This window comes from Streptomyces sp. NPDC020362 (assembly GCF_040642095.1).
GTDB lineage: Bacteria > Actinomycetota > Actinomycetes > Streptomycetales > Streptomycetaceae > Streptomyces.
Genome location: NZ_JBFAET010000033.1, coordinates 1 through 57,671, shown reverse-complemented (window position 1 = coordinate 57,671; position 57,671 = coordinate 1). Strand labels below are relative to the sequence as shown.

The window sequence follows — 57,671 nt, the reverse complement described above, 5'->3', positions numbered from 1 at the left end:
GCGTCCGGGTCGTCCCAGCACCGGATGTCGGCCCCGGCCCCGGCCTCCCGCAGGGCTCGCGCCAGCACCGCCAGGTCGCTGTCCTTGCTCGGCCCGGCTCCGGGGTCGTAGGTGGCGAGAGCGATACGGGACACGGCGGTCTCCCTGTCGTACGACGGTTCGAGCACCGCGAGGCTAACAAGCGTCCGGGGAACCGGGACAGCGCAGTTGACCTTCCCCTTCGGGTAAGCCCCAGCATCGGTGGCGGATGCGGGGAACGCGAGGTTTCGATGACACCGAGGTTTTCATGGAACTGCTGACGATCGGAGCCTTCGCCAGGGCGAGCAGGCTGTCGCCCAAGGCACTGCGGCTCTACGACGAGCTGGAGCTGCTGCGGCCCGCCCGGGTCGATCCGGACACCGGCTACCGGTACTACGCCGTGGAGCAGCTGGGGCAGGCCCGGCTCGTGGCCTGGCTGCGGCGGCTGGGCATGCCCCTGGCCAGGATCCGCGGGGTGTGCGCCCTCGACGCGGCGGGTGCCGCACGGGAGATCCGGGCCTACTGGGGCCGTGTCGAGGCCGAGACCGCCGTACGGCGGGATCTCGCCGCGTTCCTCGTCGACCAGCTGACCGGAGAGTCGAGAAGGGACCACACCACCATGCTGGAACTGCGTTATTCCGCCCACTCCGACCGGGGCCACGTCCGCCCCGCCAACCAGGACACCGTGTACGCGGGCCGCAGGCTGCTCGCCGTCGCGGACGGCTGCGGACCGGCGGGGGCGCTCGCGAGCAGCGCCGCCGTGGAGGCGCTGAGGTTCCTGGACGAGGGCGAGGACCTGGCGGCGGGCAGTGTGCTGAACCTCCTGGAGGAGGCCGTGCGGGGCGCGAGCGAGGCGGTCCGGGATCTGGCGGGCAACGAGGGGCAGACCGCGGGCACCACGCTGACCGCGCTGCTGTGGACGGGGTCGCAGCTGGCGCTCGTCCACATCGGGGACTCGCGGGCCTATCTGCTGCGGGACGGCGAGCTGTTCCGGATCACCCACGACCACAGTGTCGTGCAGTCCCTGATCGACGAGGGGCGGCTGACACCGGAAGAGGCCGAGAGTCATCCCCAGCGGGCTCTGCTGCTGAAGGCTCTCGGCACCGACACGGCGCCGGTACCGGATCTGCGGCTGCACGAGGCCCGGGCCGGTGACCGGTACCTGCTGTGCTCCGACGGGTTGACCGGTGTGGTCCCCGACGCACGGATCAAAGAGCTGCTCGGTGGGGAGGATGCCGTTCACGCACTGGTCGACGAGGCCAATGCGGCGGGCGGGCCCGACAACGTGAGCTGTGTCGTGGCGGACGTCGTCCTTCCCACCCGTTCACCTGTGTCTGCCGGATAGAAGAGGTGGTTCCATGGCGGTTCACGGCACCGACGCGTACACCCGTCCGGACGGGCTTCCGCCCCTCGTGCGGCAGGCGCTGACCGCCGCCCGCGCCGCCGGCTTCGCCTACTCCTGCCGCCCCGAACAGGGCCGCCTGCTGCACGCGTTGGCAGGCGGCGCCCCGGCCCGGATCGGCGAGACCGGGACCGGGCTCGGGGTCGGCCTGGCGTGGCTGGCCTCGGGGGCGGGGCCGGGGGTGCGGCTGTACAGCGTGGAGCGGGATCCGGACAGGGCGCGGGCGGCTGCCGACGTCTTCGCCGACCGTCCCGGCGTCACCGTCCTCACCGGCGACTGGCGGCGGATCGAGGAGTACGGGCCCTTCGATCTGCTCGTGCTCGACGGCGGTGGGCAGGGAAAGGCGCCCGGGGACCGGCCCGCCGACGTCGAGCGGCTGCTCGTGCCGGGCGGGACGGTCGTCGTGGACGACTTCACCCCGGCGACCGGCTGGCCGCCGCTGCACGAGGGCGTGCCCGACGCAGCCCGGCTGCACTGGCTGGAGCATCCTGCCCTCCGCGCGGCCGAATTGCGCCTCGCGCCCGACCTGAGCGCGGTCGTGGGGACGAGGCTCCTGGTGTAGGAAGGTGCTGTCGTCCCCGGGGATCCGGGAGTCTCCCGGGTTTCGGGTCTCCCGGGTTTCCCGACAGCTTTCTCCGACAGCTAAGGAGTGCGCCGCGTGACTTCCCTCTTCCCCGCCCTGGCGGACGGCCCGGGCGAGCGGGTCGCCCTGCGGTTCGGCGAACGGTCGTCGACCTACGGCTCGCTAGCCGGCGCCGCCGGCGCGCTGGCCACGCGGCTGCGGGGGGCCGGCCGGGTCGCCGTGTGGGCGACACCGGAGCTGGAGACCGCCGTCGCGGTGACAGGTGCGCTGCTCGCCGGGGTGGCCGCGGTGCCGCTGAACCCGAAGTCGGGCGAGAAGGAGCTGGCGCACATCCTCTCCGACAGTGCACCCTCCCTGGTACTGGCCGCTCCCGGCACTGAACTGCCCGCATTCCTGGGTGACTTGGAGCGGCTCGACGTCGACGCGGCCGGCACCGGCGGCGCCCCGGCCGAGGAGTTCTCCGACGGTGATCCGGCGCTGGTCGTCTACACCTCCGGCACCACCGGCCCGCCCAAGGGCGCCGTCATCCCGCGCCGGGCCCTCGCCGCGACCCTGGACGCGCTGGCCGACGCCTGGCAGTGGACGGCGGACGACGTGCTGGTGCACGGGCTGCCGCTGTTCCATGTGCACGGGCTGGTACTGGGCATCCTCGGCCCGCTGCGGCGCGGCGGGTCGGTGCGGCACCTGGGGCGGTTCAGCACCGAGGGTGTGACCCGGGAGCTGACCGAGGGCGCGACCATGCTGTTCGGGGTGCCGACCATGTACCACCGCATCGCCGAGGCCCTCCCGGACGACCCGGAGCTGGCCAAGGCGCTGGGCCGGGCGCGGCTGCTGGTCTCCGGCTCGGCCGCGCTGCCGGTGCACGACCACGAGCGGATCGCCGCGGCGACCGGCCGGCGGGTGATCGAACGCTACGGCATGACGGAGACGCTGATGAACACGAGTGTGCGGGCCGACGGGGAGGCCCGCGCGGGGACCGTCGGTGTGCCACTGCCGGGGGTGGAGCTGCGGCTCGTGGAGGACGACGGCTCGGAACTGGCGGACTGCGACGGGGAGAGCGTCGGCGAGATCCAGGTGCGCGGCCCGAACCTGTTCACCGAGTACCTGAACCGGCCCGACGCGACCGCCGCCGCGTTCACCGCCGACGGCTGGTTCCGCACCGGTGACATGGCGGTGCGGGAGCCCGACGGGTACGTCCGCATCGTCGGGCGCAAGGCCACCGACCTGATCAAGAGCGGGGGCTACAAGATCGGGGCGGGCGAGATCGAGAACGCGCTGCTGGAGCACCCGGGGGTGCGGGAGGCCGCGGTCACCGGGGAGCCGGACACGGACCTCGGCGAGCGGATCGTGGCCTGGATCGTCCCGGCGGACCCGCAGGCGCCGCCCGCGGCCGAGGAGCTGGCCGCTCATGTGGCCGGACGGCTGGCCCCGCACAAGCGCCCGCGCGTGGTCCGCTACCTGGACGTCCTTCCCCGCAACGACATGGGGAAGATCATGAAGCGGGCCCTGGTGGCCGATGCCTGAGCGACTGTCGGCACGGGAGTTCCTGACCCTGGTCACGGACGGCGGGACCTTCCGTGAACTCCCCACTGAAATAAGGCGTTCGCCGGTGGACGGGCCGCTGGGCTGGCACGGGTACGACGCCTCGCGGGCACGGGCCGCCTCCCGCACCGGCGAGGAGGAGTCCGTCGTCTGCGGCACCGCGAGCATCGCGGGCACCCGGGCCGTGCTGATCGCGTTCGAGTTCGGCTTCCTCGGCGGCTCCCTGGGCGAGCGCACCGGCGACCGCCTGGTGGCGGCCTACACGCACGCCCGGAGCCACCGGCTGCCCGTCGTGCCGCTGGTCGCCACCGGCGGCAGCCGGATGCAGGAGGGCATGCTGGCGCTGACCCAGCTGCAACGGGTGGCCCGCCAGTCGGCGCTCACCCGGGAGGCGGGCCTGCCGCAGATCGCGGTCCTGCGGGACCCGACGACCGGCGGCGGCTGGGCCACCCTCGGCGCCGGAGCCGATGTGATCCTCGCGCTGCCGGGCGCACAGGTGGGCTTCGCGGGCTCCCGGGTCCGGCCCCCGGACGCGGACCCGTCCGCCTACACGGCCGAGGCACAGGTGGCGGCGGGGTCGGCGGACGCGGTGGTACGGCCCGAGGAACTGCGTCGGACGCTGGGGCAGTGGCTGCGGCTGCTCACGACCCCGGCGCAGGAGGCCCCCGCACCGCACGCCCTTGGCGCGCTCGGCCTCCCCGGCACCGGCTGGGAGGCCGTCCGCCGCGCCCGCTCCCCCGAACGCCCCCGCGCCCAGGCCTACTTGGACGCGTTCTTCGCGCACCGGGCCGCGCTCCGCGGCGACCGCTGCGGCGGCACCGACCCCGACGGCATGCTGTGCGGGTTCGGTGAGCGGGACGGCCGTACCGTGGCGTACGCGGCGCAGACCGGGACGGCGACCCGGCCCGCCGGGTACCGCACCGCGGGCCGGCTGATCAGGCTCGCGGACCGGCTCGGGATCCCGGTGCTGACCCTGGTGGACACGCCGGGTGCCGCCAACGACGCCGAGGCGGAGCGGCAGGGGGCCGGGGCCGCGATCGCGGACGTGTTCGGGGCGGTGGCCGCCGCCCGGGTCCCGGTCACCACGCTCGTCATCGGCGAGGGCGGCTCCGGCGGGGCGCTCGCACTGGCCGCGCCCGGCAACACCTGGGCCACGCCGGACAGTTACTTCTCGGTGATCGCGCCGGAACTCGCGGCGGCGATCCTCAAGCGCCCGCCCGGGGAGGTGGAGGCGACCGCGGGACAGCTGCGCATCCGGCCGCAGGACCTGGTGGAGCTGGGGGTGGTCCGGGGCATCGTCGGAGCCGCTGACCACCCCCGGCCCTGAGCTACCCGACGGCCACGGCCCGGACGATCTCCTGGGTCACCGAGCCGCCCCTGTCGTCGTGGGCCGAGGCCCGCAGGGAGACGTGGGCGGCGGCCCGGGGCACGGTCAGCGTCCCGTGCCAGGAGGCGCCCCGGCCGGCGGTCAGGGGCACGGTCCGCCAGGTCGTGCCGTCGTCGTACGACACCTCCAGGCGGCCGCCGCCGAGGGTGCCGGTGCCCGCGGCCTTCGCCACGTACTCGGCGCTGAGCGCCACCGGTGTCCGCTGTCCGCCGCGCACCCGGCCGGCGAGGTCGGCGTGGACGTCGAGGGCGAGGTTGATCAGCGGCAGGCAGGTCCAGTGGTCCTCCGGTGTGGCGGCCGACCGGAAGGTCCACTCGCTGTGGCCCTCGGTGGCGAGCGGCCAGTGGCCGGCGTCCAGGGCGGTGTCGGTGACCACCTTGTAGGTGTGCTCGTCGGCGGGTGCGTCCCAGACGTAGGCGCCGGAGCCGGTGCGCCGGTCGACCTGTGTGCCGTCGAGGTAGACGGCGGTGGTCTGGCTCATCCCGCTGCCCTCGCTCCACACGTCGCCGAAGCCGGTGTGGTCGGGCCCGGAGTCGCCCCAGCCGGGCGTGTTCAACTGGATCCGGTTCCCGGCGCGTTGCTGCCCCCAGCCCAGCCCGGTGCCCAGCCACGGGTGCCACACCGGACGGAACCAGTTCAGCCGCGGCCGCGATCCGCCCTCGTAGCGCACCAGCCCGCTGCGCTCCTCCAGCGCGCCGTCGCGGGCGGTGACGGACTCGTGCCACAGCTGGCCGGGGCCGGTGGAGACGTAGTCGGTGCGCTCGGCGGGCAGGTCGACGCGTTCCATGAAGCCGAGGCCGATCGGGAAGGTGCCGGTGATCGAGTACCGGAACTCGCCGCCGCTGACGGGCTCCGGCGCATGGAACCTGACGTGCACCGCGGCAAGTTGCCGGCCCGAGGGGGCGTAGGTCAGGTCCCGGTCCGGGATCGCCCCCCGGTGTCCCTGCGACAGGTCGTACACATACGGCGAGTCGCGGGTTCCGGTCATGTCGACGCGTCGCGCCGACCGCAGCCGTGCCGCGTCCGCCCTGCTCACCGTGGCGATCTGCAGCGGCCGGTCGGCGTTGTCGTCCGTGCCCCACCAGGCCATCAGCCGGCCGGGCGCGTCGTCCGTCACGAACAGCGCCTTGGCGCCCGCGTCCTGGGCGGCCCGGGCCAGCGCCGCCGGGTCGGCGCCGGCGGCGAGGTGTGCGAGCACCGCCTTGCCCGCCACCCCGGTGAAGGGGCCGTCCCCGACGTCGACCAGCGGCAGCCTCGTACGGCCCTCGATCAAGGTGCCGCCCGCCTGGACGGTCGCCTCGCCGACCCCCTCGACCTCCAGCAGCGGCTTGGCGAGCCGCCACACGGTGCGGTACTCGAAACCGCCCCGGGTGACCTTCCCGGTGGGCGCGGCGAAGACGCTGTCGTAGGTCAATGGCACCTGGACCGCGCCGAACAGGTCGGCGCCGTTCGCCGTACGGTCGTACTCCATGAGCAGCTGACGGGTCTCGGTACGCCGGTCGACGTCCGCCTTGATCTCCCGCAGCGTCCGTCCGTCGAGCGTGACGTCGCGGTCGCGGTCGAGGGTGATCTCGGGGGCGGCCAGCAAGCCGAGGCCGAGCGAGTCGGCGCCGTGGCTGCCGCGCACGTCGAGGAAGGATGTCAGGCTGTACGTACCCGGCTTCAGGCGCAGCTTCAGGGTGCCGGAGTCGCCGACGTGCGCGGGCTGGGCGTCCTCGCCCTCGGCGAGCCGCTGCACGGCGAGATCGGCGGTGGCGGGCGCTCCGTCGCGGTCCAGGACGCGCACGGTGAGCGTGTACCGCTCCTCCTCCTTGACCAGCCCGAACACGGTGTGCGCGAGCGGGGTGCCGTCCGGCCCGGCGGCCACGATCTGCCCGCTGGTCTGCCCGACCGGCGCCTTCGACCCGTCACCGGTGACGGTGGTGGACGCGGTGCCGTGCGCCGGGACGGTGAGGGCGGAGTCGGCGAGGGTGGCGACGCCGTCCGCAGCGCCCTGGACCGAGAGTTTCAGCTGCACGTCGTGGGCGGAGGAGTTGCGGTAGGCGAGGGTGCGGGTGACCGGCTGGTTCGCGTCGTAGGGCCAGCTGTAGAAGCCGAGGTCGGCGCTGCCGGTGGCGGTGAGGTCCGCCTTCACGGCGTCGGAGACGCTCACCCGTCCGGCACCCAGCACGTACGCGGACGCGTCGAGCCGTCCGGAGCTGGACATCAGCGCGTCCTTGAGCTGCGGGCCGGTCCAGTCGGGATGCTCCTGGGCGAGCAGGGCGGCCGCTCCGGCGACGTGCGGGGTCGCCATGGACGTGCCGCTCATGGAGGTGTAGTAGCCGCTGCCGGGGACGAGTTGGGAGCGGGCGGCGAGGATGTCGACGCCGGGTGCCGACAGGTCCGGCTTGAGGGCGTTGTCGCCGTAGCGGGGTCCGGCACTGGTGAAGTAGGCCGCCTGGTCGCCCGCGTCCACCGCGCCGACGGTGAGGGCCGCATCGGCGGCGCCGGGCGAGCCGATGGAGGACGGGGCGCCGGTGTTGCCCGCGGCGACGACGAAGAGGGCACCGGTCTCCTCGGTGAGGGTGTTCACCGCCTGCGCCATGGGGTCGGTGCCGTCGCTGGCCTCGGTCGAGCCGAGGCTCATGGAGATCACCCGGGCGTGCACGTCCCGCGCCGCCCACTCCATGCCCGCGATGATCCGGGACTCGCTGCCCGTGCCCTGGTCGCCGAGGACCTTGCCGACCGCGAGCGTGGCACCGGGCGCGACCCCCTTCTCCTTGCCGTCGGAGGCGGCGCCGCTGCCGCCGACGGTGGAGGTGACGTGCGTGCCGTGACCGTTGCGGTCGGCGACCTCCTGCCCGTCGACGAAGCTCTTGGTGGCGGCGACCCGGTCCTTGAGGTCGGGGTGGCCGAGGTCCACGCCGGTGTCGAGGACGGCCACCGTGACGCCCTTGCCGGTGAGGCCGGCGTCCCAGGCGGTCTGTGTGCCGATCTGCGCGTTGCTCTCGGCCATGTCGGTCCTGACGCGGCCGTCGAGCCAGACCTTGCCGACGCCTTCGCCGCGGGTGAACGACCGCCAGAAGGTACGTCCCTTGCCGGCCTCGACGGCGGCGGCGCCGAGGCTCGGCAGCGTCCGGGTCCGTTCGGTGCCGGCCGGGGTGGCGGCGCGGGCGCCCTTCGCGGAGGTCACGATCAGCGGCAGCGTGTCCGACCCGGCGTCCGTGAACCCCTGCCGGATCAGCCCGCTCACGTCGAACAGCCGCCGGTCCAGGGTGCCGGCCCGCAGATACGGCAGCGCCTCGTCCGGTACGACGGTGATGTCACCGCCGCTCGTCTGCGTCCGCACCGCGCCGGCGGCGCCCCGGGGCCGCTGCACGGCGACCGTCCTCCTGCCCTGCCCGAGGTCGGTGACGGTCACCCGGTCGCCGGTGACGAGGGTGACGGTGGTGGCGGCGCCGGCTGCTCGCTGCGGGGTGCGCCGGGCCGCGGTGGCGGCCTGCTGCCCGAGAGCCGGGGCCGTCGGCGACAGGGCGATCACAAGTCCCGTCGCGAGCAGCGCCGCCCCGCGGCCGACTGGTCCTCTGGTCATCCACGCCTCTTCTCGTGTCGAGTGCGTCGAGTGCTGGGACGAGTGTCATGTGCCGTGCGGCACACAGGGGTTGGGCGTCGGTGGCGGGAAGGCGTCCTGGCGGATTCCCGCCACCTCCGGCCCGCGGCAGCGGCCGAACCGGAGACATCCCGACTCCCCGTCAGGAACAATGGAGGTGCACTGTGGATCAAGAACACGGGGGAACGGCGCCATGAACAGGCTGATGGAGTTCACCACCGAGGACGGCGCCGTCGTCGTCGTGGAGGCCACGGAGAGCACGAGCGGGACCCGGCTCGTCTCCAGAGGCGAGGGCGGCCCTGCGGCCCAGGCCGCCCGCACCTTCGAGGGCACCCTGGACGGCGTCCGCTCGGCGGCCCAGTCCGCGCTGCGGGTCTTTCGCGACGGCAGCCTGCGTCCGGACTCCGTGGAGCTGGAGTTCGGCGTGAAACTGACCGCCGAGGCCGGGGCGGTCATCGCCAAGGGGGCCGCGGAGGGGCAACTGGTCGTCAAGCTGAGCTGGTCGTCGAAGGACGCGGCACCGGCCGTCACGGACGGCGCAGGTCCGGAGCCCACCACCCGGTGATGAGAAGCGCTGCCTGGCACGCCCGGATCGAGTACGGGGGCGCGGTCGCCGGAGCGGGCTTCCTGGTGGCCCCCCGCACCGTGCTGACCTGTGCGCATGTCGTGCAGGACAGCGAGCCGGGGATGCTGACCGTCTCGTTCCCGAACCGCCCGGACCTCGGCGTGCTGCCCGCGGTCGTGACCGTGGACGGGGGCTGGGCGGGCGGCGCCACCGATCCCGGCGATCTGGCGGTGCTGGAGCTGGCCTGCGAGGTGCCGATGGCTCCCGCCCGGTTCGCTCCGCCCGGCGACGAACCGGGCCCCGCCCTGCCGGTGCTGGTGGCCTACGGCTTCCCGCAGGGGTACGACGAGGGCCAACTCGCCCGGTACCGGGCCGTGTCCGCGACCCGGATCGCCGGCCAGTGGGTGCAGCTGGAGGCCGTCACGGCGCACGGGCAGCCGTTGACGCACGGCTTCAGCGGGGCCGCGGCCACCCTCCCGGACGGCAGGGTGGCCGGCATGGTCGCGCAGGTGGCCGGCGAACACGGCGTACGGGTCGCCCGGATGCTGCCCACCGAGGTCCTGGCCCGCCACTGGCCCGGACTCGGCGAGCTGGTCCCGGCCTGCGACGGCGGCGAGGACCCGACGCGCAAGCTGTACGACCTGCTGCGGCGGGCCGAGGCCGCCGGGCCGGCCTGCTCCCCCGACCAGCTGTTCGTCGACGCCGTCGGCGACTTCGGCCCCGAGCTGCCCCCGGGTGGCTTCGGCTCGTTACGGGCGGCCGTCGGCTATGTGCAGTTCGAGGTCGAGCAGCCGGCCGAGGCCCTGGCGCGGTTCGCCGACCGGCTGGCAGAGCTGCTGGACGGGCCCGCCGAACCCGTCGCACCGGCCGCGCCCGCCCCGGCCTGGGCCCCGATCCTCGTCGAGATCGACCGCAGCGGGGCCGGCCCCGACCAGGTCACGGTCGCGGTGTCGGCGTACCGCGACGGACGGCCCCGGCCGATCGGCACCGTCCGGCTGCCCCGCGCCGACGTGAGGGAACACGTCCAGCGGGGCATCGACCGCGCCTTCAGGCAACTAGCCCCGGGCGCGGACGAGTTGCTGACCTTCGTGCTGCCGCGCGACCTGCTGAACCTGCCCGTGGCGCACTGGGCGTGCAGCGCGGACGACTCCACCCCGCTCGGCTGTGCCCACCCCGTGGTCGTCGCCGACCGCTCCCGGCACCACAGCGCCCGGCTGCGCCACCAGCTCGGCAAGCAGTGGCACCACCTGACCGAAGGCCCGGGCACCGCCTTGCACCGCATCGACTGCGGCACCCGGGAACGCCCGCTCGGCCTGCGCAAGCGCCTGCGCGAGCAGGACGCGGGCCTGGCGGCCTACGGTGCCCCGCCCGACGCCGTTCCGGAGCACTTCGAGGTCGGCCTGAACACGCCCGTGCCGGTCCTGCTGTGGCCGCGCGCGGGCTGCACCGACGCCGCCGACCACTCGGCACCCTGCCCCGGCACCGCTTTCCTCGACGCGCTCACCCCGTGCGTGGAGGGCGTTGCGCCGACCGAACTCCCGCGGTACATACAGGCGTTGCGCGAGGAGGCGGAGGCGGACGAGGAGCCCGAGCAACACTGGGCGCGGGACGTCCAGCTGCTCTGGGACGATCCGCGCTGCTTCCCCGCGCCCGCCACCAGCCTGCACTCTCCAGTCGCCTGAATTCGTCACCCGAGCCGTCACCCGGCCCACCCGACCCCGTCACCCGGCCCGCATCACCCGCCCCCCGCCCTCGCTGTCCGACCCCGCCGCCCGACCCCGTCGCCCGAGCAGCCCCAACGGAGATGGAACCCATGCCCCTGTGGCCCGTGTACACCGGCACGAAGGAGCCGCACGACGGCATCACCGAGCTGCCCGCCCCACCGCCCTGGCGGGCCTTCGACGGCGGCCCCGCACTGGACACCCCCGCCGACGGCGCCGACACCGCGGCCACCTCCCCGGACCGCACACACCGCGCCGCGACGTACCGGGCCACTCCGCAGACCGTCCAGCTGGTCAACGCGGCCCTCTATCTGCGCCGCCCGCTCCTCGTCACCGGCCCGCCCGGCACCGGCAAGTCCTCCCTGGCCTACGCGGTGGCCCGCGAACTGAAGCTCGGTCCGGTCCTGCGCTGGAACATCACCAGCCGCAGCACCCTGCACGACGGCCTCTACCAGTACGACCCCCTCTCCCGCCTGTACGCGGCCCGCCAGGCGGCGGCCCATGCCCCCGGCACCGGCACCCCGGCCTCCGGCATCGAGGACCATCTGCGCCTCGGCCCCCTCGGCACCGCCCTCCTCCCCTACGCCCGCCCCCGCGCCCTGCTCGTCGACGAGATCGACAAGAGCGACCTCGACCTGCCCAACGACCTGCTGAACGTCCTGGAGGAGGGCCAGTACGAGATCCCGGAGCTGGTCCGGTCGTCCGGCGACGAGAACCCACGGGCCACGGTCATGATCGACGGCACCCACACCCGCGTCCCCGTCGAACGCGGTCGGGTCCGCTGCCGTGCCTTCCCCTTCGTCGTCCTCACCAGCAACGGCGAGCGCGAGTTCCCGCCCGCCTTCCTGCGCCGCTGTGTCACCCTGCGGCTGCGCCAGCCCGACGACTCCCTGCTCGCCGACATCGTCCGCGCCCACTTCGACGGCGAACCCGACGACCACGCGCAGGCCCTGATCCACCGCTTCCTGTCCCGGGTGGGCGGCGGCGACCTGGCCACCGACCAGCTGCTCAACGCCATCTACCTGGCCCGCTCCTCCGACCTGCCCGCGGACTCCCTGGACGACCTGGCGGAACAGCTCATGCCGTACCTCGGCGAGGCCCGGCGTCCCGATGCCTTCTGACCGTCCCGGCTCCCCGGACCCGCTCGCCCGCCTGGCCGACGTACTGGCCGGGGCGGCGGGCGGCACCCGCCCCACCCCGCTGGAACTGGCGGAACTGCTGTGGCTGGCAGGGCAACTGGAGCCGAGGCAGGAGGAGCGGCAGGCCTCGCCCCCGGAGCCCGCCCCGCCCTCGCCGGATGCGCCGAAAGCACCGGACGGGCCGCAGGCTGCGGACGTCTCGCGGCAGCGACCGACGACACCCCCGGCAGAACCCCCCACCGCACCGACGCCGCCGGACCCCGCCCGGGCCGGGACCCGGGAACCGCCCCGCACCCCGCTCCACCTCCCCTCCCCCGCCCCCGGCACGCACGCCGCCCTCCTGGCACCGGCACCGCCGATGCTCCGCCACCCGCTGGGGCTGCAACGCGCCCTGCGCCCCCTCAAACGCCGTACCGACGCCCCCAGCGGACACCGCCTGGACGAGCCTGCGACGGCCGACCGCATCGCCCGCCTCGGCGCCGCCCCCGAGTGGTGGCTGCCGGTGCTGCGGCCCGCCCGGGAACGCTGGCTGCGGCTGAACCTGGTGGACGACACCGGCCCCACGATGCCCGTCTGGCGCCCCCTGGTCCGCGAACTGCACACGGCGCTGGCCCAGTCGGGGATCTTCCGCACGGTGACCCGCCTGCGCGCCGCCCCCGACGGCACGGTCCACGGCCACGGCGCGCACACTCCCGCCGACGGCCGCACGGTCACCCTCGTGATCAGCGACTGCATGGGCCCGCAGTGGCGGCCGGGCGAGGCGGGGCGGCGCTGGAGCGGCACCCTGCGCCGCTGGACCCGGCAGATGCCCGTCGCCGTCGTCCAGCCGCTTCCCGAACACCTGTGGCGCGACACGGCACTGCCCGCCTCCCCGGGTCTCCTGTCGGCACCGCATCCGGCCGCGCCGACGGCCGCCCTGGCCTTCGCGCCGTACGACGCGGCAGCCGACGGCACGGACGGCGATTTCACCGACGGCGTGCCGCTGCCCGTGCTGGAGCCGGATCCGAGGTGGCTGGCGAACTGGGCGGGCCTGCTGACCTCGGCCGGCGGGGCCGCGTACCCCGGCTCGGCGGCGCTGCTGGGCCGGCCCCCGGACCCGCGGACCCGGACGGATGTCTCGCTGCTGTCCCCCGAGGAACTGGTGCTGCGCTTTCGCGCGGCCTCCTCCCCGGCGGCGTTCCGCCTGGCCGGTCACCTCGCCCTGGGCCGCCCCGACCTGCCGGTGATGCGCCTGGTCCAGCGTGCGGTGGAGGCCGACCCGCGCCCGCAGCATCTGGCCGAGGTGATCCTGAGCGGCCTGCTGACGTCGGTCTCCGGCCCACCGGGCTCCTACGCCTTCCGGCCGGGCGTGCGGGACCTGCTGCTGCGCAGCCTGCCCCGCTCCTCGAGGGGCCGTACGACGGAACTGCTCGCCCGGGTGGGCGGGTTGATCGAGGAGCGGGCCGGGGCGGCACCCGGCGACTTCCCGGCGGTGACGCCCGCGCCCGGCGGTGCGGGAGAGGCGGGAGCCGACGGAGAGGCGATCGCGACCGTCCGGCCGGAGACGGCACGCCGGCTGACCGGCCAGACCCCCCGGCCGGCCGGGCTCTACGGCGCATACCGGCTGGTGCGACGGCTGGCCCCGGGCGCGAACGTGTGGCTCGGCGAGAGCGTGGAGGATGGGGAACGAGTGGCCTTGCGGCTGCTGGAACCGGCCACCGACCCGACGTGCCGGGTGGCTTTCCTGCGGGACGCGGAACGGCTGCAGGAACTGTCGCACCCGAACGTCGTGGCCGTCCGCGCCTTCGGGTTCGAGGGCGACGTCCCGTACCTCGCCATGGAGCATCTGGACGGCATCGCCCTGAAGTACCTGGCGGTACGCAGCGGCTACCTCCTGCCGCCGCCGTTGGTGGCCTCCGTGGGAAGCGGGCTCGCCCACGCCGTCACGGCCCTCCACGCGGCCGGCGTCACACACGGCGGGCTCGGCATGTCCCGGATCCTGCTCCTGCCCGACGGCACCGCCAAGCTCGCCGTCGTCGAGCCGGGCCGTACCTCGCAGCCGGACGGGCGTGCCGATGATCTGCGCGCGCTGTGCGAGGTGATGCTGCGCCTGACCGCGGGGACCTCCCGGCTGACGCTGCCCGTCCGGCCGCAGGATCTCGGACGTGTACCGCTTGCCTCGCAGAGCGTGTACGCCCACGCGTTCAACCTGCTGATGGCGCCCTCGCTCCACACCCAGGCGCAGGGCGCGGGCCTGCTCACGGACGAGGAACTGCTGCTGCAGGCCCGAGAGGCGTACACCAGGCGTTCCTACTACGTCCTGGGCCCGCTCCGTGTGGAAGTGCCCGGCCGCACCACGGAGTTGGCCGGGCTCGAACAGGCCGTTCTCGCCATGCTGTTGCTCAGGCACGGCCGCGCGGTGACCCACGAGGAACTCAGAGCGGGTCTGTGGGGTCCGGGTGAGGAGCCCGAGGACGGCCATGGCGTTCTGGTCCGGATCGCCGGCATGCTGCGGTACGCCCTGGGCCCAGGCGTACTGGCGGCGCTCCCCGACGGCTACGCCCTGCACACCAGCGCCGACCGTCTGGACCTGGCCCACTGCAACGACCTGGAGAGGACGGCCACCGCCCTGGCCGGCCGGGACCACCCCCACCGGGCGCACGAACACATCACGACGGCACTGGGCCTCTGGCACAGCGGCGGCCCCCTCCCGGGCGTCCCCGGCCCGGCGGCCCGCACCGCCCGCGCCCGCCTTCTCCAGCTCCGCCTCGACCTGTACCGCACCCGCGCCGAACTCGACCTGGACCTGGGCGAGTACGAACGCGCGGCCACGGAACTCGACGAACTCGTGCGCGCGCACCCCTCCCACGAGGACTACCGCCGGCTGCTGCTGATCGCGCTGCGGCAGCTCGGCCGTATCGAAGAGGCGCTGGAGGTGTACGAGGAGTACGAGTGGTCGGGCGGCGCGGATCCCGCCCTGCTGGCTCTCGGCCATGAACTGCGGGGCGAGTACAACGACTTCGGGGACCCGGGAGCACAGTCCACGGAATACGATCCGGGGCCCGACTACGGTGCCCTGGCCGCCCCGGACGAACTGCTGGAGGGTCCCTACCCCACCGAGGGCCCGTCCCTCCTCTACGGCCCCGACGACCCGGCCGAGGAGAGGCCGCTGCCGCAGGACGAGGTGCCGGAGAGCCTGTTCCCCGCGGAGGACATCCCCGCCGGACCGGTCATCCCGTTCTACGCCGTGGCCCTGTTCGAGTGCGCCGACGGGACCGGGGACGCGGACGACCGGGCGGCGCTGGGCCGGGCGGTCGTCCGGTTGCTGGTGGCAAGCGGGCTGGATCCGGCCGGATACGAGCTGGAGGCGTGGGACAACGGCTGGTGCGTGCGGCTCCCGCCCACCGTGCCGGAGCTGCCGTTGCTCGCCGTCACCCTTCAGGAGTTCACGGACCGGGTCGCCGAGACGGGTGGGCTGCGGTGGCAGGTGACCTTCCTCGGTCCCGGACTCACCAGGGAGGAACACGTCGGCCACCTCCTGGACGGGAACGGCGCCCAGGGCATCCTCTCCGTCTCCGATGCGCTCCGGGAAGCACTGCTCGCCGGAGGCCACAGGATCCAGGCGTTGGACGACATGGCCTTCCACGGCCCGGGCAAGGGCTGGCGCCTGTTCGCCCGCCCCCCTGCTCCCGAATGGGTCCACCCGGTCCAGGGCCCCTTCCGCCTTCCGGAGCGGGTTCCCCTCCCGGAGCCCGTGGGCGGCACCAGGGCCGTCGTGTACACCGCCTTCGGTACCGGGCCCACCCTCACCCGGCCGCCGGGAGCGACGTTCTACTACGAGGTCGGCCTCACCGAGCGACGGCTGGTGCTGGACGAAGCCGGACCGTCGGTCGACGGAATCCAGGTGTTCGAGGCAGCGGGTGCGGCTGTCTGGCGGATCTCCGAGCCGATCGACGCCGTCCGGGTCGGGGAGGGACACGCGGCCGGCCTCATCGTCCGGCACCTCGGCGACTGCCTGTACGACGTCTCGCACACCTACCCCGCCAGTGATCCGGCCCAGGCACAGACCGCGCTGAACGAGGGGCTGAGCGGGCTGCGGCTCGGCGGGCACACCGTACGCTGGGCGGTCTCCCTCTCACCCGTCCACGCGTACCGCGCGACCTCGCCGCCCTGGCGGCCCGACGAGGAACTGGTCGACGCCCTGCGCCGTGCGGACGCCGTCCTCCTCGGCTTCGACGGCACGCTGACACATCTGCGCACGGACACCGTGGACCTCGTGCACACGCGCCTGCCCGACGCCGCCGGCCGGTACCCCGACCCGCTCGACCTGCTGCGCGCGTCCACACACCCCGTGCCGGCCGAGCCGCTGGAGGCGGAGCTGGAGACGCTGGAGGAGGCCGCCGCCCATGAGGCGAAGCCCATCGAATACTCCGACCTGCTGGTACGCACCCTTGTCGCCGAGGGGAAGCGGCTGGCCGTGGTCACCGACTGTTCGGCCCGAGCGGCCACCGCCTACCTGGCAGGGCGAGGACTGCTGACCTGCCTGCCCGGCGGTGTGCACGGGCGCAACGGGCTGCGCAGCCCGCTGATGCCCGCCCCGGACCGCTTCCTCGCGGCCGCCCGGCAGCTCGGCCTCGCCCCGGACTGCTGTCTCGCGATCGGCTCCACCCAGGCAGAAGGGGACGCGGCCCGTGCCGCCGGGATGACCTTCGTGTACGTCGACGTCGGCCGCGTCGCCGAGCACACCTCCCCCGGCCTGCGCCCTCTCCTCAGGGCCGCCCGCTCCCTGTGAAACCCCCCATTCAGCCGCACCCCACCCGGCCCCCTCCCGCAGGCACGCCGCTCGAATCCCCCGGAGGATGCTGAGGAAGCCGCCATCCGGCCCCTGGCCCCGCCCTCTCGGGAGGATGATTTGCCGTGACCGTCAGTCTGGAGCAGCTGCGCCGATGCCACTTCGCCGTCGACGTGGGCGCGGCCCGCACCCGGGTGTACGTGAAGGGGGCCGGTCTCGTCGTCGACCAGCCCTCGGTCGCGGCCGTGAACACCCGTACCGGGGCGCTCATAGCGGTGGGCGAGTTCGCGCAGCAGATGACGGGGAAGACACCGGACTACATCAGGGTCGTACGGCCCATCAGCGGCGGCACGATCGTCGACATCGAGATGGCCCAGCGCATGCTGCGGCACCTGCTCGGCGACAAGGTCCGCCGCTCGCTGCGCCGCAAGCCCCGGCTGCGCGCGGCGGCCTGCACCCCGCACGACGCCGACCCGGTGGCCCAGCGGGCGACGGTAGAGACACTGGTCGGGCTGGGCGCGCGGCGCGTGGAGCTGGTGGACACGATCATGGCGGCGGCGGTGGGGTGCGGGCTGCCCATGGACCAGCCCGAGGCAACCATGATCATGGTGTGCGGGGCGGCGGCCACGCAGGTGGCCGTGATCTCCCTCGGGTACATCGTCACCGCAGTGCGGATCCCGGTCGGCGGAGAAGCCGTCGAACACGCGATCGTGCAGCATCTGCGGCAGAAGCACGCGCTGATGCTGCCCAGCCAGTCGGTACGGCCGCTGCAACTCGCCCTGTCCGTGAACGGGCTCGCCCCGCACGGGCCGTCCATGACGGTGATCCAGGGGCTGGACGTGGCCACCGGGCTCGCCCGCAGTGTGCGGGTCGACACGGCGGCCATGCGCGACGCCATCCAGACGCCGCTGACGTCGGTCCTGGACGGCATCGGAAAGGTGCTCAGGGAGTGCCCGCCCGATCTGGTGGCCGATCTCGCCGATCGCGGGATCGTGATGGTCGGCGGCTCCGCCCTGCTGCCGGGCCTGGACGAGATGCTGCGCGCGGCGACCGGCGTGCCGGTGTGCATCGCGGAGCGGCCCGACGTGTGCGCCGTGCAGGGGCTGGGCGCCATGCTGGAGGGCCTGGTCGAACCGCTGCTCCTCGAACGGCTGTCCGCCTGAGGCTGCCCGGCGTCGGCGGACGGTGCCGAAGGACGGCGCCGGCGGGTTCGGGTCGGACACGGTGCCGGTGGACGCCGGTCGGGCAGTGTCGGCGGGACGGTGCCGGTGGATGCCGGTCGGACGGTGCCGGTGAGTGTCGGTCGGACGGTGCCGAGGGGACGGTGCCGGTGGGACCGTGTCGTGGTGGGTGCCGTTGCGGGGGCGCGGGGCTTCACCGTGCGAGGTAGGTCCGGATGGTCGTGCCGCCTGGTCCGGTGTGTGTGCGCACCAGGTCGGCCACGAGATTGACCAGCAGCAGGCCGCGGCCGCCGCGCTGGTCACGGGCGGCGGGGCGGCGGCCGGCCAGCGGGTCGGTCAGGCGGCCCCGGTCGCGTACCTGGCACAGCACGTACCCGTCCTCGGCCCACACGGTGAGCGCGCCCGTCCCGCCGCCGTGCAGCACGCTGTTGGTGGTCAGCTCGGCGGTGATCAGGGTCAGGTCCTCCAGGCGCAGGCCGAGGAGGCCGAGCCGGGCGCCGTGCTCGGTTGCGAGGTGCCGGGCGGCGGAGAGGGAGCCGTCGTCGAAGGTGAGGGCGAGCACACCGGGTCCGGTGCCGGGGGTGGGCGGCAGCGGCTCGTTGCAGCGGGCGACGACGTCCTCGGGGGCGTAGGTCTCGCTGGGGCGGTGCCCGGTGGCGCCGGGCGGGATGACGGCCGGGTGGGTGGCGTGGGCGTCGGCGAGTGCCCGTGCGCCGAGGCGGGCGGTGTCGTAGGGGCACAGGACGGTGGCCCGGCGGCCCTGGAACGCGGTGTTGATCAGCGCCTCGTGCTGGGCGCAGGCGGGGTACTCGGCGGCGGTGCGGTCCGCCCAGACGGGCTCGCCGACGATGTGGACCCGCAGGCCGGGCGGCTGGGCGTCGGCGAATGCGTGCAGCACACCGGGGATGATCCGGCCGGGGTTGCGTCCGGCCTCGCGCATGTCCAGGAACCGTACGGCGTCGGCGTCCGTGCCCAGCGCGTCCCGGATCAGCCGCAGGTTCTCGCCGGGGACCGCGACGGCTACCGGTTGGCCGGCGGCCAGCGCGCCGCGGACGAAGGGCACCGTCCCTGCCAGGTACTGCCCGGTGTCCTCGTAGAACAGGGCTGGGTGGACGAAGGGCTCTGCCGGTCCGGCCGTCGGGGGCCGGGCCGGTCTCGGGACACTCACGTCGTCTCCCGGCTTCGCAGGAACACGGGTGCCCAGTATGCGCCTTGACCGTCCGGCGCCGGGTGTAGGCCCGGGTGCTCAGGGCAGGCGAAGGGCGAGTCAGGAGGACCCGGACAGGGGGCGACATGACCTCAGCGGCACGAGCACCGCACGGCGGACGGCTGGGCGCGCTGGTCGTCGGCGGCCGGACCGAGGAGGGCCGCGCTCTCCTCGACGCGCACGGTGAGCTGGTCCTCGGCTGCACGGACACGCTGGCCGCGGCCCTGGCGGCCCTGCCGGCGGACGTCGGCCGGGTCGAGCTGGACGTGACGGGGGTGTCGTTCATGGACACGGCGGGCCTGGAGTTCCTGCACGTGCTGGGCGCGTACGGCCGTCGGCGCGGGGTGCCGGTCGCGGCCACGGGCTGGCGGGGCCAGCCTCGCCGGATCCTGGAGCTGGTGGGCCTGGACGCCGTCGATCCGCTGCGCACCGCGCCGCCCGGCGGGCCGCCCGGCCGCATCGCCTCCCCGGTGGCCCGGGAGCGGGCGGAGCAGCTGCACGGGCTGCGCGTGGAGATCGAGCAGCTGCGCCGCGCGATCGTCTCCCGACCGGTGATCGACCAAGCGCGCGGCATCCTGATGGCCGCTCACGGCTGCAGTGCCGAACAGGCGTGGGACATCCTGCGGGAGACCTCCCAGCGGTCCAACACCAAGCTGCGCGACGTGGCGGCGGCGGTCACCGCGAGCACGGCACCGGACGGCCCGGTACCGCCCGGGAACCTGCGTGCGGCACTGCGCGCGGCGGTGGCCCGCCACACCCACGGCCGGTGATCAGTACGGCAGGATGCGCCCCGAGGGCGTCCTGCGGTCGATCTCCTGCCCGCGCGGAGCGGCGGGCCGACGACTGACACGTACCCGGATGCGACGGTCCATGACGTCCTCCTCCTGCCGGCACCGCCCGATGGCGGCTCCTTGTAGGAGGTGCGTGCCCCGGACACGGCATGTCCAAGCCAGGTCGGGGCCAAGTCGTGCATCCGGTCGCGATGTTGACGACACGGGCGGGGTGCCCGGCCGGGCTCCGGGCGGGGCAGGCCGTGGACGAGGACGGGAGCGGGTCCCGGCCGCGCCCCGGCGGCCGCGGGGCGGGGCCCACGGTCACGCCGGGCGCCGTTCCGTGGTCGTGCCGGTGTGCCGACAGGGCCTGGGAATCAGGTCGTTGCGACCCAGTAGGGCCGGTTCTGGGCCGCCACCGGGGGCGACTGGTAGACCCACGCACCGACCGGGTTCCTGCCCTCGATCAGGTCGAGGAAGGGCTTGCTCCGGCCCTGCTGGGGATCGGCCCGGCCCAGGGTCAGCCCGACCGGGTCGGAGCCCTCGCTCAGGTCGTACCAGGCGTACGGCGCAAGGACGTTGAGCGGTGCCGCGAGCGGGCGGTGGTGCGGGCTCGTGCCCTCCTTGTCCACCCGCCTGCTGCCGTACTCGGTGAACGGTGCCGCGCTGACCGGCTGGGCGGACAGACCGCCGAGGTCGGCCTCGAAGGAGAAGTAGGTGTCGGCCGGGGAGTAGGAACCGTCGGCCGCAGCCGTGCCGTACCTCCCGCACACCACCTTCCACCGGTCGACGGCCTTGGGGTCGGCGGTGGTGGCGTTGGGCACCGGAAGGGTGTACTGGAAGCCGGCCTTGTGCTTGGGCTCGTTGAACAGCTGTACGCCCGCCGTGATGGCGATGTCGTTGTCGCACGCCACGTGGATGCGGCAGAACCCGAGCGTGCGGGTCTGGTCCTCGCCGTGCGCGTACTGCGGGTACGTGAGCCTCGGCACCCGGGCGGCCTCGGCCGTGGCGTGGGCTACCACGTTGAGTTCGATCTCCTGGGTGACGGCCGTTCCGCTGCCGAACTGGGAGAAGTACAGCTGGTAGTTGAACGACAGGCACACGCTGTCCTCGAACACGGCGGGCGACAGATGCCTGCCCGCCGGGTCCTCGTGGAGCAGGGCCTCCACCGCCTGCCGGGAGCCGGCGTCGTGCAGCAGGTAGTCGAAGCCGATGTTGGTGAAGGCGCCGTAGAAGAAGGGCAGGGTGAAGCCCTCGGGGAGGGGCGGGAGATCGTGCCCGGCCGGCTGGTCGCTCATCGCGTGGACTCCTCGGTGGTGGAGGTGCGGTGCGCCCGGATGGTTGCGGCGGCCTCGGTGTGCGCCGCCTCGAAGTACTCCCCCACGAGTTCGAAGGTGGGGGCTGCGTGCAGGCCCCGCGCCGCCAGGTCCGGGTCGGGGTAGGGGTTGCGGTAGAGCCGCTCGGAGAGGTCGCGCAGTTCGAGCATCACCGGGACCGCGTACCGCATGGCGAGCGGGGAGCCGGTGAAGGCCAGCTCCAGCAGGGTGAGCAGGTAGGCGTAGCGCTGGTTGAAGGACTGGGCGTGCCGTCGGACCTGGGAGCCGGCCGGGTAGTCCCGCACCTTCGCCGACCCGTGGATGGCGTACGCGTCGTCCCAGGTGACGTCGATGAGCGGGCCGCTGGGCTCGGTGCGCGGCAGGTCGTACCTGCCGTACCGGCGGCCCACCCGGATCTCCTTGAAGCGGAAGTAGTGGGCGACCTGGCGCTCCTCGCCGAAGACGGTGTCGTCGCTGTCCCAGATGGTGCCGTCGGCTCCCTCGCCCTGGTCGCTGATCACCTCGACGGCCAGGAGCGCGCTCTTGAGGTCGGTGACCGGGAACACCTCTCCGCCCGAGTTGTAGAAGTCCTCGGGGCCCACCTGGCGTTCCGGGGGGCCGGTAAAGATGGTGCGGCCGGCTGCCCTGCCCTCCTCGTGGTCGCGCTGCTGTTGCCTCTCCAGCCGGATCAGGGCCTGGCGGATGAGGTCGTAGAACTGTCCGATGGAGGTCCAGCCGGTCTGCCCGGGCCGGGTGGGCACGAACGAGCGGGGGCGCTCGATGAGCATGAAGGTCTCCAGCGCCCGGGGCGAGAAGTGCTGGAGCGGGATCTTCGGCAGGCTCGGGTCGCTGAACGGCAGTTGTGCGGGGTATCCCGCGACGAACCGTGGGTGGGCGACGTCCGGGGTGCCGCCGACCGCGTTGAGCAGGTTCGCGGCGAGTGTCAGATGCAGCATCTCCTCCAGGAGGACACTGCGGATGGTGTCGTGGGCCTGGCGGTTGGTGCCCGGCTTGATGGTGTACATCCCGCTCATGTAGACGGGGATCGTCAGGTGTTCGACCTCCAGTGCCGCCTGGAGGAACATCCGCAGGTCGGCGACGCTCGCAGGCGGCTGGGGGCCGTTCTCGGAGAGCGCGTAGGCGGTGATCATCGGGTGCCCTCCGTCGCCAGGGTGACCGGCTGGTGCAGCTCGGCCAGGTCGCGGTGGATCCTCTCGGCGCTGCGCAGGGCGAGTGCGGCCATGGTGAGCGTGGGATTGCTGGTGCCGATGGAGGGCATGCTGCCGCAGCCCACGGCGTAGAGGTTGGGGTGGTCGTGGGTGCGCTGGTAGGAGTCGACCACGGACGAGCCCGGGCGGGATCCCATGATGTGCGTGCCCGCGCCGTGCCCGGCTCCGTGGTACGCCAGGTCCAGCTCCTCGCCGCCCGGTTCGGCCTGGTGCCTGAAGTGGCCCAGGGGGGCGACGCCGTCGTGCGGGCCGAGCTGGGTGAAGTCCTCCGCGCCGAGCGCGGCGAAGATCAGCTGGGAGACCTTGCGGGCGGCGAACACCCCGTCCCGGACCCGTTTGTCCAGGTCGTAGTGGAGGACGGGTTTGGGGTTGCCCACGCCGTCGCGGTGTCTCTGCGGATCGATGGTGACCCGGTTGGCGGGGTCGGCGTGCTGCTCGACGGCGATCTGCAGCTGGACCTGGCGGTTGATCTCGTCGCCCAGCCGGTGGCGCAGCTCCGGGCCGAAGACGCCCGCCTCCCTGATCTCGCCGTCGGCGTCGCCGCCGAGGCCCAGCATGGCGCCGACGTTGCTGAGGGGGGCGCCGGTCGCCCAGCCCCAGCCCCAGTTGCCGATCTCGATGCGGAACGGGGCGCGTCGGCCGCGTCCGGTGCCGAACCGGAAGCACTCCAGGCCGGAGGTGTGTCCGGGGCCGCGGAACGGTCCGACGGGCTCGCCCTCGGGCATCCTGGCCCAGGCCAGCATGGTGGGATGGTCCATGAGGTGGCAGCCGACGTAGCCGCTGCTGTTGGCCATGTGGGAGGCGAGCAGCAGCACCGCGTTCTCGATGGCGTGCGCCGCCAGGACGACGATGTCCGCCTCGGCGGTGTACGGGGTGCTCACGGGGGTTGCGGGATCGCCGTACTCGCGGAACTCCACCCCGCGCACGGTGTCACCGCGGCCCGGCAGGACCCGGCTGACCACGCAGCGCGTGGCGAGATGGACCGAGTCGGCGAAGTCCTGCTGGAGCCTGAGCGGTGAGGACTTGGCCTGCACCGGGCAGATCGGGGTGCAGCTGGAGTTGCCCACGCACCGCTCGCCGAAGTTGGGCAGTCCGACGGCTCCGCGCGGGCGGTATCCGTGGCCGTTCGCGTAGAGCGGGTTGGGGGTGCTGTTGCGGCCCTGCGGCAGCCCGTACACCTTCAGCGTGTAGTCGACGTCGGCCACGACGTCCCGTACGGTCCCGCCGTCGAGCCTGTCCTGGAACATCCAGTCCTGGTGGCTCCAGGGGATCTCCTCCATCGGGTACGCGTAGTCGTCGTCGGGTACGACCCCGAGGTGCCACTGGGCGTTCGCGTCGCCGGCGCAGCCGATGAGCAGCTCGGCCTCGCGGACGTGGCGCTCCAACTCGGCCGCGCTGAGCGGCCAGTTGCGCCCGTAGCGGTAGTGGTCGCGGGTGGCGTAGTCCTCCGGGTGCATCCGCGGTGTCGCGCCCAGCCAGTGCATCGCGGCGCCGCCGAGCGCGCGGACGTAGTCGGTGCCGTACGGCAGCGGGCCGGTCTGCACGAAGTGTCCGGTGGCGGTGTAGCCGGGCGGGTCGGTGCTGGGGTGCAGGTCGAGGACGTCCGGGAAGGGGGCTGCCGCGTTGGGCCGGTAGGCGGCGTTGGGCACCTTGATCACGGCGCCGGAGAAGGTGTCGACGGAGTCCTGGTAGCCGGCCCAGGTGTCGGTGCCGCCGTTGCCGGCCTCCAGGACGAGGACCCGCCAGCCCTGCGACCCGAGGTGCCGGGCGAGCAGGCTGCCGGCCCAGCCGCTGCCGACGACGATCACGTCGTAGCGACGGCCGTCGACGGCGGAACCGGTTGTGGTCACGGTCATCGCTTCACTCACTCGCTTCCTCGGGTTCCGCATCCGGCGGCGGGGCGGCGGCCGGAACGGCGGACGGGGCGACGCCGCGGGAGGCGCGCGGCCCGGGCAGCAGATGGGCGGGGACGCTGCCGGTCGCCACCTGCGGCAGGTACGCGGCCGGGGCGCACGCGGTCTGTGCCGACGGGTCCTCGGCGGCGGCCTGCAGTTCCTCCCGGATCTCCTGCTCGGTCGGCAGGTCCGGCGGCTTGAGCGCCCAGGTGCCGAAGCCGGGCGGCTTGGCTCCGGACGGGTGCCCGGCAAAGGTCCGCCAGACGAGTCCTTCGGGATAGCTGCCGGGCGAGGCGACGGACTCGGTGTTGGGCAGCTCGCGGCGCAGGGCCGCGTGGGCGGCGGGGGCGAGCCGCGGCCAGCCGCCGGTGTACCAGAGGTAGGCCAGCGCGCGGGCGATCTCCCGGTTGAGCGGTGAGAGCCGCATCGGTCCCTCGGGGGTCCCCAGGGCCTGCTGCCAGGCGTCGAGGAACGCCGCCAGAGGGCCCGCGCCGAGCTGACGGCGTGCGGTGTCGAGGTACAGCCGCGCCATGCCGGTGCCGTACAGGTCGTAGGTGGCGAAGCCGGTGAGGGGCATCGACAGTTCGACGAAGCGGCGCAGTTCGGGGTCGGCGGGGATGGTGTCGTCGGTGGTCATGCTCACCCCTTCGTCCAGCGGTCGAGCAGGTGGTCGGCCAGCCGCTGGGCCATGGCGACCGCGGCCAGGGTCGGGTTCCAGGAACCGGAGGTGGGGAAGGTCGCCGCGCCGCCCACGTACACGTTGGCGACCTGGTGCAGGCGGCAGTCGGTGGTGGTCACCGACTCGTCGGGGCTGTCTCCCAGCCACAGGGTGCCGGACTCGTGGACCAGGGCGTCCTTGAGCCGGCCGGGGGGAATCTGCGGCTTCCACGCACCGGGCCGCCCGTCCTCGGCAGGGTGCCAGTACTCGATCCGCGAGGCGCTCAGGCCGCCGGCGAGGATCTCCCGGACGACCTGCTGGGCCTGCTGGTCCATGGTCGCGCGCAGCCCGAGGTCCCTCTCGCCGGGCCTGAGTTCGAGCACGGTGTCGCCCCGCTCGGTGCAGACCCGGCTGCCGTGGGCGTCCTTGGGGCTGCTGCGCCATTCGCCCAGGCAGTGGACGAGGAAGCCGATGTGGTCGCGGCCGCTGAGCTGTTGCAGGAACTCCTGGTCGAAGGAGTCGGGGATCAGGCGGTAGAGGTCCGGGACGGCCGTGTCGGGCGCGGGGTTGGAGGCGCCCATCAGATGGATGTGGAAGTCACGCGCCTCGTGCGGTCCGCCGTCTCCCTCGACCCGGCCGCGCAGGTACATGCACGCGACCTGCAGCCCCTTGTCCTCCAGACCCGGCCAGGCCGCACGCGGTACCCGGGCCGAGAACCAGGAGGCCACGTGTCCGCCGAGGTTGGTGCCGGCGAACGGCGGCAGGACGTCGGCGAAGGAGTCCAGCAACAGCCCGGTGGGCTCGACGATGCCGTTGGCCAGCACCAGGTCGGTGCGTGGTCCCAGCCTGAGCACCCCCTGGCTGGTGGAGATCTCGGTGGCCCGGCACTCGGGCCCCGCCGCGCCGGCGGCCGGTGTGCCGTGCCGGATCTCCAGCACCTCGCACCCGGTGACGATGTCCACCTGCCGGGGGAAGGACTCTGCGAGCTCGATCAGCACCGGAACGGGGCTGAACTTGCGGTAGCCGAGCGAGGAGGTGGTCGCCCGCGAGGCGAGCGGCACCTCCAGATCCGGGGCCTGGATCCCGGCCGGGAAATGCCCGATGCCGCCGAGCTTCGCCATGAGCTGTTCCCGCAGCCACGGCTGGAACACCGTGAACTGTTCGCCCATATGACGGGGATGGACGGCACCCAGGAACTGGTCGGCGGAATCCCAGTAGAGCTCCAGCGAGTCCCTCACGGTTTTCGGCCAGTCGGGCATTTGCGCCTCGGTCGGCCGGGGAATCCAGGTGCTCCAGAATTGGGCGCGGCCGCCCAGGTACGGGATCTGCGGCGCGAGATCGAATGTCGTGCCGGCGGCGCGGCGCCATGGCCGGGCAACGGCGTCCTTCATCAGCCGCTGATATCGGGGATGAAGATTCTGTACGTGTTCAGGAAGGAGAAAGCTTCCCTTTTCGAGCACGAGCACGCGCAGGGCCGTGCCCTCCGTGTGCCTCATCAGCCGGTCGAGGACGGCCGCGCCGACGGCGCCGCCTCCGACGATCACGATGTCGTGGCCGACGGCGCTGACCTGCTGCAGCGTCTTGCAGTAGTACGTGGCGACCGGGTCACGGTCGGCCGGTAGGGGCGGGGCCGGCGCGCGCGGCGCGTCACCGACGTCGAGCAGGGTCGTCCCGTCCGCGTTCACCGGTGGCGGTTCGGAACCGGAACCTGGCATGGGCATACCTCCCTACGGCGGAGCCGCAGTAGCTTGCCGAAGGATTCTGCGCTGCCGGCGATCACCCGGCAATGCCTGTGGATAAGAGGTGATCAATTCGGTGAAACGTCCCGGCGCAGTCCACTTCCTGCAGGGAAACGCTTTTCCATGCCACCTCTCGGACGCACATCCCCTTGGCATATTCACCAATGTGGGTTAAATCCCGAACGCACGAGCATGCACATTCACCCGAACGTGACGAAGACACCCTGCATGACCGCACCGCAAAGGGAGCGGCCCCTCGACGCCGATGAGCCGGAGACAGTGCGACGCCGACGAGGCGGAGACGGCGGCTCTTCCGCCCACGGGCTGCGGCCCCGCCCCGGGCGGAGAACCGCTCGGGGACGGGGCCGCAGCCGGGCCTCAGCTCCTGGTCTGCGCGTCGATTCCGTCGAGCAGCAGTTCCAGTCCGACGGTGAAGCTGGTGTCCCAGTCGACGTCGGAGATGTAGTTGTTCGCCGCGACGGTCGGATACCGGCCGCGCTGGCTCTCCAGGTACTCCTGCCCCAGCCGGGCCTCCTCGGCGGAGAGCTGAAGGCTGGACTGGGTCGCCGTGGCGCCCATCACGTGGTTGTACAGCGCCCACGTGGCGGCGTTGAGCCGTTTGCCGGTCAGTCCCGCGCGCAGCAGCGCGGACTGCAGGAACTCCATCCAGGCCAGGAAGTTGGGGCCCATCAGCGGCCGTTGCCGCGCGGGCAGGGTGGCCGCCCAGGGGTGCCGCAGCATCGCCTGCCGCCAGGTGTTGACCAGGACCACGATGTCGTCGCGCGGATTCTCGGCGCGCTGGTCCGGGAGTCGGGTCTCCCCGAAGATCGCGTCGACCGCCAGGTCGATGACGTCACCCTTGGTCGCCACGTGCCAGTACAGGGTCGTGGCACCCACCTGAAGCCGTTCGGCCAGGTGGCGCATCGTGAGCCGGTCCATCCCCTGCTCGTCCAGCAGGGCGACGGCGGCCAGGACGATGCGTTCCCGCGTCAGCGGCGGCTCTCCCTTGTTGCCCCGCGAGGAGCGGAGCCAGACGTTGCCGACTCCCGCGCCGCCCTGCGCCCTCGAGCGTTCCTTGCCCGCTATGACGTTCACCTCCGGATTCATGCGGCTCACCCCCGAGGGTGCACATCGCGCCACTGAGTGTTGCCGGTCGAGTCTTGCACGCCCGGGCCCGCGCTCCGTGCGCGACCGCCGCGGGTCTGCTGTCCGCATCTTCTATCGCACCTCAACTCCGTTTGTTCATGGGCTACTTGAAGCCAACTCAGGGACTGTGCGAGCGCCTGCGTAATGACACCGCTGCACAGAGTTGTAGTAGAGTCACGCCCCACTAGACCAACGTTCGAGTCACCCGACCATAGTGCGAGTACACGTGACATACATCCAGCAAGAAGCCCCCTCACCGGCTCGGTCCAAGACGCGCTGGTGGACCCTTCCAGTCGTGAGCCTCGCTCAGCTGATGGTCGTGCTGGACGCGACCATCGTGAACATCGCTCTCCCCTCGGCCCAGAAGAGCCTGGGCATGACAGACGCCGACCGTCACTGGGTGATCACGGCCTACGCCCTCGCCTTCGGCGGACTCCTGCTTCTGGGCGGGCGCGTGTGCAGTGCGATCGGCCACCGGCGGTCCTTCGCCATCGGCCTCGTCGGCTTCGGCCTGACCTCGGGGCTCGGCGGTGCGGCGGGCAATGCCGGCACCCTCTTCGCCGCACGCGCCGGACAGGGCGTCTTCGCCGCGCTCCTGGCGCCGGCGGCACTCTCCCTGCTCATCCTGACCTTCACCGACGGGCGCGAACGCGGAAAGGCCTTCGGTGTCTTCGCCGGTGTCGGCGCGGGCGGAGCGGCGCTCGGCGTCGTGGCGGGCGGACTGCTCACCGAGTACGCCAACTGGCGCTGGTGCCTCTACGTCAACATCCCCATGTCCGCGATCGCCCTGATCGGCGTCCCGCTCATCCTGCGCGACCGCCCGGGCGGCAACCTGCGCAGCGTGGACCTTCCCGGAGTGCTGCTCAGCGCCGCGGGCCTCGTCTCACTGGTCTACGGCTTCACCCAGGCGGAACCGCACGGCTGGGGCGATTCGACCGTGCTCGCCCTGCTCGTCGGCGGCGTGCTCCTGCTGAGCCTGTTCGTCCTGGTCGAGAGCAGGACGCGCAATCCGCTGCTGCCGCTGCGCATCCTGATCCACCGGGTCCGCGGCACCGCGTTCGTGTCCGTGTCCCTGATGTTCGCCGCGATGTTCGGCTTCTACCTCTTCGTGAGCTACTACACGCAGACGATCCTCGGCTACTCGCCGGTCAAGGCGGGCATGACGCTGCTGGTGAACGCCGTGAGCACCACCATCGGCGCGATGCTCATCGCCGGCCGGCTGAGCCGCCGGGTCACGCCCAACGTCCTGATCGCGGGCAGCCTGCTGTCCTCCGCCGCCGGCATGCTGATCCTCACGCAGCTGAAGGTGGACAGCTCCCACGTGTTCCCGGTGTATCTGACCCCGGCCATGATCCTGACCGGTATCGGTCTCGGCTGCCTGCTGGCGACGGCGACGAACACGGCGACGATCGAACTCGACCCGGCCGAGGCGGGTGTCGCGTCGGCGGCCTACAACACGGTGCAGCAGGTGGGTGCCGCGTTCGGCACCGCGCTGCTCAACTCCATCGCCACCAGCGTCACCACGTCGTACCTGAAGGACCACGGGAACCGCCCGGCAGCCGTCAACACCGCAACCGTGCACGGCTACACCGTGGCGCTCTGGGTGGCCTTCGGTCTTCTCGTGTGCGGTGCGCTGATCGTCGGCCTGTTCTCCCGAGGCGGTCACCGGACCTCCCGTCCAGAAGCGGTAGTCGAAGTCTCCGGCTGAGGCCGGGCGTCCACCGGAAGAGGGAGGATCAGTCATGCACGGCAACCGGGCGACCGTCACTGTCGCCGATGGATTCGTACCCGTCATCGACCTGTCGTCGAGAAGCACCACTCAGGGTCGTGCGGCGATCGCCGGGGCCATCGACCAGGCGTGCACGGGCTCCGGGTTCTTCGTCGCCGTCGGTCACGGAGTTCCCCAGGAACTCATCGCCCGCATGTTCACCGTGACCTACGAGTTCTTCAGAATGCCGGAGGAGGAGAAGGAGCTGGTCGCGCACTGCCCGGGGTTCTCCGGTTTCCGGCGGACGGGCGGAGCGACCGCCCTCAGCCTCGACCAGGAGACGCCCCCGGACCTGTGCGAGGCCTTCGCGATCCACGCCACCGGCGAGCTGAGCACCGAGGAGCGCCGAAAACTCGGCAACGAGTGGGCGACGTGGACGCTGGCCAACATCTGGCCGCAGAACCCTCCGGAGTTCAGGACGGTCTGGCAGGAGTACATGACGGTCATGGGCAACCTGGCCGCCGACCTCATGCGCCTGTTCGCGCTCGCCCTCGACCTCGGCGAAAGGTTCTTCGACGACAAGTTCGACCACCACGGCTCGTCCATCGCCGTCAACTACTACCCGCCGCAACTCAGCCCGCCACTGCCCGGCCAGTGGCGGCGAGGTCCCCACACCGACTTCGGCAGCCTCACCATCCTCTACCAGGAGGACGACCGCAGCGGCCTCCAGGTCCTCCAGGGCGAGGACACCTGGCGCGACGTCAGCGCCATCCCCGGCAGCTTCGTCGTCAACATCGGCGACCTGATGGCCCTGTGGACCGGCGGACGATGGGTCTCCACCATGCACCGCGTCGTCAACCCCCAGCCCGGCGACACCTCCTCCCGGCTCACCATCCCCTACTTCTACCTCCCCAACCACGACGCCTCCATCGAACCGATGCGGCCGAGCGGTGAATCCCGTGGCGGCGGTGGGCGTTTCGGCACCGGTGTGATCGCCGGGGAATGGATGTCGCGCAAGATCCAGAAGATGTTCGCCGGACCCACCGCCTAGCAAGAAGAGGCCGTACGCCGATCCGGCCGCTCCTTTGCAGGCACGCCTTCTCCCTGTGGACGCCCGGCCGGCGAATCGGCCGTTCCTCGTGCGGCGCCGGGCGGAATCAACCACGAGCAGGGCCGGGAGATATGCGCTCGAATAGTGATGAGCTGACAGATTCCATCACGGAGCATGGCAACTCTTCTCCGGCCGCACCTAGGGTCGAGGCGAGACGCCGCTGAAGGACGAGTTTCGGACGCTTCGCCAGACCGGCCCTGCTCCTCACCGCCCTCCACGCCCTGGACGAACGGCCTCCAGTGGATTCTCACCGCCCAGCAGATCCCTGAAAACATCAGGGAGAGAGGGAAAGCCGTGAGTAGTGATCAGTCGACCGTCACCGTGATCGATGACTTCGTGCCGGTCATCGACCTTTCCTCCCGGGAAGACCCGGGCAGGCGCACCGAAATTGCCGAGGCGATCGGAACCGCACTGCGCAGGTCCGGGTTCTTCATCGTCGTCGGTCACGGAATTCCGAAGGACCTGGCGGACCGCATGTTCACGGTGACCAACGGGTTCTTCAAACTGCCGGAGCCGGAAAAGGACCTCGTCGCGTCCCGCCCCGGAGTGTCCGGGTACCGCAGGGCCGGCGGCACCCTCGCCCGCAGCCTCGACCGGAAGACTCCCCCGGACCTGTGCGAGACGTTCGCCGCCCATGTGACGGGCGAGCTGGGCGACGAGGAACGCCACAAGCTCGGGAACGAGTGGGCGAGCTGGACGCACAAGAACATCTGGCCGCAGAACCCTCCGGAGTTCAGGACGGTCTGGCAGGAGTACATGACGGCCATGGGCAACCTGGCCGCAGACCTCATGCGCCTGTTCGCGCTCGCCCTCGACCTCGACCTCGACGAGAAGTTCTTCGACGACAAGTTCGACCACCACGGCTCGTCCATCGCCGTCAACTACTACCCCCCGCAGCTCAGCCCTCCTCTGCCCGGCCAGTTGCGACGAGGTCCCCACACCGACTTCGGCAGCCTCACCGTCCTCTACCAGGAGGACGACCGCAGCGGCCTCCAGGTCCTCCAGGGCGAGGACACCTGGCGCGACGTCAGCGCCATCCCCGGCAGCTTCGTCGTCAACATCGGCGACCTGATGGCCCTGTGGACCGGTGGACGCTGGGTCTCCACCATGCACCGCGTCGTCAACCCGCAAGCCGGTGACACCTCCTCCCGGCTCACCATCCCCTACTTCTACCTCCCCAACCACGACGCCTCCATCGAACCGATGCGGCCGTTCACGGACTCCCCCGCGGTGGAGCGATTCGACACCGTGACGGTCAGCGAGTGGGTGTCGCGCAAGGTGCAGAAGATTTTCAGCTGAGCCCGGTCCGGCTACCGATCCGATCACCGACCAGGCCCTAGCCCTGCTCCGCAGAAAGGCAGTGGATCATGCAGAAGAGCGTCCATCACGACAGGATCAGTGAGCAGTACCAGGCTTCGAGCACGCAGTACGACAGCGTCAAGAACCTGCCCTACGCGTTTGCCGAACGGGAGACCCTGCTGTCCGGGATGCCCGATCTCACCGGGAAGCGGGTCCTGGACGTGGCCTGCGGAACGGGCTTCTACTCGCGCATCTTCAAGCGCCTCGGGGCGGAGACGGTCGTCGGCGTCGACATCGAGCGGAGCATGGTCGACGTGGCTCGCCAGATCGAGACCGAGCAGCCGCTGGGCATCACCTACGAGGTGGGCGACGCGGCCGAGCTGCCGGTGCTCGGGGGGTTCGACGTCGTCGCGCCCGTCTGGGCGTTCGTGCACGCCAAGGACGCCGCGGAGTACCACGAGATGGTGTCGCGATGCGCCGCCAACCTGGTGCCGGGCGGCACCATGGTCGCCCTGTGCTCGAACCCCGACATCGACCTCGAGAAGATGTCCGTCTATCCGCGCTACGGCCTCTCCATCACGCCGAAGGAGAAGCACGGCGAACTCCAGGTCATCCACATCGAGATGGATGTCGAGCCGCACGTCGGATTCGACGGCTTCTTCTGGCCGGCGGGCACCACGGAAGCGGCGATGGAGAAGGCGGGTCTCGTCGATGTCCGGCGTCTGCCGAACCGCGCCCCCGGGCATGCGGCCGGCCTGTCCGAGAAGGGATACTGGGCCGATTTCGTGGCGAACCCGCCGTTCGCTCTCTACACGGCCACCAAGCCGTAACGGGAAAGCAGTCGCAACAGACACGGTGGAAACTCTCGAGACGGGGAAATCCATTGAAGCTCGCTGTATTCGGAGCGAACAGTTCGACGGGACGGCATCTCACCGAACAGGCGGTCGCCGCGGGCCACACAGTGACCGCGGTCGTGCGGCGGCCCGAGGCATTTCCGTTGTCCGGCCCGCATCTTCAGATATGCGGTGCGGACGTGAACGACAGAGCAGCGGTCGAGCGAGCGGTCGCCGGACAGGACGCGGTCGTATCGATTCTGGGTGTGCCGTACGGACGCCAACCGGTGACCGTGCTTTCGCGGGGTATCACGCACATCACGGACGCGATGGCCGTGCACGGCGTCAAGCGACTGGTCACCGTGACCTCACGTCTGCTCGCCGTGCACACCAATCGGGCGGCCGGAGAAAAACCGCCCCTCGAGCGATTCATGTACCGCAGGGTCATCTACCCGTTCCTCACCACCCTCGGCCGGACCCTGTACGACGACATGGTGCGCATGGAGCAGATCGTCCGCGCGACGGATCTCGACTGGACGATCGTCCGCCCCTCGGCGCTCTTCAACACCGACACCTTGAGCCCCTACCACTTCGGCCCGCCGGAGTCACCGGGACTTTATACGTCGCGTATTGATCTGGCGCATTCCCTGCTCGAGGAGGTGACCGAAAACAAGCATGTGCACTCGGTCGTCTCGGTCTTCACCACGCAAGGGGTCCCGACCTTTGGTGACGTATTGAAGAAGGAGGTCATGCGCATCGGGTCCTGGGACCACAAGTAAGTTTCAGGCCATGTCCGGATGGCGGCACCGCCCTGTAATGGGCGATGTCGCCATCCGTGCCTTTGCGCCCCCTCCCCCAAAACCCCCGAGTCCGAGATCGTCTCAATCCGAACCAACTTACTTTGCGCAGTGGAAATACTGGAACAGGTGTGACAATCTGAAATAAGCGACGACACCCGCCCTTACGTGCGAAGGGGAGAGCTTCAAGGGGGAGATGCACCCGTGCACAAAGGCTCGCAGCTCGCATTATTCCTCGAAAGTCTGCACTGGTCGCCCGAGCGGTTGGCCCGTGAAATTAATCGAAAATACGGCGAGGGCACGGTCAGCCTGAAAGCTCCGTACGGCTGGGCGAAAGGGGCGTACCCACGCGGTCAAGTGCCTGATTTCGTTGCCTCCGTACTCTCCGAGCAGCTGGGCAGATCGATCGATATCGGCCAGATATGGCCGGAGCGCTTTCCGGACACCGGGCCCGGCGGCGTCGGCGGCCCGGCGCCCGGGGCTCCCTGGTCCGAACAGCACGTCGACCGCGCCCTTCGAGCCCTCCTCGACCAGGAGGAGCACGGGACCGGGCCGTGTCCGCGCTCCGGTGAGCCGGTACCCGGACCCGAACTGGTGGCGCTGGCCGTCGACTGGCTCACGGCGGACACCACGCTGGCCTCGGCGCGGTCGGACGGCCCCGAACTCCCCGCGGAGATGGTCGAGGTGCTGGCCGGCCGGATCACGCGGCTGCGCAGGCTGAGTGCCTCGCAGGACAGCGCCCTCATCAGGAAGTGGGTGGTGCACGAGCTGGACTGGACCCGTCACCTGACCAGGAACGCCGCCTACGACGCGCCGACCGGTCGCCGGCTCTACGGCGCGACAGCCGAGCTGGCCCAGCTCGCCGGCTGGCTGGCCGAGGAGAAGGGCCTGTACACCCAGGGCCAGCAGTACCTGCTGGTGGGGCTGCACGCGTCCGGCCTGGCCGGCGACCGCAACCTGGGCGCGTACATCCTGTCCTGTCTCAGCTACCACCTCACGAAGTGCGGCAACGGACGGGACGCGCTGCGGCTGATCAAGCTCGCCGACATCGGTATGGAGGACGCGGTGCCCGGTGTCCTGCGTTCGCTCCAGGCGTCGCGCGAGGCGTGTGCGCGCGCCGGGTCCGGCGACGAGTGGGAGCCCGTGGACCGGACGGACCCGGACGGTGCCCTCCCCCTGCTCGGTCTGGAGGAACGTATCGCCGCAGCCCTGCTGGGCCGGGAGGACGAGAGCCGACTGCCGCGGCAGGCGGAGCACCCGGACACCCCGGTGTCCGAGGCAGAGGTGCGAACCGTCGCCTCACCGGCGTGTCTGAGCTGCTGCGGCGAGTTCGCCGAGGCCCAGCGGGTGTGCGGCGACGGGTGACAGGTGATCTGTGGCATCGCCCGCGGGGCGCGCGTGCGGCCGCGGGGCTGTCGGCGCGGTCGGCGCACCCCGCGTCCGGCCCGCGACGCCGGCCCTCCTACTGCGGCTGGTCCGGGGGCGCCAGGTAGCCGCCCAGGGTGTAGGTCCCGGGCGGCACCGCCCGGGACCCGTCGTCGACGTCGTCGGCGGCCAGGACACCGGCCAGTGTGTACGTCCCTTCCTCCGCGGGGCCCGGCGGCCGGGCACGGTCCGGTGCGGCGAAGTTCCGCGCACCGTGCAGCCATGCCACGTAGTCGTGGAGGTCGGTCGCCGACATGGCGGTCAGTGCCTTGTTGCGGGCGGTGGCCTCCGTGTCCGCGGCGTGCCACAGCGCGATGCTGTCCCGGGCCAGCCGATGGACACGCGCTGTCCGGTCCCTGCGGGCCGTGTTGTAGCGGCGCAGCCGCTCGCCGAACTCGGCGGCCGTGCAGTCCAGCAGGTCTCCGAGCACCACCGCGTCCTCGAGGGCCAGGCACGCGCCCTGCGCCGCGTAGTGCAGCATCGGATGGGCCGCGTCACCCAGCAGCGCGACCCGGCCGTCGGTCCAGACGTCCACGGGGTCGCGGTCGACCAGCACCCACGCCTTCCACTCCGTGGCCAGTTCCAGGAGCCGTTGCGCGGTGTCGCAGAGCACGGCGAACTGCTCGCGCACCTGCGCCGTCGGCACCGCCGTGCCGGAGAAGGTCTCGGCCGGCCGGTTCTCGACGCTGGGGGCGAGGTTGAGACTGCGGCCTCCGGCGATCGGATAGTGCACGAAGTGCCGGCCCGGCCCCGCCCACCACGTCACCGACTCGTGCCGCAGGTCCGGGGGCACCCGGTCCATGGGGACGATCGAGCGGTAGACGGTGATGCCGGCGTTGCGCGGTCCGCCGTCGCCGACCAACTGCTCACGTACGGCGGAGTGCAGGCCGTCGGCGCCCACGAGGGCGTCGGCGGTCAGAGCTTCGCCCCCCGCGAGCAGCACGCGCACCGCCTGCCCGGTGTGTTCATAGCCGACGACCGCGCTGGAGGGCCGCAGCTCGATCCGGTCGCTGCCCCGGCACGCCTGCAGCAGCAGCCGGTGGAGCTCGCCGCGGTGCACCACGACATAGGCGCTGCGGAAACGGTCGCGGTAACGCTCGTCCAGCGGCATGCTGACGACGTGCTCGCCCGACACGCCGTCCATGAAGCGCAGTTCCCGGACCGGTACGGCGATCCGGCGGACGGCCGAGGCCACGCCCAGGCGGTCGAGCGCGTGCATGCCGTTCGGGGCGAGCTGGATACCGGCACCGAGTTCGGCGAACTCGCGGTTCCGCTCGCACAGCACCACACGGTGCCCCCGGGCCGAGACGCTCAGCGCCGCGGCGAGACCGCCGATGCCGCCGCCGGCGATGACGACCGTCGTCATGCCGGTGCTCCGGCCCGGCCCTCGTCCGCATGCTCTTCCCGTCCGATCAGGCGGGCGAGTTCCAGCCGTTTGACCTTGGCGGTTGCCGTCTGGGGAAGGTCCGCCTGCCGCCACTGCACCGGCGGTGCCATCTCCGGCAGGTCGGCCACCGCCGCCCGCCAGGCCTCGGGGTTCAGCGGCCGGTCGCCCTTGGTGCACACCACCGGGCGGGGCAGCCCGTTCTCGGCGGGGACTATGACGACCTCGGTGATGTCGGCGAGGCGCGAGAACAGCCGGTCCTCCACCGACAGGGTGCTGCCGAAGCCGGGGATCTCGTCCACCTCCCGGTCCAACAGGTGCAGACAGCCCCAGCGGGTGCGGTAGCCCAGGTCGCCCATGCGCCACCAGCCTGCGTCGGCCTGCCGGTCGAAGCGCTCCTGCTCGCCCAGGTACGTGCGGATCCGGCCGTCGCTGCTGACCTCGATGTACCCCGGCGAGGCCGACGTCGGCCGGTTGCCGTCGCGGCTCACCACACGCACGCCGGTCATGCCCGGGAACGGGATGCCGACACAGCGCCCGTCCGCCTCGGGCGAGCGGTGTCTGCCGTACGAGCGCGCGGCGGTCGGTCCGACCTCGCTCTGTCCGTAGATCTGGCCGAACCGCGGGGACCGGCGCCGGGAGCCACCGATCAGGGTGCGCACCGTACGCGGATGCAGTGCGTCGAAGGTGCTGCTGAAGAACTTGACGTTGGCCAGCGGTTCGAGGGGGTCGGCGGCGAGCCGCTCCCAGCTCATGTACGTGTTCGGGTGGGCTTCGAGGACGGCCGGACGCAGCCGGGCGAACAGCTGCGACACCCGCTGCGGGTCGGCGTCCGCGAGGATCCCCACCGGGAAGCCGCGCAGCAGCGCGATGGCGAGCGCGGTGAACAGCCGCGAGTGCACGAACGAGACGTGGATGGCCACCGGTTCGCGCCGCCGCATCAGCGCTGTGGCCAGTGCCTGCGGCCGGTAACGGGCTTCGAGGCCGAACGCGGTGTGGACGGCCAGCTTCGGGACACCCGTCGTGCCGGAGGTGTGCGTGACGAGGGTCGGGTGGTCGGGAGGCATCTCCAGCACGGGAATCCGCGGAGCACCCGCCAGTTCGGCCAGGGCCGTGGCGCGGTCGTCGGTGCCCGAGGCCAGCAGCACGCGGCGGGTGAGGGCGAAGACCGTGTCGGGCAGAGAGCCGGCCAGCTTCGCGGCGTCGGTGATCAGGTACGGCCGGTCGACCCGGCGCAGGAGTGCCGTCACCGTGTCGCCGTCCAGGTGGGGAGAGAGCAGGACGGGCACGGCGCCGATCCGGGTGGCCGCGACAGCCAGCAGGGTGATGTCGAACGCGTTGCTCTTGTGGATCACCGCATGGTCGCCGGGTCGTAGCCCCGCGCGCCACAGGCGCGAGCCGAAGTCGCTCACGAGATCGGCGACGTCCGTCATCGTCATGGCCCGGCCACGCTCCGGCGCGATGTCCAGATCGTGGTCGAGGAGCAGGACGTTCGTCGGGTACCGGGCGGCCGCCCGGTCGAACAGCGCACCCAGCCTGATGCCGCGATTTCCTACGCGCTGGAGAAACATGCGTCAACCTCGATCTGCTCGGATGTCCGGGAACGCTGTGTCAGTCGCTTTCGATGACCTTCTTGAGACGTCCGACGGTGGCGGTCATGTCGTTCTTGAGCTTTGCCCCCCACTCCTTGAAGAACCTCTTCTTCTCGTCGTCGTCCATCTCCGCGGTGATGCCCTGGATTCCCTCGGTGGCGGTGCCCATACGGAAGTGGTGGACGAGGTGTGTGCCGCCGTCGGCGGCGCGCAGGGTGAAGCCCCAGACACTGTCCTGGGGCCGGCCGGACAGGGTGCGCATGGCCCAGGCGAAGCGGTGGGCGGGCTCGGCGGCCACCACCTCGGCCGTCGTGGTCCACGAGCCGCGGACCACCGGTGCCCACGCCACCACGTCGGCGGGCCGGTCGTTGTGGCCGCGGAAGACCGAACCCAGGGCGCCGGGTTCGCCCTCGATCCACTCACCGCCGGTGCATTCCTCGCTCCACTGGTGACTGCGCGGCAGATCGCTGACCACCGCGTAGACGAATTCGGGTGCTGCGGCGACCTGAACTTCGATCCTTATCTCGAAGAGGGCCACGTCGTGGTTTTCCGCTTCCCTTTTTGCGTCCATGGAGACATCGTCGTCAGGCATTTACCGGCCGGGCAACGGAACCGGCAGCGGATTCGTCAAGTCCCGCCCCGGGACCGGTTCGGCGCGCACGCGGGGCCTGCCATTCGACCAGGGCGAGGCCGGCCGCCATACCCCCGCCGAACCCGGCCAGCACCACCAGGTCGCCGGGGGTGATCCGGCCGGCGGCCCGGTCCAGGGTGATGGGGACGGACGCCGCTCCCGTGTTGCCGAAGAACCTCACGGTGGTGTGCGTACGCTCGGGCAGGAATCCGAGGTCCGCGGAGAGCGACTCGATCATCCGGCCGTTGGCCTGGTGGGGGACGAAGTGCAACGGCCGTGCGCGGTCCGGCACATGGGTGTCCACGAAGGAGCGGATCAGCGGTGCGACACGGCTCTCCACGAAGCGGCGCACCGCGGGGCCGTCCATCGTGAAGTAGTGCAGGCCCTGCTCGACGGACGCCGCGGAGGCGGGGATCTGCGAGCCGCCCGCGGGGACACGGATGAGGCCCCGTTCCTCGGGGAAGGTGGCGAGCCGGGTCGCGATCACTCCGTCGCCCCTGGTGGGCCCCAGGACCACGGCACCCGCGCCGTCGCCGAAGAGCACGACGGTCCGCCGGTCGGCGGGGTCCAGCGTGCGGGAGTAGATGTCGGCGCCGATGACCACGGCGTGACCGCCGGAGCCGCGGATCATGCTTTCCGCCGCGGTCAGGGCGAAGACGAAGCCGCTGCACACCGCGTTGACGTCGAAGGCCGGTGTGCCGGCCGGAACCCCGAGTTCCGCGGCGACGGCCGTGGCGGTGGGGGGCTGGGGCGAGTCGGGGGTCGACGTCGCCACGAGGATCAGCGTGACGTCTTCGGCGCGCACGCCGGCGTCGTGGAGCGCCATGCGCGCGGCCATGGCCGCCAGGTCCGAGGTGGTCTCGTCGGACTTCGCCCAGCGGCGCTCGTGGATCGCGGTCTTCCGCCTGATCCACTGGTCCGTCACGCCGGCTGGTGCTCCGACGTCGTCGTTGGTGACGACGTTGCCGGGGAGACAGGAACCCGTGCCGAGGATTCCGACCGAATCCGCGTCACGGACCGCTACTGCACGACTGGCCATGGTGACTCATTCCAGGTCGTCGCCGCGCACAATTCCGGGGACGGAGTCCCGCACGGCGTCCGGTACGACAGTTCTGCGTCGGAAGATAGCCACCGGCGCTGCGCATACCCCAGACACCGCGGCAATGAATGTCACCTCTGTAGGCTTCACGACTGCCGATGCCCGGTACCCGCACGGAAGTTGACAGACTTACCGGCCGGCCCGTCGACGCTCCCCGCAGGAAAACGTAGCGTTGGTGGCCGATATGTCCGTCCGTCCGACAAGGGACACCGCATGGGGAGAAGTAATTCCGCGTCGGCAGACGCACCATGGTCCAATGCAATCGACGTGCATCACCACGTCATTCCGGAATTCTATGTGGAGGAACTCCGGAAACTCGGCGCCGCCGCCACGCTGCCCGGCGTCGACAAGCCCGCCTGGCGGGTGGAGACCAGTCTGTCGATGATGGACCGGCAGGGCATACGGGCGGCCGTGGTCAACGTGTGGCCGGGGGTACCCGCCGTGGACGCGGCCACCGGCGCCCGGTTCGCACGCCGGGTCAACGAGTTCCTCGCGGAGCTGGTGGCCGCGCACCCCGGCCGTCTGGGGGCGTTCGCCGTGCTGCCGCTGCCGCACCTGGACGCCACGCTCGACGAACTCGCCTACAGCACGGACGTCCTCGGCCTCGACGGGGCAGGACTGGTGACCCACTACGGCGGGGTGTACGTGGGGGATCCGTCGCTCGACGCGTTCCATGCCGAGGCGGCCCGGCGCAGAACGCCGCTGTTCGTCCACCCGACGGCGCCCCCGGTCGATCAGCCGGCCTTCGGTCTGCCGGTCTCGCTGTGCGAGTTCCCCTTCGAGACGGTGCGACTGGCGGCCCAACTGCTGTACAACCGCACCCTGGACCGCCACCCGGGGCTGCGTGTGATCCTGTCCCACGGCGGTGGCGGTGTGGCGTACTACGCCGCCCGGCTCGCCTGCGGGCCGCTGATCCGCGCCGACCTCGCCGAGCGGCTGCCCGCCGACCCGATCGGTTATCTGCGGCGCCTCTACAGCGACACCGCGATGATCGGCGATCCCCATGCTTTCGCCTCGGTGCGCTCGTTCGCGACAGCGGACCGGATTCTCGTCGGTTCGGACTTTCCCTTCATGCCGGAGTCGTTCGGCGAGCAGGGGGGCCACTACATCGCCGACCGCGGCGGATTCACCCCGGAGGAACTGGAACGCATCGAGCTCGGCAATGCCATGGATCTTTTCCCTCGATTGGCGAAGTACCAGTAGAAGGGCTGTCAGCGTGCTCGAGGAAACCACCATCACCGCGTATCTGGACCGCATTTCCGCCCGGCGGCCCGCACAGGCCGACCTTGCATCGCTGCGCGATCTGCAGATGCGCCATCTCCTCTCGGTGCCCTTCGAGAACCTGGGCTACCACCTGGGCGAGGAGATCCACATGGACGAGAGGGTCGTCGACAAGATCGTCAAGGAGCGGCGCGGCGGCGGCTGTTACGAGGTCAATCCGGGGCTCGCCCATCTCCTGCGGGGCCTTGGTTACGACGTCTCCTTCATGCCCGGCCGCGTGTGGATCAAGGGCGAGCTGACCGCTCCCCTGTGCCATCTGGCGCTCAAGGTCCGTGCCGACGGGGCCGACTGGCTGGTCGACGTCGGCTTCGGCCGCAACAGCAGGTACCCGCTGTCCCTGGAGACGGACCGGGTTCAGCCGGACCCGCACGGCGACTACCAGGTCACCGCCGCCGACGACGGCGGCATCGACGTGCGCGCGAACGGCACGCTCCAGTACCGGGTCTACGACGTGCCCTGCCGCATCTCCGACTTCGGTCCCACCCTGTGGTGGTATCGCACGGCGCCGGATTCGCCTTTTCTGCAGAACCTGTTCTGCTCGATGCCGACCGAGAACGGCCGGATCACGCTGAAGGAGAACCAGCTGACGCACATCGTCGGCAGCGAACGGGAGAGCCGGCAGCTGGCCGGCGACGAGGAAGTCCGCGCCGCGTACGACAAATGGTTCGGCATCAAGCTGGAGCGGCTGCCGGTGAAGGAGAGCGGGAGCACCACCGTGCCGATGTCGTTCGACTGAGCCGGTCCGGGCAGGGCGCCGGGGCCGGGCGCCCCGGGGAGTCCGGGCCGCACGCCGGTCCCGGCTCCCGAAGGCCCCGGGGCCCCGGTATCCCGGCATCCCGGAATCCCGGCATCCGAGCGCCGGCCTCACCCTGCGCGTGCCACTCTGCGGTGGTCACAGGGTGCCGGAGGGATTCCGGTGGCGTCGGGTGCCGGAGGGATTCCGGTGGTCACCCCGTGCCGGAGGGGTTGGAGATGAGATACCTCCAGTGCCCGTCCGCACCCCTGCGGGCGACGTCCGTCGCCGTGCCCTCGGTGTGCACACGGGTGCCGTCCGGCCCGACGCCGTCGTGGACGTAGTCGTTGATCAGCAGGGCGGTGTCGCCCACCTGATAGACCTGACGCAGCGAGACGGTGATCGGGACCCGGTCCCGTACCACCGTCGGCAGCGCCGCGCGCCTGCGCGCACCCGAGGACAGCAGGCCCGGCCGCACCACGTGCACGGCTTCCGGTACGAAAAGGGCGTCCAGCAGTTCCAGGTTCTGCGCGTTGAAGGCGTCGGCGAAGACATAGGGAAGATCGGCCGGATCGACGGGAAGACCATTGCTGGCCGGTATGTCGGACATGGGATCGAGTACAGCATCCGGGAATGCCGGCAGGCAGTACGCCGGGCCGATGTCTGTCACCTTCGCCTGCAGTGCGACGAGTGGCATCCGGACCTGACAGATCAGGGAAACAGACGTGGAGGGACGCCTTTCGGGACTGGCACGATGCCGGTGGAATTCGAACGTCATGAACCCTCGGCCGGTCGGCAAGGAGCGTTTCCTTTGACGAACATCACCATTGTCTTCCATTCCCGCAGCGGAAACACTTATCAGCTGGTGGAAAGGGCAGCGAAAGCGGCGCTCGACGCGGGCGCCGACGTACGCGTGCGCAAGGCGCCCGACCTCCCCGACCCGATGATCCTCGACCGGGACGCGTACGCCGAGCTCGCGGCGGCCACGCAGGACGTCCCGGCGGCAGGTCTGGACGATCTGGTCTGGGCCGACGCGATCATGATCGGCACACCGGTCCACTACGGCCTCCCCGCTCCGCAGATCATGAACTTCATCGACCACACCGGGCCGGTCGCCATACCGGGCAGGCTGATGAACAAGGCGGTGTCCGCGTTCGCCTCCGGTTCGATGCCGCACGCGGGCCAGCAGGCGGCGATCCTGGCGCTGCACAACGCGTTCTGCCACTGGGGTGCGGTCATCGTGCCGAACGGCTCCGCCGCCGCCGTACTGCACCAGCCGGGCAACGGGGCTCCGTACGGCACCGGCACCATCTCGCGGCACCAGGCGAACAGCGTGACCGAGGACAACTTCGACGCGATCGAGTACCAGACGCTGCGCACCCTCCAGATCGCCGGGGCGCTCTCCCGGGGCCTCCAGCCCGAGCCGAAGATCACCATGGTGAGCGAGGAGCGGCTGCGCACCTTCGGTCTGGACATCTGATGCGCCCCGGCAAGGTGGAGCGTGACACGCCCTGGCCGCACGGTCATCCGTGCTGGGTAGAGGTCCGGGTCGGCTCTACGGAGAGGGCCGCCGCCTTCTACGGGCAGCTGTTCGGCTGGACGTTCTTCGACCACGGCCCCGACTACCAGCACTATCTGACGGCGCGACTCGACGGGCGGGCCGTCGCCGACATCGGGCCGAGGCCGGCCGGGGAGAGCACCGCGGAGCCCGCGGCGTGGCTGGTGTGCTTCGCGGTCGACAGCACCGACGCGGCGGCCAAGGAGATCACCAGGGCCGGTGGCACCCTGCTGCTCCCCCCGCTCGACGTGGGGTCGCACGGCAGGTTCGCGGTCGCCGCCGATCCGGCCGGCGCGGAGTTCGCCGTCTGGCAGTCGAACGCCTACTCGGGCACGGAGATCGCCGGCGTCGCGGGGTCGGTGGTGTGGCACCACTGCCTGAGCAGGGACGTGGAGGCGTCGCAGGCCTTCTACGCCGATGTGTTCGGTCACACCTCGATCCGCTCCTCCGGCTCTGCCGGAGACGGCCGCGTCCTGCTGCTCGACGGGCACCCGGTGGCCGGGATCGGCGCGACGGGCGCGGACGCGCCGGTCGATGCGTCCTCGCACTGGAGGGTCACGTTCGGTGTCGCCGACCTCGACACCGCGCTGGTGAAGGTCGCCGAACTGGGCGGCACCCTGTGCGAGGGCCCCTTCCACACGTCGCACGGACGGCGGGCCCGCGTCACCGACGAACAGGGCACTCCGTTCGAGGTGCTGGAGGTCGGCGACCAGGGCTGAGGCCGGTCCGCCGGCCCTGGTCCGCCGGTGCCGGTCCGCCGGTGCCGGTCCGCCGGTGCCGGAGCGCGGACCCGGTCGGCGGTCGGGTCCGCCGGTGCCGGCGCGGACCCGGTCAGCGGTCCGGTCCGGCGTGGGCTCGTGGCGCAGGATGCCATCCGGCCGTGTCCCAGAACCTCAGCTGGGCCGTCTTCGGCAGGGCTGCGATCCGCGGCCCTGCCGGGCTCCCCAGACACAGGGCCTTCGGTGCGTCGGGCGTGAAGGCGGGCCAGTGCGGGGCGAGTCCGCTGCGGGGCACACCGTCGTGCGCGAAGGACGACACGAGGTCCATGAGGGTCGCCGAGACCTGTCGTTCCAGGGGCCCGTCGCCGAAGATCTCGCGGTGCCACGGGGTGCCGTGGGTGCCGAACAGGAACGGCGCGGTGGCCTCGTGCGGTGTGCCGAACGCGGGCGGGTGCACGGCGTAGTCGAAGTGCAGGAGGAACCTCGGCCCACGGCTCTCGCGAGCGCCTCGCTCGGTCAGGCGGACGATCTGATGGCGGAACAGGCTGTCCCCGACGATCTCCGCGTAGAGGGAGACGGCGTCGTCCGCCCGTCCCTCCTCGCGGGCCTGTGCGCGGTAGTGCCCGATGGCCCGGTCGGCGAGAGCGTCCGTGGCGTCGGCGCGGCCCTGGAGCAGGTGGGCGCGGACCATGGTGCGCAGTTCGGTGTCGTCGACCGGGTGCGGAAGGGCGGCGGCGGTGTAGAACGAGCCCTCGGTCGCGGTCGTCACGGTCAGGGTCGGCAGGTCGGGCACGGGCCGGTGGACGTCGTACCCGGGCACCAGTTCGCCGTCCGCGACGGGTCCCCGGTAGCAGCGTCCGGAGGCCACCGGGTGGCGGTCCGGGGCGCCCGTGAAGTACTCCTCCCAGACGGTCAGCAGCTTCCCGGCGTCCACGGTGCGCAGGCCCGGTACGTCGACGCCGAGCCGGTCCGCCAGGGCGTCGAACGCCGTGCGCGCGTCGTCCGGTTCCAGGGCGTAGGCCGGGGCCCAGGCGTGAGCCGCGCTGATCGGGACGATGCGGCGGATCACGCCGCGCAGCCGGGGAAGCAGCGCAAGCTGCCAGACGCCGGCGCCCCCGGCGGACGTACCGCAGAGGGTGATGTTCTGCGGGTCCCCGCCGAACGCCGCGATGGTCGACCGCACCCACTCCACGAGGGCGACCTGGTCCTGGAGGCCCCAGTTGGCGCAGAGGCCGGTGACCGGGTCGGCGAGCTGCTCGTGCCGTCCGAACCCGAACGGCCCGAGGCGGTAGTTGAAGGTGACGACGACGAGGTCCCCGCGGGCGGCGAGCCGCGCGCCGTCGAGGCTCGGGCTCGCGGCGGATCCCGCCCGCCAGCCGCCGCCGTGCACATAGACCAGGACCGGGCGCGAGCCGTGGACGTCCGGCGTCCAGACGTTGGCGTGGACGGCGTCCTCCGCGGACCCCGGGGCGGGAGCCGGTGCGCCGATCGGGCCGGGGCCTGGAGGCTGCAGGAAGGCCTGCGGCAGCGCGGTCGCCGGCCGCGTCCCGGCCCACGGCGAGCAGGGGCGTGGTGAGGCGAACCGGAGCGGGCCCACCGGCGGGGCCATGAAGGGCACGCCCAGGAACGCGCAGACGCGCGCGCCTCCTCCGGCCGGTCCGGGCGCCGCGCTCCGGCCTGTCACCGTCCCCCGCAGCGCACCGGCGCGGGTACGTGCCACCGGCGGCCGGGTTTCCTGCGCGTGCCCCATCAGAACCCTCCGCTGCGTGGTCTTCCGGTTGTCCACAGCACGATCGCAGACCGGGAAATGGGCACCAAGGCACGGAGAGGACATCTGTCAACTACGCATGATTGACAGACTTCCGCCGACATGACGAACCGAACCACTGTCTGTTGGCCGACCCCTTGGGAGGCGCGAGGGTGGTGCCGTGCCTTTTTTCGTTTCGGATCGAAATCCAGGTGATTTTTCACGCCGGGCCATTGTTTCGAGCACCTTCGACCGTCCCGGATCGCCAGGCGAGGGGGAGTCGGAATTGACTGGGGACATGGTGTCCATTCCGCTGGAAAAGGCGGAGCAGCAACCCGAATGGGAGGACCCGTCGCAGGTGCAGCGTGCGCGGGAAACCCTGGCCGGCCGCCCCGGGCTCGTCGACGTCCATGACGTCGAGTCGTTGCGCGCGCACCTGGCGCAGGTCAGCGCGGGTGCGGCAGAGGTCGTCCAGGCCGGTGACTGCGCCGAGGACCCGGCCGAGTGCTCGGCGTCGGACGTGGCGCGCAAGGTCGCCGTTCTCGACCTGCTGGCGGGTGCGATGAAGCTGGCCGGGCGCCGTCCGGTGCTGCGCGCGGGCCGGATCGCGGGGCAGTTCGCCAAGCCCCGCTCACGGCCGACCGAACACCTCGGCGACCTGGAACTGCCGGTGTTCCGCGGCCACTTGGTCAACGGCCCGGAGCCGGAACCCGACGCACGCGTCCCGGACCCGCTGCGCCTGGTCACCGGCTACATGGCCGCCGCCGACATCATGGCCCACCTCGGCTGGGGCCGCCCCGACGGTATGGAGCACCCGGTGTGGACCAGCCACGAGGCGCTGGTCCTCGACTACGAACTCCCCCTTCTGCGCCGGACCGCCGACGGCAGGCTGCTGCTCGCCTCGACGCACTGGCCGTGGATCGGGGAACGCACCCGTCGGATCGACGGCCCCCACGTCGCGCTGCTCGCCCAGGTGCTCAACCCGGTGGCCGTCAAGGTGGGACCGGGCATCGGCACGGACGAACTGCTGGCACTGTGCGGCCTGCTGGACCCCGAGCACCGTCCGGGGCGGCTCACCCTCATCGTCCGGATGGGAGCCGAGGCCGTGACCGAGCGCCTGCCCGCGCTGGTCCGCGCGGTCCGCTCGGCCGGACACCCGGTGGTGTGGCTGGTCGACCCCATGCACGGCAACACGGTGGTCACGCAGAGCGGTTACAAGACCCGCTACGTGCGGACGCTGCAGCGCGAGGTCCGTGCGTTCCGTGCGGTTCTGGCCGAGGAGGGGGCGTTCCCCGGCGGTGTCCATCTGGAGACGACGCCCGACCAGGTCACCGAGTGCGTACTCGACGAGTGGGACGCCGACCGGGTCGGAAAGGTCTACACGAGTTTCTGCGACCCCCGGCTCACCGTCGACCAGGCGCTCGAGGTCCTGGAGGCGTGGACCGCGATCCCATCGCCGGTGATGCCGGCCGAGACGGCTGCCGAGCGGCAGGCGACAGGAGGATGACGCAATGGCAGGAGTGACCGGAGAGCCGGGCGGGGTCGCCCTCGTCACCGGGGCCGCCGGCGGGATCGGCCGCGCCGTGGTCCGCGCGCTCGCCGAACAGGGCACGACCGTGGCGGCCGTCGACCGCGACGACGGCGCCCTGCGCACGTGCGTCGCCGAGCTGACCCGCGCGGGCCTCGCCGTGACGGCCTGCCCCGCCGACGTCACCGAGGCCGCCGAGGTGGAGGCGGCGGTCGCGATGGCGGAGGAGCGGCTGGGACCGGTGGAGTACCTGGTCAACGCCGCGGGTCTGCTGCGCATGGGCACGGTGTGCGAGCTGAGCCCCCGGGACTGGGCGGACATGTTCGCGGTCAACGCGGCCGGGGTCTTCCACATGTCCCGTGCCGTGGTGAACCGTATGGTGCCGCGGCGCCGGGGCGCTCTCGTCACCGTGGCCTCGAACGCCGCCGCGACACCGCGGGCGAGGATGGCCGGTTACGCCGCGTCCAAGGCGGCGGCCACGATGTTCACCAAGTCGCTCGGCCTGGAGGTCGCCCGCCACGGCATCCGCTGCAACGTCGTGGCACCGGGATCGACCGAGACACCGATGCTCTGGTCCATGTGGCAGGACGACAGCGGACGCGCCCACACCCTTCACGGCAGCGCCGCCGACTTCCGCGTGGGCATCCCGCTGGGCAGGACCGCCCAGCCCGAGGACGTCGCCGCCGCGGTGCTCTTCCTGCTGTCCGAGCAGGCCCGGCACATCACGTTGCACGACCTCACGGTCGACGGCGGCGCCTCGCTCGGCGCCTGAAAGGAAGCTGATCATGCCAGGGATACCCGACATAGCCGCGTACCCGATGCCGGGTGAGCACGACATGCCACCCAACACCGTGCGCTGGACGGTACGTCGGGACCGTGCCGTGCTGCTCGTGCACGACATGCAGCGGTACTTCCTGCGGCCGTTCGCCGACACACAGCGCCGCGAACTGACCGGCAACGCCGCCCTGCTCCGGGAGCGGTGCGCGCGGCTCGGCATACCCGTCGCGTTCACGGCGCAGCCCGGCAGCATGACCAGGGAACAGCGCGGGCTCCTCATGGACTTCTGGGGTCCGGGGATGCGGCCGGCTCCGCAGGACCGGGCGGTGACCGACGAACTGGCCCCGCGAGCGGACGACTGGATGCTCACCAAGTGGCGCTACAGCGCCTTCTTCCGCACCGACCTGCTGGCGCGGATGCGCGCGAGCGGCCGCGACCAGCTGATCCTCTGTGGGATCTACGCCCACATCGGGGTCCTCGCCACCGCCGTCGACGCGTTCACCCACGACATCCAGACCTTCCTCGTCGCCGACGCCGTCGCCGACTTCTCCGCACAGGAGCACCGGCTCGCCCTCGGGTACGCCGCCGGGCGCTGCGCGCTGGTGGCCACCACCCGGGGTCTGCCCTTCGAAGGCGGCACGCTGCTGGGGCGGACGGGCGCGGAGCCCGGGAACCGGGCCGTCGCATGAGCCCCGAGCCGACGGCCACGGCGACGGGCGCGGCCGAGGCCCTCCTGGACCGCGTCCTGTCCTCCCCCGCCTCCCAGCCGTTCGCCCTGCTCTACCGCCCGACCGTCACCGGAGTCGACCGGGTGGACGTCCTGACCGGCCCGGTCGCCGCCGTGGACCGGGTCGCCGACCTGCCGGTCCCCGAGTCCCCGCAGGGCCCTTGCGGTGCGGACGTCCTCGCGCTGCTGCCGTACCGGCAGCTTGCCGAGCGCGGCTTCCCCGTGCCCGACGACGGACGGCCGCTGCTGGCCATGACGGTGCAGGAGCAGGCCTCCCTCAGCCGGGCCGCGGTTCTCGGCCGCGTCCCGGACGTGCCGATCCGCATGACGGACGAGCACTTCGACATCGACGACGACGCGTACGCGGATCTCGTGCGCCGCGTCCTCGCCGACGAGATCGGTGTCGGCGAGGGCGCGAACTTCGTCGTCAAGCGCCGCTTCCTCGCGGACATCTCGGACTACACACCGGCCACGGCCGCCGCCCTCTTCCGGCGTCTGCTGGCCCGGGAGTCCGGCGTCTACTGGACGTTCCTGGTCCACACCGGCGAGCGCACCCTGGTCGGGGCCACGCCGGAGAGGCACGTCAGCCTGCAGGACGGCACCGCGGTGATGAACCCGATCAGCGGGACCTACCGCTACCCCGCGTCCGGGCCGACGCTGTCCGGGGTCATGGACTTCCTCGGGGACCGCAAGGAGACGTACGAGCTGTTCATGGTGGTGGACGAGGAACTCAAGATGATGTCCCGGGTCTGTGACACGGACGTGCGCGTGGTGGGTCCGTTCCTCAAGGAGATGGCTCGTCTCGCGCACACCGAGTATGTCATCGAGGGGCGTACGGAGCGCGACGTCCGGGAGATCCTGCACGGCACCCTGTTCGCCCCGACCGTCACCGGCAGCCCGCTGGAGAGCGCGAGCCGTGTGATCAACCGCTACGAGCCGCAGGGACGCGGCTACTACAGCGGCGTCATCGCGCTGGTCGGCAGGGACGGCCGGGGCCGGCGCACCCTGGACTCGTCGATCCTCATCCGCACCGCCGACATCGACTCCTCGGGCCGGCTGGCGATCGGGGTGGGCGCCACCCTGGTGCGCGACTCCGACCCGGCGTCCGAAGTGGCGGAGACGCGGGCGAAGGCGACGGGCCTGCTCACCGCGCTGCGGGCCGAACCGCAGGTGCCGCTGGGCCACCATCCGTCCGTGCGGGCCGCGTTGCGGGCCCGCAACGCGGACCTCGCCCGCTTCTGGCTGCACGGCCCCGAGCCCGCCGCGGCCCCGGGTCCGGTGCCGGCCGGACGGCACGTCCTGGTCGTCGACGCCGAGGACATGTTCACCTCGATGATCGCCCACCAGTTGCGGTCGGCCGGCCTGCGGGTCACCACGCGCCGCCACGACGAGCCGTACTCCTTCGCCGAGCACGATCTGGTCGTGATGGGGCCCGGCCCCGGCAGCCCGCTGAACACGAGCGAGGGCCGGATCGCGCGACTGCACGACGCCATGGGCAGGTTGCTCGCCGAGCACCGTCCGTTCCTGGCCGTCTGCCTGAGCCACCAGGTGCTCTGCCATCGGCTCGGCCTGGACGTGCACCGGCTGGACACACCGCACCAGGGCGTGCAGCAGGACATCGACCTCTTCGGCCGTCGTGAACGCGTCGGCTTCTACAACAGCTTCGTGGCACGCAGCGCCTCCGACCGGCTGAGCCTGCCGGGCGTCGGCGACGTGGAGGTCGGCCGGGACGCCGCCACCGGCGACGTGCACGCGCTGCGCGGCCCGTACTTCGCCGGGGTGCAGTTCCACGCCGAGTCGGTGCTCACCCAGGACGGGGTGCGCATACTCGGCACGCTGCTGGCGGGCGTGCTCGAAGAGACGCAGCATCCCGTCCGATCCTGAACCCCGGCCTCCGCCAGGTCCCGAACTCCGGCTCCCGACCGGTCCCCCACCCCGGCTGCCGACCGGTCCCCAACGGCGGCTCCGGTCCGGTCCTGAACTCCGGCTCCGGTCCGGTCCTGAAGCAGGGTGACCGGCCGCGGCCGCCTCAGGCGGTGCTCAACGCCACCCGCCTGCCGTGCAGTTCGCCCGCCTCCAGCATGCGGTGGGCCTCGGCGGTGGCGCTCAGCGGCAGGACGCGCACGTCCCGGGGCCGCAGGCGGCCGTCCGCCAGCAGCTCGTTGACGCCGCGCGCCGCCTCGGCGAGTTCGGCGGCGGGTGCCCCGGTGATGGCGAAGCCGACGACGGACCGGTCCCGCACGTACAGCGGCCCGGCCGGCAGCGACGGTGTGGTGTGCAGGCCGGCGAGCAGGACGATCCGGCCCCGCCAGGCCAGCAGTTCCACCGCAGTGGCCAGGTCGTTGACGCCTGCCGCGTCCGCGTAGAGGTCGACCCCTTCGGGGCAGGCCCGGGCCAGCCGCGCCCCCAGGTCGCCGCCCCTGCGGTCGACCACGGTGTCGGCGCCCAGCGCACGGCAGTACGCGGCGTCACGTTCGTGGGCCACGGCCACCACCCGGGCCCCCGCCCCGGCCGCGACGGTCACCATCGCGGCGCCGACATTGCCCGCCGCCCCGATCACGACCACGGTCGACCCGGCGCGCAGCCCGCCGTGGGTCACCAGGCCCAGGTACGCCGTGGCGGCCGGATGCAGCAGCGTCACCGCGGACTCCGGTGCCACGCCGTCCGGCAGCCGGTAGAGCCGCTCGGCCGGGACGACCGCCCGCTCGGCCGCCGCTCCCTGCCTGCCGCCGTGACCGAGGCTGTTGCACCACACCCGCTCGCCCGCCTCGAAGCCCGTCACCTCCGCTCCCAGGCCGACGACCCGGCCGACCAGGTCGCGGCCGACCACGAACGGGAACCGAACGGGGGTGCGCACCGCACCGGACCGTATGAAGGTGTCGACGTGGTTGGCCGTCGTCATCTCGACCTCCACCAGCACGTCCTGCGGGCCCGGACGGGGATCGGGCAGTGTGCCGAAACGAATGGAATGCGCGGGACCGAACCCGTCGATATAGGCAGCACGCATACCGAGCATTCTTCCCGGGGGAGCCGCCCTGACCGCCCGTCCGGCGGGGGGACTGCGGAGTGTGTCAACTCCGGCCGCGATCCGCCCCGATACGGCGGCGCACCTGACGGATTGTCGGAGTCGTCGTTGCCGACGCTGCGCCCGGGGTCCAAGGATCGGAGTGTGCTCTGCCGCACAAGCTCGGCCCGTTGCCGCGGCGGCCTCGGCGCTCCCGTGCCCCATGGCGATCCGGAGTGGAGAAGGGGTGCTCAGATTGAACGCGACTGCGCACGAGATCGCGGTCATCGGCGCGGGTCCTCGGGGACTCGCGGTGCTGGAAAGACTGTGCGCGCACGAGCGTGCGCGGCCGTCGCACGCACGGGTGCTCATCCACGTGGTGGACGCCGCCCCGCCCGGCGCGGGTGCCGTGTGGCGCACCGACCAGTCGCGGTTCCTGCTGGCCAACACGGTCGCCTCGCAGATCACCGTCTACTCCGACGCGGCGTCCCGGATCGGCGGGCCGATCGAACCGGGGCCGAGCCTGTACGAGTGGGCCGCGTCGCTGTCCGGGCCCGGGGCGCGGAGCGGGGCCGCCGGCCCTGTGGACGACTCCGCCACGCTGGCGGAGGCACGGTCGCTGGGGCCGGACTCCTACCCGACCCGCGCCCTGTGCGGGCGGTACTTCGCCGAGTGCTTCCGCCGTGTCCTGGCCGGCGCGCCCGGCCATGTCGAGATCCGGGTGCACCCCTCGCGTGCCGTGGCCATGGCCGACACCCACGGCCGTCCCGGCGGACCTCAGGGGATCCGCCTGGCGAACGGTACGCGGCTGAACCGTCTGGACGCCGTCGTCCTGGCCCAGGGACATGTGCCCACCCGGCCGTCGCCGCAGGAGGAACGCACCGCGAGCCTGTCCCGGATCAACCGTCTGACCTATGTTCCGCCCGGCAATCCCGCCGACGCCGACCTGGACGGCATCCCGGCCGGACAGCCGGTGCTGCTGCGCGGCCTGGGGCTGTGCTTCTTCGACTACCTGGCGCTGTTCACGCTCGGCCGTGGCGGCCGGTTCGAACCCGCCGGCGACGAGCTGGTGTACCGCCGCAGCGGCAAGGAGCCCGCGCTGTACGCCAGTTCGCGACGAGGTGTGCCCTTCCACTCCCGTGGCGCGAACGAGAAGGGCGCATACGGCCGTCACCTCCCGCGCCTGCTCACGGCCGACCGCGTGGCGGCCCTGCGCCGGCGGGCCGCGCAAGGGGGCCCGCCGCTGTCCTTCACTAAGGACCTGTGGCCGCTGGTCGCGCGCGAGGTGGAGACCGTCTACTACGAGACACTGCTGGCGCGCCGCCGGGACGGTGCGCAGCGCACCGGGTTCGCCCAGCGCTACCTGGCGTGCGCGGGACCTGCCGAGCGGGACACCGTACTGACCGCCTACGGCGTCCCTGCCGCGGACCGATGGGACTGGAAGGCGATCGCCGACCCCGCGCGGCAGCGCCGCTTCGCGGACCGCGACGCCTTCCGTGACTGGCTGCTCGGCCGGCTGGGCGACGACGTCCGGCACGCGCGGCAGGGCAATCTGAGCGGCCCGCTCAAGGCCGCCCTGGACGTCCTGCGCGACCTGCGCAACGAGGTACGCCTCGCGGTCGACCACGGCGGCCTGGACGGGGCGTCGCACCGCGACGAACTGGAGCACTGGTACACCCCGCTCAACGCGTTCCTCTCCATCGGTCCCCCGCCGCGGCGCATCGAGGAGATGATCGCGCTGATCAAGGCCGGGGTCCTGGACCTCACCGGCCCGGACACCCGGATCAGGATCGACACCGGGAGCCGTTCGTTCGTCGCCGACTCCGACACGGTTTCCGGGCCCACCGTCCGTGCGCAGGTCCTCATCGAGGCCCGGCTGCCGCAACCGGACCTGCGGCGTACCGCGGACCCGCTGCTGCGGCACCTGCTGAGCACCGAGGCCTGTGCCACCTACCGCGTCCCCACCAGGGACGGGGACGCGTACGAGACCGGCGGCCTGGCGGTGGCCCGGCGGCCCTACCGGCTGATCGACGCTCAGGGGCGGCCGCACCCGCGGCGGTTCGCGTACGGCGTGCCGACCGAGTCGGTCCACTGGGTGACGGCAGCGGGGATCCGGCCGGGCGTGGACTCGGTGACCATCGCCGACGCCGACGCGATCGCGCACGCCGTGCTCGCCCTGGGCCCGAGCGGGGCCGGCAGCGGCGCGGCTGCGGAGCACGCCCCCGTCGAGGTCGCCGTATGAGCGTGCCGTCCGCCGGCCCCGCCGGGAGCCCTGCCGGCCCGCACACGATGGATGCCGGGCTCCTGTCCCCGGTACGCGCCGGCACTCCCGTGGAACGGGCGGTGTCCGACTGGGCGTGGCTCCAGGCGATGCTGGACGCGGAGGCAGCACTGGCGCGTGCGCAGGCGGCGATCGGCGTCGTACCGCCGTCGGCGGCACGGGTCATCGGCCTGGCCGCACGGGCCGACCGGCTGGATCTGCGGGCGCTGGCCGTGCACGCGCGCGAGAGCGCCAATCCGGTGGTCGGCCTGGTCCGGGAGCTGACCCGCGCGGTATCCGCCCTGGACCCGGCCGCCGCCGAGTACGTGCACCAGGGCTCGACCAGCCAGGACATCTTCGACACCGCGGCGATGCTCGTCACGCGCGACGCGCTGCGCCTGCTGCGCGCGGACCTGTCCCGGATCGCTGGCGCGCTCGCGGCCCTCGCCCGCGAGCACCGCGACACCGTGCTTCCCGGACGCACCCTGGCGCTGCACGCCGTGCCCACCACCTTCGGGCTGAAGGCCGCCGGCTGGCGCCGGCTGGCGCTGGACGCCGACACCCGCGTGGCCGGCGTGCTCGGGGCCCTGCCGGTCTCCCTGGGCGGGGCCGCGGGCACCTTGGCCGGATACCTGGAACACGGCGCCGACACCGAGCGTCTGCTGACGGCCTTCGCGGCCGAGACGGGGCTGACCGCGCCGCTGCTGCCCTGGCACACCCTGCGCACTCCGGTGGCCGATGTCGCCGCCGCGCTGGCGCACACCACCGGTGCCCTGGGCAAGATGGCGGTCGACGTGCTGTCGCTCACCCGCACCGAGGTCGGCGAGGTTGTCGAGCCCCACGTGCCCGGCCGCGGCAGCTCCTCCGCCATGCCGCAGAAGCGCAACCCGGTACTGGCCACGCTGATCCGCAGCGCCGCCCTCCAGGTGCCGGCGCTGGCCGCCGTGCTCACGCAGTGCATGCTCACGGAGGACGAGCGCTCGGCCGGGGTGTGGCACGCCGAGTGGCAGCCGCTGCGCGAGTGCCTGCGCCTGGCAGGCGGCGCCGCCCACACCGCGGTGGAGCTGGCCGAGGGCCTGGTGGTGCGACCGGAACGGATGAGCGCCAACCTCCGGCTCACCGGCGGTCGGATCGTCGCCGAACGCCTCGTGGCCGCGCTGACCCCGCTGGTGGGCAGAGCGGCTGCGGGTGACCTGCTGGCCCGGGCCACGCAGGCGGCGGACCGGCTCGGCAGGCCACTGGCCGAACAGCTCGGGGAGGAGCCCGAGCTCGCGGGGCGGATCACGGGGTCGCGGCTCGCCCAGTTGTGCGACGCCGCCGGCTATCCGGGTGCCGCTGCCGATCTCGTGGAGCGGTCCCTGCGGGGACACGCCGAGGCGTTCGCCTCCGACGACGGCCAGGGTGACTCCTGACCGCATTCTGACCTTTCCTGACCGCGACACGACGGCAGCCGGTCCGCCTCCGGGCGTATCACGCCCGGTCCTCATGACGAACAGCACGCTGACGAACCTGACCTTGCTCATGACCAGCTAACCGGTCAATGACCTTGCGCGGCGCGGGGGCGCTGGGTTTGAATTTTGAAAGCCTGAGAGACATCGACGGGCAGAAAAGCCGCTTGAAATCTTCTACCGGCGACACTCCGGCCCACCCGCTCGCCATCGGGTGCAGGGTCGGAAAAAGGGGGAACGTAATGCATGGTCCATGCACGCTGCGGAGAACCCGTCTCACGATGCGCGCCGCCGTTCCAAGCAGAAACGGCTGACACTGCGGCGATCGACACGGTGAGCAATTCGGGAATCCTCCGCCGTTCCCTTTCCGTCGGCCCTGCTCAGGCGCACCGCCGGCCTGCGGTCCGGCGCACGTCGCCCCCGCGGGACGACGCGTCTTCCTGAGCCTTCGCCCCGGCGTTCCGCAGCAGGCACCCGTGCGCCGACGATGCCGCACGCCAAGCTGCCGCCCCGAGCGTGCCGCCCCGTGACGGCGCGTGCCACCGCGCTGCCCGCGGCCTCGGCATGCACCGTCGGCCGTGGCGGATCCCCGTTCGCCCGGTCGGCGGATGCCTCTGCTCATCCTGTGCGAATTCCGCCCTCTTCACGCACTTTTCCGACCGCCACCGCCACGGTTTGCCTTGTAACAGGCTGCGCGCACAACCGACTTCGCACCGAGAGCCGCGCCGCCCTCATCGACCGTCCAGACGCGAATTTCGACCACACACCCCGAGGAGCCCTTTGTGCTCAATGTGAGCGGCACACCCGATTGCGTCGACCTTCCGCACGGGCCGACGGACACACCCGATCCCCAGGCAATGCGCAGAGCGGCCCTCGACCGCTCGGTGGCCGAATTGTCCCCCATCGTTTTCTCCTCGCTCCCGCGGGCCGATCAGCGCCATAAAGGAATGATGTATCTGCGGGGTTTACTGGGGGCGACCGGAAGGAAATCGATAAGAAATATCGCGGCATTCCTCGGGGACCGGGTCAACGACCAGAGTCTGCACCACTTCATCAACGACTCCACCTGGGAGTGGGCCCCCATGCGCGAGACCCTCGGCCGCTACCTGGTCCACCAGCTGCCGCCGCAGGTGTGCGTGCTGCATCCCATGGTCATACCGAAGTCGGGCACCCACTCCGTGGGCGTGGCCCGGACGTTCTCGTGGGAGCGCGGCCAGGCCGTCACCGCCCAGCAGGTGATCGGCGTCTGGGGGGTCTCCGCGGCTACGGCGAGCCCGCTCAACTGGTGGCTGCATCTGCCGCCGGAGGGGGCGAGGGGTGCTCCGCCGGGAGGCCGGGCACCGTCCGCCGCGGACGGCGGGCCGCGTCCGGCGACGCCGGAGGACTCGATGGTGAGCGCCTATCTGGAGACGGTGTCACGGCTGCGCCTGCCGCACTGTCCGGTGACACTGAACGCCGAACGGCTCGATGCCATCAGGATCAGCACCAGGCTCAGCGCCGCGGGGCTGAGCCACATCTCCAGGATCGCCAGGGACACCTGGCTGGTGCCCGACGACCCCGCGCTGCCCGGCTGGGGGGAAAGCCCGGTGCGGGCGTGCCAGATCGCGCAGTTGGCCAGGACGGGCCGCAGACGCGTGACGGTGTACCCGACGGGCGCCCCGGACGCCCCGGAACTCGTCGCCACCATGCGGGTCCGCCTCCCGACCGTGCTCGACGCGACGCACCGCACCCGGGGACGCAGGGAGTTCCTGCTGCTCGGTGTCGGCCGCGGCGGCGGTCAGTGGCCCGAGGAGCTGTGGCTGACCGATGCGACGACGACCGACCCCGCCGTCCTGCTACGGCTCATGGGACTCAGCCGGCGGGTGGAGTGCCGCGGCCTGCCACGCGCCGAGCGCGTGGGCATCCGGGACTTCGTCGGCCGTTCGTTCGCCGGCTGGCACCGCCACGCCACCCTCGCGTCGATCGCCCACGCGGCCACGGAACTGGCCGAACGCAGACTGACGGCATAGACAGCCCCTGGTCCGTGGCACCGGGACACGGATCCGAAAGCCGGTCGACGAGTCCCGGCGGGGGGGGGGGGGGGGCGCCCGCGCCCCCCGCACCCCGGCGGGGGGGGGGGGGGGGCCGGGGCAGGGCGGCGAGGGGGCCCCCC

At 72.2% G+C, this 57,671-nt stretch carries 43 protein-coding genes (1 of these 43 running past the window's edge); 27 read left to right on the top strand and 16 right to left on the bottom strand.

All coding sequences use genetic code 11. The features are described 5' to 3' along the window. A protein-coding gene (locus AB0H32_RS15705) for a hypothetical protein (protein WP_361119752.1) crosses the window boundary here: on the bottom strand, window positions 1-134 show its 5' end (the start). 745 nt of this gene lie to the left of the window's left edge; the window shows 134 of its 879 coding nt (coding positions 1-134); the start codon lies at window positions 132-134; the stop codon falls past the left edge of the window. Window positions 135-286: 152 nt separating this feature from the next. Here AB0H32_RS15705 and AB0H32_RS15700 point away from each other — a divergent pair, with 152 nt between their 5' ends. The 4 genes from AB0H32_RS15700 (at window position 287) to AB0H32_RS15685 (ending at window position 4,872) form a co-directional block, all read left to right on the top strand. Beyond that, window positions 287-1,363 carry a MerR family transcriptional regulator gene (locus AB0H32_RS15700; protein WP_361119751.1) on the top strand — a complete coding sequence of 359 codons (1,077 nt, stop codon included), beginning with the start codon at window positions 287-289 and terminating at the stop codon, window positions 1,361-1,363. Between the two features lie 13 nt (window positions 1,364-1,376). After that, on the top strand, window positions 1,377-1,982 hold the full coding sequence (locus AB0H32_RS15695; RefSeq protein ID WP_361119749.1) for a class I SAM-dependent methyltransferase: 606 nt from the start codon (window positions 1,377-1,379) through the stop codon (window positions 1,980-1,982). A gap of 96 nt (window positions 1,983-2,078) precedes the next feature. Continuing rightward, window positions 2,079-3,527, top strand: a complete 1,449-nt coding sequence (locus AB0H32_RS15690; RefSeq protein WP_361119747.1) for an acyl-CoA synthetase — start codon at window positions 2,079-2,081, stop codon at window positions 3,525-3,527. After that, complete coding sequence (locus AB0H32_RS15685) at window positions 3,520-4,872, top strand: carboxyl transferase domain-containing protein (protein ID WP_361119745.1); 1,353 nt, start codon at window positions 3,520-3,522, stop codon at window positions 4,870-4,872. Before AB0H32_RS15690 ends, AB0H32_RS15685 begins: the two co-directional genes overlap by 8 nt. Before the next feature lies 1 nt (window position 4,873). On the opposite strand, the gene AB0H32_RS15680 is transcribed toward AB0H32_RS15685, so the two are convergent. Continuing rightward, entirely contained in the window at window positions 4,874-8,503 is a 3,630-nt protein-coding gene (locus AB0H32_RS15680; protein WP_361119743.1) for a S8 family serine peptidase, read from the bottom strand. Window positions 8,504-8,714: 211 nt separating this feature from the next. Between AB0H32_RS15680 and AB0H32_RS15675 the strand changes: the two genes are divergently transcribed. The 5 genes from AB0H32_RS15675 to AB0H32_RS15655 all read left to right on the top strand — a co-directional run bounded on the left by AB0H32_RS15675 (window position 8,715) and on the right by AB0H32_RS15655 (window position 17,880). Next, on the top strand, window positions 8,715-9,086 hold the full coding sequence (locus tag AB0H32_RS15675) for a CU044_2847 family protein (RefSeq protein ID WP_361119741.1): 372 nt from the start codon (window positions 8,715-8,717) through the stop codon (window positions 9,084-9,086). Then, a complete protein-coding gene (locus AB0H32_RS15670; protein ID WP_361119739.1) occupies window positions 9,086-10,768 on the top strand; it encodes a trypsin-like peptidase domain-containing protein in 1,683 nt (560 codons plus the stop codon). Before AB0H32_RS15675 ends, AB0H32_RS15670 begins: the two co-directional genes overlap by 1 nt. Before the next feature lie 131 nt (window positions 10,769-10,899). After that, window positions 10,900-11,928 carry a MoxR family ATPase gene (locus AB0H32_RS15665; protein WP_361119737.1) on the top strand — a complete coding sequence of 343 codons (1,029 nt, stop codon included), beginning with the start codon at window positions 10,900-10,902 and terminating at the stop codon, window positions 11,926-11,928. Continuing rightward, entirely contained in the window at window positions 11,918-16,717 is a 4,800-nt protein-coding gene (locus AB0H32_RS15660; protein WP_361119735.1) for an SAV_2336 N-terminal domain-related protein, read from the top strand. The genes AB0H32_RS15665 and AB0H32_RS15660 overlap by 11 nt, the downstream gene beginning before the upstream one ends. Before the next feature lie 125 nt (window positions 16,718-16,842). Continuing rightward, window positions 16,843-17,880 carry a rod shape-determining protein gene (locus AB0H32_RS15655; protein ID WP_361119733.1) on the top strand — a complete coding sequence of 346 codons (1,038 nt, stop codon included), beginning with the start codon at window positions 16,843-16,845 and terminating at the stop codon, window positions 17,878-17,880. Between the two features lie 211 nt (window positions 17,881-18,091). Here AB0H32_RS15655 and AB0H32_RS15650 read toward each other — a convergent pair whose 3' ends face one another. Further along, entirely contained in the window at window positions 18,092-19,066 is a 975-nt protein-coding gene (locus tag AB0H32_RS15650; protein WP_361119731.1) for an anti-sigma factor RsbA family regulatory protein, read from the bottom strand. A gap of 125 nt (window positions 19,067-19,191) precedes the next feature. On the opposite strand from AB0H32_RS15650, the gene AB0H32_RS15645 reads away from it, so the two are divergent. Beyond that, entirely contained in the window at window positions 19,192-19,875 is a 684-nt protein-coding gene (locus tag AB0H32_RS15645) for an ANTAR domain-containing protein (RefSeq protein WP_361119729.1), read from the top strand. A 377-nt stretch (window positions 19,876-20,252) separates the two neighbouring features. Here the strand turns inward: AB0H32_RS15645 and AB0H32_RS15640 are convergent, their stop codons facing one another. From AB0H32_RS15640 to AB0H32_RS15615, 6 genes are all read right to left on the bottom strand, one after another. After that, the gene (locus AB0H32_RS15640) at window positions 20,253-21,173 is read right to left on the bottom strand and encodes a hypothetical protein (RefSeq protein ID WP_361119727.1); all 921 of its coding nucleotides are present in this window, start codon (window positions 21,171-21,173) and stop codon (window positions 20,253-20,255) included. Next, on the bottom strand, window positions 21,170-22,342 hold the full coding sequence (locus AB0H32_RS15635) for a ferritin-like protein (protein ID WP_361119725.1): 1,173 nt from the start codon (window positions 22,340-22,342) through the stop codon (window positions 21,170-21,172). The genes AB0H32_RS15640 and AB0H32_RS15635 overlap by 4 nt, the downstream gene beginning before the upstream one ends. Then, a complete protein-coding gene (locus tag AB0H32_RS15630; RefSeq protein ID WP_361119723.1) occupies window positions 22,339-24,276 on the bottom strand; it encodes a GMC family oxidoreductase in 1,938 nt (645 codons plus the stop codon). Before AB0H32_RS15630 ends, AB0H32_RS15635 begins: the two co-directional genes overlap by 4 nt. A gap of 4 nt (window positions 24,277-24,280) precedes the next feature. Next, window positions 24,281-24,952, bottom strand: coding sequence for a hypothetical protein (locus tag AB0H32_RS15625; RefSeq protein WP_361119721.1), 672 nt, complete (start codon window positions 24,950-24,952; stop codon window positions 24,281-24,283). A gap of 2 nt (window positions 24,953-24,954) precedes the next feature. Further along, window positions 24,955-26,688, bottom strand: a complete 1,734-nt coding sequence (locus AB0H32_RS15620) for a GMC oxidoreductase (protein WP_361119719.1) — start codon at window positions 26,686-26,688, stop codon at window positions 24,955-24,957. 402 nt (window positions 26,689-27,090) lie between these two features. After that, window positions 27,091-27,819: a TetR/AcrR family transcriptional regulator gene (locus tag AB0H32_RS15615; RefSeq protein WP_361119717.1), complete on the bottom strand. Its 729-nt coding sequence runs from the start codon at window positions 27,817-27,819 to the stop codon at window positions 27,091-27,093. 253 nt (window positions 27,820-28,072) lie between these two features. On the opposite strand from AB0H32_RS15615, the gene AB0H32_RS15610 reads away from it, so the two are divergent. The 6 genes from AB0H32_RS15610 (at window position 28,073) to AB0H32_RS15585 (ending at window position 34,971) form a co-directional block, all read left to right on the top strand. Next, window positions 28,073-29,566, top strand: coding sequence for an MFS transporter (locus AB0H32_RS15610; protein WP_361119715.1), 1,494 nt, complete (start codon window positions 28,073-28,075; stop codon window positions 29,564-29,566). Between the two features lie 34 nt (window positions 29,567-29,600). Further along, the gene (locus tag AB0H32_RS15605; RefSeq protein WP_361119714.1) at window positions 29,601-30,617 is read left to right on the top strand and encodes a 2-oxoglutarate and iron-dependent oxygenase domain-containing protein; all 1,017 of its coding nucleotides are present in this window, start codon (window positions 29,601-29,603) and stop codon (window positions 30,615-30,617) included. A 354-nt stretch (window positions 30,618-30,971) separates the two neighbouring features. Further along, window positions 30,972-31,976, top strand: a complete 1,005-nt coding sequence (locus AB0H32_RS15600) for a 2-oxoglutarate and iron-dependent oxygenase domain-containing protein (RefSeq protein WP_361119712.1) — start codon at window positions 30,972-30,974, stop codon at window positions 31,974-31,976. 68 nt (window positions 31,977-32,044) lie between these two features. After that, entirely contained in the window at window positions 32,045-32,806 is a 762-nt protein-coding gene (locus AB0H32_RS15595) for a class I SAM-dependent methyltransferase (protein ID WP_361119710.1), read from the top strand. 53 nt (window positions 32,807-32,859) lie between these two features. Next, window positions 32,860-33,588 carry an NAD(P)H-binding protein gene (locus AB0H32_RS15590; RefSeq protein WP_361119708.1) on the top strand — a complete coding sequence of 243 codons (729 nt, stop codon included), beginning with the start codon at window positions 32,860-32,862 and terminating at the stop codon, window positions 33,586-33,588. A 375-nt stretch (window positions 33,589-33,963) separates the two neighbouring features. Beyond that, on the top strand, window positions 33,964-34,971 hold the full coding sequence (locus AB0H32_RS15585) for a hypothetical protein (RefSeq protein ID WP_361119706.1): 1,008 nt from the start codon (window positions 33,964-33,966) through the stop codon (window positions 34,969-34,971). Between the two features lie 97 nt (window positions 34,972-35,068). Here the strand turns inward: AB0H32_RS15585 and AB0H32_RS15580 are convergent, their stop codons facing one another. From AB0H32_RS15580 to AB0H32_RS15565, 4 genes are read right to left on the bottom strand one after another with little or no spacing between them, the layout of a single operon-like run. Beyond that, window positions 35,069-36,397 carry an FAD-dependent monooxygenase gene (locus AB0H32_RS15580; RefSeq protein WP_361119704.1) on the bottom strand — a complete coding sequence of 443 codons (1,329 nt, stop codon included), beginning with the start codon at window positions 36,395-36,397 and terminating at the stop codon, window positions 35,069-35,071. Beyond that, window positions 36,394-37,986, bottom strand: coding sequence for a class I adenylate-forming enzyme family protein (locus tag AB0H32_RS15575; RefSeq protein ID WP_361119702.1), 1,593 nt, complete (start codon window positions 37,984-37,986; stop codon window positions 36,394-36,396). The genes AB0H32_RS15580 and AB0H32_RS15575 overlap by 4 nt, the downstream gene beginning before the upstream one ends. 40 nt (window positions 37,987-38,026) lie before the next feature. Next, on the bottom strand, window positions 38,027-38,578 hold the full coding sequence (locus AB0H32_RS15570; RefSeq protein ID WP_361119701.1) for an SRPBCC family protein: 552 nt from the start codon (window positions 38,576-38,578) through the stop codon (window positions 38,027-38,029). Between the two features lie 13 nt (window positions 38,579-38,591). After that, on the bottom strand, window positions 38,592-39,677 hold the full coding sequence (locus AB0H32_RS15565) for a ketoacyl-ACP synthase III (protein WP_361119699.1): 1,086 nt from the start codon (window positions 39,675-39,677) through the stop codon (window positions 38,592-38,594). A gap of 273 nt (window positions 39,678-39,950) precedes the next feature. Between AB0H32_RS15565 and AB0H32_RS15560 the strand changes: the two genes are divergently transcribed. Beyond that, entirely contained in the window at window positions 39,951-40,940 is a 990-nt protein-coding gene (locus AB0H32_RS15560) for an amidohydrolase family protein (protein ID WP_361119697.1), read from the top strand. 13 nt (window positions 40,941-40,953) lie between these two features. Beyond that, window positions 40,954-41,754 (top strand): arylamine N-acetyltransferase, encoded by an 801-nt coding sequence (locus tag AB0H32_RS15555; RefSeq protein WP_361119695.1) that lies wholly within the window; start codon window positions 40,954-40,956, stop codon window positions 41,752-41,754. Between the two features lie 211 nt (window positions 41,755-41,965). Here the strand turns inward: AB0H32_RS15555 and AB0H32_RS15550 are convergent, their stop codons facing one another. After that, window positions 41,966-42,361: a nuclear transport factor 2 family protein gene (locus tag AB0H32_RS15550; protein ID WP_361119693.1), complete on the bottom strand. Its 396-nt coding sequence runs from the start codon at window positions 42,359-42,361 to the stop codon at window positions 41,966-41,968. Window positions 42,362-42,562: 201 nt separating this feature from the next. On the opposite strand from AB0H32_RS15550, the gene AB0H32_RS15545 reads away from it, so the two are divergent. Together AB0H32_RS15545 and AB0H32_RS15540 are read left to right on the top strand one after the other, a co-directional pair. Beyond that, window positions 42,563-43,231 carry an NAD(P)H-dependent oxidoreductase gene (locus AB0H32_RS15545; RefSeq protein ID WP_361119691.1) on the top strand — a complete coding sequence of 223 codons (669 nt, stop codon included), beginning with the start codon at window positions 42,563-42,565 and terminating at the stop codon, window positions 43,229-43,231. Next, window positions 43,231-44,028 carry a VOC family protein gene (locus AB0H32_RS15540; RefSeq protein WP_361119689.1) on the top strand — a complete coding sequence of 266 codons (798 nt, stop codon included), beginning with the start codon at window positions 43,231-43,233 and terminating at the stop codon, window positions 44,026-44,028. The genes AB0H32_RS15545 and AB0H32_RS15540 overlap by 1 nt, the downstream gene beginning before the upstream one ends. A gap of 112 nt (window positions 44,029-44,140) precedes the next feature. On the opposite strand, the gene AB0H32_RS15535 is transcribed toward AB0H32_RS15540, so the two are convergent. After that, complete coding sequence (locus AB0H32_RS15535) at window positions 44,141-45,778, bottom strand: carboxylesterase family protein (protein ID WP_361119687.1); 1,638 nt, start codon at window positions 45,776-45,778, stop codon at window positions 44,141-44,143. A gap of 295 nt (window positions 45,779-46,073) precedes the next feature. On the opposite strand from AB0H32_RS15535, the gene AB0H32_RS15530 reads away from it, so the two are divergent. From AB0H32_RS15530 to AB0H32_RS15515, 4 genes are read left to right on the top strand one after another with little or no spacing between them, the layout of a single operon-like run. Then, window positions 46,074-47,282: a 3-deoxy-7-phosphoheptulonate synthase gene (locus AB0H32_RS15530; protein WP_361119686.1), complete on the top strand. Its 1,209-nt coding sequence runs from the start codon at window positions 46,074-46,076 to the stop codon at window positions 47,280-47,282. Window positions 47,283-47,286: 4 nt separating this feature from the next. Continuing rightward, window positions 47,287-48,075: a 2,3-dihydro-2,3-dihydroxybenzoate dehydrogenase gene (locus AB0H32_RS15525; protein ID WP_361119684.1), complete on the top strand. Its 789-nt coding sequence runs from the start codon at window positions 47,287-47,289 to the stop codon at window positions 48,073-48,075. 13 nt (window positions 48,076-48,088) lie between these two features. After that, a complete protein-coding gene (locus tag AB0H32_RS15520; RefSeq protein ID WP_361119682.1) occupies window positions 48,089-48,769 on the top strand; it encodes an isochorismatase family protein in 681 nt (226 codons plus the stop codon). Continuing rightward, entirely contained in the window at window positions 48,766-50,691 is a 1,926-nt protein-coding gene (locus tag AB0H32_RS15515) for an anthranilate synthase family protein (RefSeq protein WP_361119680.1), read from the top strand. The genes AB0H32_RS15520 and AB0H32_RS15515 overlap by 4 nt, the downstream gene beginning before the upstream one ends. A 145-nt stretch (window positions 50,692-50,836) precedes the next feature. On the opposite strand, the gene AB0H32_RS15510 is transcribed toward AB0H32_RS15515, so the two are convergent. Then, window positions 50,837-51,814, bottom strand: coding sequence for an NADPH:quinone reductase (locus tag AB0H32_RS15510; RefSeq protein ID WP_361119678.1), 978 nt, complete (start codon window positions 51,812-51,814; stop codon window positions 50,837-50,839). 253 nt (window positions 51,815-52,067) lie between these two features. Here AB0H32_RS15510 and AB0H32_RS15505 point away from each other — a divergent pair, with 253 nt between their 5' ends. The 3 genes from AB0H32_RS15505 (at window position 52,068) to AB0H32_RS15495 (ending at window position 57,528) form a co-directional block, all read left to right on the top strand. Continuing rightward, window positions 52,068-54,053 carry an FAD/NAD(P)-binding protein gene (locus tag AB0H32_RS15505; RefSeq protein WP_361119676.1) on the top strand — a complete coding sequence of 662 codons (1,986 nt, stop codon included), beginning with the start codon at window positions 52,068-52,070 and terminating at the stop codon, window positions 54,051-54,053. Then, window positions 54,050-55,483 carry an adenylosuccinate lyase family protein gene (locus AB0H32_RS15500; protein WP_361119674.1) on the top strand — a complete coding sequence of 478 codons (1,434 nt, stop codon included), beginning with the start codon at window positions 54,050-54,052 and terminating at the stop codon, window positions 55,481-55,483. The genes AB0H32_RS15505 and AB0H32_RS15500 overlap by 4 nt, the downstream gene beginning before the upstream one ends. Window positions 55,484-56,376: 893 nt before the next feature. Further along, window positions 56,377-57,528 carry a transposase gene (locus tag AB0H32_RS15495; RefSeq protein ID WP_361119673.1) on the top strand — a complete coding sequence of 384 codons (1,152 nt, stop codon included), beginning with the start codon at window positions 56,377-56,379 and terminating at the stop codon, window positions 57,526-57,528. Window positions 57,529-57,671: the final 143 nt, after the last annotated feature.

Coding starts and splice junctions, on each gene's coding strand:
- AB0H32_RS15515 (WP_361119680.1), top strand. CDS start 48,766: ATGAGCCCCGAGCCGACGGCCACGGCGACGGGCGCGGCCGAGGCCCTC.
- AB0H32_RS15530 (WP_361119686.1), top strand. CDS start 46,074: ATGGTGTCCATTCCGCTGGAAAAGGCGGAGCAGCAACCCGAATGGGAG.
- AB0H32_RS15535 (WP_361119687.1), bottom strand. CDS start 45,778: ATGGGGCACGCGCAGGAAACCCGGCCGCCGGTGGCACGTACCCGCGCC.
- AB0H32_RS15680 (WP_361119743.1), bottom strand. CDS start 8,503: ATGACCAGAGGACCAGTCGGCCGCGGGGCGGCGCTGCTCGCGACGGGA.
- AB0H32_RS15550 (WP_361119693.1), bottom strand. CDS start 42,361: ATGTCCGACATACCGGCCAGCAATGGTCTTCCCGTCGATCCGGCCGAT.
- AB0H32_RS15625 (WP_361119721.1), bottom strand. CDS start 24,952: ATGACCACCGACGACACCATCCCCGCCGACCCCGAACTGCGCCGCTTC.
- AB0H32_RS15595 (WP_361119710.1), top strand. CDS start 32,045: ATGCAGAAGAGCGTCCATCACGACAGGATCAGTGAGCAGTACCAGGCT.
- AB0H32_RS15615 (WP_361119717.1), bottom strand. CDS start 27,819: ATGAATCCGGAGGTGAACGTCATAGCGGGCAAGGAACGCTCGAGGGCG.
- AB0H32_RS15685 (WP_361119745.1), top strand. CDS start 3,520: ATGCCTGAGCGACTGTCGGCACGGGAGTTCCTGACCCTGGTCACGGAC.
- AB0H32_RS15630 (WP_361119723.1), bottom strand. CDS start 24,276: ATGACCGTGACCACAACCGGTTCCGCCGTCGACGGCCGTCGCTACGAC.
- AB0H32_RS15665 (WP_361119737.1), top strand. CDS start 10,900: ATGCCCCTGTGGCCCGTGTACACCGGCACGAAGGAGCCGCACGACGGC.
- AB0H32_RS15520 (WP_361119682.1), top strand. CDS start 48,089: ATGCCAGGGATACCCGACATAGCCGCGTACCCGATGCCGGGTGAGCAC.
- AB0H32_RS15605 (WP_361119714.1), top strand. CDS start 29,601: ATGCACGGCAACCGGGCGACCGTCACTGTCGCCGATGGATTCGTACCC.
- AB0H32_RS15670 (WP_361119739.1), top strand. CDS start 9,086: ATGAGAAGCGCTGCCTGGCACGCCCGGATCGAGTACGGGGGCGCGGTC.
- AB0H32_RS15695 (WP_361119749.1), top strand. CDS start 1,377: ATGGCGGTTCACGGCACCGACGCGTACACCCGTCCGGACGGGCTTCCG.
- AB0H32_RS15540 (WP_361119689.1), top strand. CDS start 43,231: ATGCGCCCCGGCAAGGTGGAGCGTGACACGCCCTGGCCGCACGGTCAT.
- AB0H32_RS15645 (WP_361119729.1), top strand. CDS start 19,192: ATGACCTCAGCGGCACGAGCACCGCACGGCGGACGGCTGGGCGCGCTG.
- AB0H32_RS15565 (WP_361119699.1), bottom strand. CDS start 39,677: ATGGCCAGTCGTGCAGTAGCGGTCCGTGACGCGGATTCGGTCGGAATC.
- AB0H32_RS15510 (WP_361119678.1), bottom strand. CDS start 51,814: ATGCGTGCTGCCTATATCGACGGGTTCGGTCCCGCGCATTCCATTCGT.
- AB0H32_RS15635 (WP_361119725.1), bottom strand. CDS start 22,342: ATGATCACCGCCTACGCGCTCTCCGAGAACGGCCCCCAGCCGCCTGCG.
- AB0H32_RS15575 (WP_361119702.1), bottom strand. CDS start 37,986: ATGTTTCTCCAGCGCGTAGGAAATCGCGGCATCAGGCTGGGTGCGCTG.
- AB0H32_RS15640 (WP_361119727.1), bottom strand. CDS start 21,173: ATGAGCGACCAGCCGGCCGGGCACGATCTCCCGCCCCTCCCCGAGGGC.
- AB0H32_RS15500 (WP_361119674.1), top strand. CDS start 54,050: ATGAGCGTGCCGTCCGCCGGCCCCGCCGGGAGCCCTGCCGGCCCGCAC.
- AB0H32_RS15660 (WP_361119735.1), top strand. CDS start 11,918: ATGCCTTCTGACCGTCCCGGCTCCCCGGACCCGCTCGCCCGCCTGGCC.
- AB0H32_RS15620 (WP_361119719.1), bottom strand. CDS start 26,688: ATGCCAGGTTCCGGTTCCGAACCGCCACCGGTGAACGCGGACGGGACG.
- AB0H32_RS15525 (WP_361119684.1), top strand. CDS start 47,287: ATGGCAGGAGTGACCGGAGAGCCGGGCGGGGTCGCCCTCGTCACCGGG.
- AB0H32_RS15580 (WP_361119704.1), bottom strand. CDS start 36,397: ATGACGACGGTCGTCATCGCCGGCGGCGGCATCGGCGGTCTCGCCGCG.
- AB0H32_RS15560 (WP_361119697.1), top strand. CDS start 39,951: ATGGGGAGAAGTAATTCCGCGTCGGCAGACGCACCATGGTCCAATGCA.
- AB0H32_RS15570 (WP_361119701.1), bottom strand. CDS start 38,578: ATGGACGCAAAAAGGGAAGCGGAAAACCACGACGTGGCCCTCTTCGAG.
- AB0H32_RS15700 (WP_361119751.1), top strand. CDS start 287: ATGGAACTGCTGACGATCGGAGCCTTCGCCAGGGCGAGCAGGCTGTCG.
- AB0H32_RS15675 (WP_361119741.1), top strand. CDS start 8,715: ATGAACAGGCTGATGGAGTTCACCACCGAGGACGGCGCCGTCGTCGTC.
- AB0H32_RS15495 (WP_361119673.1), top strand. CDS start 56,377: ATGCGCAGAGCGGCCCTCGACCGCTCGGTGGCCGAATTGTCCCCCATC.